Origin of the sequence: Glycomyces harbinensis, assembly GCF_900101745.1 — a bacterium.
Taxonomy (GTDB): Bacteria; Actinomycetota; Actinomycetes; order Mycobacteriales; family Micromonosporaceae; genus Glycomyces; species Glycomyces harbinensis.
On the sequence record NZ_FNAD01000003.1, the window covers coordinates 167,480 to 223,616 of the forward strand.

Below are 56,137 nucleotides of genomic sequence, written 5' to 3' on the forward strand. Positions count from 1 at the left end.
CGCGTCTACGCGCTGGCGCTCATCGCGCTGCCGGCCGTGTGGGTCGCCGTACTCGGGCTCTCGCGGGCCTTCGAGAAGCGGTACCTGTTCGTGGGCACCGAGGAGTACCAGCGCGTCGTGCACGCCGCGGTCGCGCTCACCGCGGCGGTGGCGATCATCTCCTACGGACTCGAACTGCCGACCTCGCGCGTGTTCGTCCTCATCGCGATCCCCACGGCCGCATCGGTCTCCATCGTCGCGCGCTTCGCGTGGCGCAAGTGGCTGCACGGGATGCGCAAGGGCGGGCGCTGCATGAAGCGCGTGGTCCTGGTGGGCCACGAGAGCTCCGTGGCCGCGCTGATCGTGCAGCTGCGCCGCGAGCACTACCACGGCCTCAAGGTCGTCGCGGCCTGTCTGCCGACCGAGCGGCCCCAAGGCGCCCTGCTGGACTTCGACACCCGCGTGCGCGGCAGCTTCGACCGCATCGGCGCGGCCGTCACCGCCGAGCGCGCCGACACCGTGATCGTCCTGTCCTGCCCCGAGATCGACGGCACCGCCCTGCGGCGCCTGGCCTGGAAGCTCGAACGCAGCGAGGTCGACCTCATCGTCGCCTCCGCGCTCGTCGACGTCGCCGGCGACCGCACCACCATCCGGCCCGTCGACGGCCTGCCGATGCTCCACCTCGACCACGCCCGGCTCACCGGCGTGCGCCGCATCGCGAAGGAGGTCGTCGACCGGGTCGGCGCCGCCGCGCTCCTGCTGGCGCTCTCGCCGCTGCTGCTCGGGGCGGCCCTGCTCATCCGCGGCACCTCGGCCGGACCGGCCCTGTTCAAGCAGGAGCGCATCGGCAAGGACGGCGAGCCGTTCACCATCTGGAAGTTCCGCACCATGCACCTGGACGCCGAACGCCGCCTCGCCGCCATCGCGCACCTCAACGAGGGCGACGGCGTCCTGTTCAAGATGAAGGACGACCCGCGCATCACCGGCGTCGGAAAGTACCTGCGCCGCTTCTCGATCGACGAGTTCCCGCAGCTGGTCAACGTGCTGCGCGGCGACATGAGCCTGGTCGGCCCACGCCCGCCGCTCGCGGTCGAGGTCGCCGCCTACGAGAGCGACATGCGCCGCCGCCTCGCCGTCAAGCCCGGCATGACCGGCCTGTGGCAGGTCTCGGGCCGCTCGGACCTGCCGTGGGAGGAGGCCGTGCGCCTCGACCTGCGCTACGTCGAGCACTGGAACCTGTCGCTCGACTTCGTGATCCTGCTGCGCACGGTGTCGGCGATCCTCCGGCCCAACGGGGCCTACTGAGGCCGCGGCCGTCCCCCGGGGTCGGGTGCGCCGCGTCGGCGGCGCCCCCGGATCAACGATGACGCGAAGGTCCGACAATTCGCGCGGCTCCGGCCCACGAGGCCGGGTGTGTCGCGGTGGAGACGCCCCCGGCTTCAACGATGCCCCGGGGGTCAGACAGTGGAAGGTGCGCATGACATCGAACTCGGGAGTCGCTCCCATTTTGCGGGATGGCGCCGCTCAACATTTGGACGGCGTAGGGCCGCAGCGTAGACTGACCGGCATGCATCCGACCCCCGACTCCGCGTCCTCGATCGGAGTCCCCACCGCCACGTCCGCGGCCGCCTCGGCCTTCGACGTCGGTCTGGCCGCCGAGCTCGCGGCCGGTGCGGGGGAGCTGCTCGTCAAGCTGCGGGCCGAACTCGGCTTCGCCGACCGGCGCGCCCTCAAGGACGCCGGGGACCGGCTGGCCGACGACTACCTGCTCGGGCGCCTCGCCGCCGAGCGGCCCGGCGACGCCGTCCTCTCCGAGGAGGGCAAGGGCGAGCAGGGCCGCGTCGGCACCGAGCGCCTCGGCGCCGACCGCGTCTGGATCATCGACCCGCTCGACGGCACCCGCGAGTTCTCCGAGGAGGGCCGCGACGACTGGGCCGTGCACGTCGCCCTGTGGCAGCGGGGCCTGGGCCTCACCGCCGCGGCCGTCGCACTCCCCGCCGAGGGCGTGACCCTGCGCAGCGACCTCCTGTACGACGTCCCCGAAGCCCGGTCCGCACCGCCGCGGATCGCGGTCTCCCGCACCCGGCCCCCCGCCGAGGCGACGGCCGCAGCGGCCGCGCTCGGCGCCGAACTCGTGCCCATGGGCTCGGCCGGCGCCAAGGTCATGGCCGTGGTCGCCGGTACCGTGGACGCCTACGTGCACTCCGGCGGGCAGTTCGAGTGGGACTCGGCCGCCCCCGTCGGGGTGGCCCTCGCCTCGGACTGGCACGCCAGCCGGATCGACGGCAGCCCGCTGCGGTACAACAACGCCGACCCGTATCTGCCGGACCTGCTGGTCTGTCGCCCGGATCTGGCCGAGCCGCTGCTGGACGCGATCCGCGGCACGCACTGACCACCGGTCCGAAGCCGGACCGCGATTACGAACCGCTACCCCGAACGGGGTCGACCTGAGAGGAGCTTTGCGCCGGTGAGCGACTACCGCATCAGTCATCTGGCCGCATTGGAGGCCGAGGCGATCTTCATCTTCCGTGAAGTCGCGGCCACCTGTCAGCGCCCCGTGCTCCTCTTCTCCGGCGGCAAGGACAGCATCGTCATGCTGCACCTGGCGCAGAAGGCCTTCGCGCCGGCGCCGATCCCGTTCCCGGTCATGCACGTCGACACCGGCCAGAACTTCGCCGAGGTCATCGAGTACCGCGACAACCGCGTGGCCGAGACCGGGGTGCAGCTCATCGTCGCCTCCGTCCAGGACGCGATCGACCGCGGCATGGTCACCGAGCCGCCGGACGGCACCCGCAACCGCATCCAGACGCCGGTGCTCCTGGAGGCGGCCGAGAAGTACCAGTTCGACGCCCTCTTCGGCGGCGCCCGCCGCGACGAGGAGAAGGCCCGCGCCAAGGAGCGCGTGTTCTCCTTCCGCGACGACTTCGGCCAGTGGGACCCCAAGAACCAGCGGCCCGAGCTGTGGAACCTGTACAACGGCCGGGTCCACCCCGGCGAGCAGATCCGCGTGTTCCCGCTGTCGAACTGGACCGAGCTCGACGTGTGGCGCTACATCGGCTCCGAGGACATCCCGCTGCCCGAGGTGTACTTCGCCTCCGAGCGCGAGGTCGTGGACCGCGGCGGGATGCTCTACGCCGTCAACGAGTTCATCAAGGTGCGCGAGGGCGAGCGGGTCTTCAAGGAGACCGTCCGCTACCGCACCGTCGGCGACGCGAACCTGACCGCCGGCGTGCGGTCGGAGGCGTCCACGATCGCCGAGATCATCGCCGAGGTCGAGGTCAGCCGCATCACCGAGCGCGGCGCGACGCGCGGCGACGACAAGACGTCCGAGGCCGCGATGGAAGACCGCAAACGGGAAGGCTACTTCTGATGACGGACACCATGTCGCCCCGCGAGGACACGCACGAGCTGCTGCGCTTCGCCACGGCCGGTTCGGTGGACGACGGCAAGTCGACCCTCATCGGGCGCCTCCTGTTCGACTCCAAGGCGCTCTTCGACGACCAGTGGGACGCCGTCGAGGCCGTCAGCGCCGGCCGCGGCGACGAGTACACCGACCTCGCCCTGCTGACCGACGGGCTCCGCTCGGAGCGCGAGCAGGGCATCACGATCGACGTCGCGTACCGGTACTTCTCCACGCCCGAGCGCAAGTTCATCATCGCGGACACGCCCGGGCACATCCAGTACACGCGCAACATGGTCACCGGCGCCTCGACCGCCGACCTGGCGCTGATCCTCGTCGACGCCCGCAAGGGCCTGGTCGAGCAGTCGCGGCGCCACGCGTTCCTGTGCTCGCTGCTGCGGGTGCCGCACATGGTCCTGTGCGTCAACAAGATGGACCTCGTCGACTACGACGAGGCGGTCTTCAAGAAGATCGAGAACGAGTTCAAGGCGTTCGCGACCAAGCTCGAAGTGCCCGACCTGACCGTCATCCCGATCTCGGCGCTCAAGGGCGACAACGTCGTCAACCGCTCCGAGAACATGCCGTGGTTCCAGGGCACGAGCCTGCTCCACCACCTGGAGAAGGTCCACATCGCCTCGGACCGCAACCTCGTGGACGTGCGCTTCCCGGTCCAGCACGTGATCCGGCCGCACTCCAGCGACAACCACGACTACCGCGGCTACGCGGGCCAGATCGCCTCGGGCGTCATGAAGCCCGGCGACGAGATCACCGTGCTGCCCAGCGGGTTCACCTCGCGCATCGCCTCGATCGAGACCGCCGACGGTCCGCTCGAGGAGGCCTTCCCGCCCTTGAGCGTGACGGTGCGCCTGGAGGACGAGCTGGACGTCTCCCGCGGCGACATGCTGTGCCGCCCCGGGAACCAGCCGCGCGTCTCGCAGGACATCGAGGCGATGGTCTGCTGGATGGACGAGGCCCGGCCGCTGCGGGTGCGCGGCAAGTACGCCGTCAAGCACACCACCAGCGACGTCCGCGCGATCGTCAAGGACGTGCAGTACCAGCTGGACGTCAACACGCTCCACCGCGACGAGACCGTCAACGAACTGGGGCTCAACGAGATCGGGCGCGTCACCCTGCGCACCACCAAGCCGCTCCTGTGCGACGACTACCGCCGCAACAGGGCCACCGGGGGCTTCATCATCATCGACGAGGCCGACAACCGCACCGTGGGCGCCGGCATCATCGTCTAAGCAACGCAAGCAGAGCGAGGGCCCCGACCGCACCGCGGCCGGGGCCCTCCCCGCTATGTCGACTCCTGCTCCTCGTACGCCCGGCGCACCCGCACCGGCGCCTTGAGGAGCCACGCGTCCTCGATGAGCTCTTCCAGGCGTTCGGGGACGACCTTGTCCAAGTCCACCAGGATCATCGGGTAGCCGTCGTAGTGCGCGGTCGTGTAGTACGCCGGGTCCTTGGAGGCCAGCAGCGCGGCCTTCTCTCCCGGATCGCACACGATCGCAAGGCCCCCTTCGGCCTCGGTGCGCAGCCGCGCGAAGAACTTGCCCTTGACCTTGAGCGACGGCGACTGCCAGCTGGTGGTCTCCTCCACCTCAGGGAACCGCTTCGCGATCTGTACGACTTCTTCCCAGGTCGGCATGCCCATCCCCTCTCGTCCCCTCCATCGTCCCGCGAGGGTGCGACAAACGGGTGAACTCAGGGATTGATCCAGTTGCCGATGGAGATGAGGCTGGCCGCGGAGGCGCCCAGGACCGCGGTCGCGACCACGGCCGCCGCGAGGAGGCGCAGGGGCGTCTGGGTCCAGTCCGGGCCCATCTGGCGGCGCATGGCCGGCATCGAACCGGTGCCCGGCTCCGGCTGCGGCGCCTCGACCGCGTCGGGGATCTCCTCCGGCTTGGGGCGCATGAACGACGCCGTCGGCAGCAGTTGCGTGTCGCCGGACGTGCCGCCGTCCAAGCGGACGTGGTCGATCTGGACCGAGACCGGTCCGACCGACCCGCGCAGGCCGTCGCCGACCCGCGCGAACTGCGCCGTGTCGTCGCGCCTGACGGGCGGCTGCGGGCCGGAGCGCGGCGGCGACTCCTGCATGCGCGGCGCCGAGCCCTCGCGCCCGACGCGCGGCACCGACCACTCGGCACCGGGCGGCTCGCTCGCCTGCCGCGGCTCGGAGGTCTCCCAGCTGTAGCGGTACCGCGAGCGCGATTCCTGCCGCGGCGGCTCGGCGACCGTGTCGACCTGCACCGTGCGGAGCTCGTCGGTGCTCTGGCCGTTCCCGACCCGGGGGAGCTCCCCGGTGGTCGGGTGCGACGGGTCGCCGTAGCGCGGCCCCCACTCGTCGTGGCTCACAGCGGGTTCCCTACTCCTCGACCGCGGAAAGGATGTTGTCGAGGTGGCCTTGGAGGTTGGTGATGTCGGACTGCTGCACGGCGACCGTGCGCTGCGCCGCGTCGACCACGAGGTCGTTGTCGCTGCGCTCGAGCGCGATCTTGGCCATGTCGATGCCGCCGATGTGGTGGGCGATCATCAGCTCCGCGAACATGATGTCCGCGTCGGACCCGGTGAGGGTCTTGAACTCCGCCATCTGCTCGTCGGTGGCCATGCCGGGCATGAGGCCGCCGCTGGACTCCGAGTCGTGGGCGTGCTCCTCACCCGCCCACGCCATCGGGTCGCCGCTGGAGAGCCGGACGTCCCAGTCGCGCAGCCACGAGCGGTACATGCCGATCTCGGCGCTCTGCGACGTGGCGATGTCGTACGCGATCGCCGTCATCGCCGCGTCCGAGCCGTTCTGCCACTCGTACATGGCCATCTCGACGGCCTGCTGGTGGTGGGTCTGCATGTCCCGCGCGAACCCGGCCTCGACCGAGTCGTTGCCGGGGGCGGCGGTGCTCGCCGCCCAGCCGACCGCGACGCCGGCGGCGAGCATGAGCACCGCGGTGATCGCGATCAGCACTGCGGGCCTGCGCCACAAGCGGCTCATTCGTCGTCCTCTCTCGGCGGGCGCTCCCCGAAGCGCCCGCGCTTCCCGTATGCCTAACGAGTGCGAACCCGAAAGGTTCGCCGCCGTCAGCCCGTGGGGGCCTGCTGGTCCGCGATGGTGGTGGCGATGCCGCCGGTGCACGTCGCGTTCGCTTCGGCGGTGTTGTCGGCGTTCTGGATGTAGAAGTCCAGGAACTCGTCGATCTTCGGGTCGTCGATCTCGTTCGTCTGGTACTGGACGCCCCAGGCCTGCACGGAGACCGCCACGCCGAGGTCCTGGTACGGACTCATCAGCGAGTAGTCGCGGCCCTCGATCTTGCTCGCCAGCCGGTCGACGCCGTCGCCGTCCACGAGCGCCGCGTCGTACGTCAGCCACACGGCGCCGTGCTCCAGGGAGTGGACCGCGTTGCCGTCGATGATCGGCGCGTCGTAGACCGAGCCGGTGCAGGTCTGCCACTGGCTCAGGTGGTTGCCGCCGGCCGGCGGGGTGATCTCGTACTCGGGGACCGCGGTCGGGTCCTCGCCGTCGACGTGGGTCTGCTGCACGACCCAGGGGTTCTCGAGGTCCTCCTCGGTGATCTCCCCGTCGGAGATCGCCGCCTTGGCCTCGGTGACGTTGGCGTATTCGCCGTAGAAGTCGGTGATGCCCTCCGGCGGCTGGCTGCGGTCCCAGACGACGAAGATCGCTGCGCCGATCAGACCGAGCGCGACGACGCCGACGCCCGTGAAGGTCCAGATCAGGCCCCACGGCTTGGGCTGCTTCACCTGAACGGCGCGGCCCTTGCGTGCGGGAGTGGTCGTCGCGGAAGACTTGCCGGCGGGCTTGCGGTCCTTGCGAGCGGACGAGGTCGCCTTGGAGGACTTGGCCTGGACCTTCTCGGCCTCGGCCTTCTTGCCCTCGACCTTGGAGTCCTGGGACTTGGAGTCCGCGGACTTCTTGGCGTTGGACTTCAGGTCCTCTGACTTGTCGTCGCCCTTGACTGCGCCATTTCCAGAGCCCTTGCCGGCGCTCTTGGAGGCGGTTTGCTTCTTGGATGCCATTTCGCGGAGAGTGCCTTATTCGTCGACGTCGGGATGAGTGCGGGCGGAGCCGAGGGGGCCCGGTGTGATTCTCGCTCGCGTACGCCACCTTACCCGGTCGTGCTGGGACGATTCCTTAGAGCGCGCCGCGAAACCACCGGTATGGCACCTACGGCGCCGTTGCGGTGTTCCCGCCCGAGCAGGTCGCCATCGCCTCGGGGTTGAAACGCTCGTTGAGGATGTAGACGTCCAGGTACTCCTCGATCATCGCGTCGGCCGGGTCGTCGGTCTGGTAGCGGTTGCCCCAGGACTGGAGCGACACCGCCACGCCCTGCCCCGGATAGGGGCTCATCAGGCTGTAGTCGCGCCCCCCGATGAGCAGCGCCAGCGCGTCGACGTGCGCCTGGTCGACCAGCTCCGGGTCGTAGGTCAGCCACACCGCGCCGTGCTCCATCGAGTGGACGGCGTTGCCCTCCACCAGCGGCGCGTCGTAGACCGAGCCGTTGCACGTCTGCCACACGCTCAGGTGGTTCCCGCCCACCGGCGGGCTCAGCTCGTACTCGGGGTTCGTCCCGTCCCACCCCATGGCGGCGTCGACGTGCTCCTGCTGCGCCACGACCGGGTACTCCAATTCCTCGGCGGTGACGTCGCCCGCCTGGATCGCGGCCGTCACGGTGACGAAGTCGCCGTACTCGCCGTAGAAGCTCTCGACGCCCTCGAGCGGCGCCGGGGCCTCCGTCGACCCCTCGGCGGCGGCGGCGCCCTCCTCGGCCGCGTCATCCGCCGGCGAGGAGCACGCCGCGAGCGCGGCGAGGGCGAGGATCGGGGCGAGGGCGGTCCAGCGTTGGCGAAGCGGGCGCATGTTCGAGGCCTTCCGTAGAGGTTCCGAATGACAACCTACCTACTGAGCACATCTACATCTCGCAAGCTTCGACGTGACTGGCCACAACGGTGTTTATCACTCGCGGGCGGCGAAGCGCGGCGTCTACGATTACCGGGTGACTCCTGAGACGCTCGCAGAGAAAGTGCTGTCCGCCGCACGCGCCGCCTTCGAGGCCCTCGGCCTCGACGCCGCCGTGCTGCCCGCCCATACGGCGGTCGAGCGACCCAGGGACCCCAAGCACGGCGACTACGCCTCCAACATCGCGCTCCAGTCGGCCAAGAAGGCCGGGACGAACCCGCGGGCGCTGGCGGAGCAGATCGCCCGCAACCTCGCGGCGACCGACGGCGTCGCCAAGGTCGACATCGCCGGCCCGGGCTTCCTCAACATCACCCTGGACGCGGCCGCCGCGGGCGAGATCGCCGGGAAGATCGTCGCCGCCGGACCCGTCTACGGCGACAACGGGTCGATGGCCGGGCACCACATCAACCTGGAGTTCGTGTCCGCGAACCCGACCGGGCCGGTCCACGTCGGCGGCACCCGCTGGGCCGCCGTGGGCGACGCGCTGGCACGGGTCATGCGCTCTTCCGGCGCGAAGGTCACCGCCGAGTACTACTTCAACGACGCCGGCGTGCAGATCTCCAACTTCGCCGCCTCGCTGCTCGCCAGCGCGAAGGGCGAGCCGACCCCCGAGAACGGCTACGGCGGCGAGTACATCGGCGAGATCGCCCAGCAAGTGCTCCAGCAGCGCCCCGACGCGCTCGAATCCGAGGACCCGAAAGAGGTCTTCCGGGAGATCGGCGTCGGGCTCATGTTCGACGAGATCAAGGCGGACCTCGGCAACTTCGGCACGCACTTCGACGTGTACTTCAACGAAAAAGACCTGCACGACAAGGGCGAGCTCGACGCCGCCTTGGCGCGCCTCGACCAGCAGGGCCATATCTTCGAGTCCGAAGGCGCGGTATTCCTGCGCACCACCACCTTCGGCGACGACAAGGACCGGGCGCTCAAGAAGTCGAACGGCGAATGGACCTACTTCGCCGCCGACTGCGCCTACTACCTCGACAAGCGCGACCGCGGCTTCGACAAGCTCGTGCTCATGCTCGGCGCCGACCACCACGGCTACATCGGTCGGATGCAGGCCATGAGTCAGGCCTTCGGCGACAAGCCGGGCACGCTCGAGATCCTCATCGGCCAGATGGTGAACCTGCTCAAGGACGGCCAGCCCGTCCGCATGGCCAAGCGCTACGGCAACGTCATCACCCTCAACGACATCGTGGAGGCCATCGGCGTCGACGCCGCCCGGTACGTGCTCGCGCGCTACTCCTCGGACTCGACGATCGACATCGACATCGACCTGTGGACCAAGCACGGGAACGACAACCCGGTCTACTACGTGCAGTACGCGCATTCTCGGACCTGCGGCATCGCTCGGAACGCCGCCGACCGCGGCGTCGAGCGCGGTGACGGCTACGACGCCGCGCTGCTGAACCAGCCCCAGGAGACCGGCCTGCTCAAGGTCCTCGCGGAGTTCCCGTCCGTGGTCGCCACCGCCGCCGAACTGCGCGAGCCGCACCGCATCGCCCGGTACGCGGAGGAGCTGGCCGCCGCCTGGCACCGGTTCCAGAACGCCGGCCTCCGCATCCTTCCGTACCCCGATGAGGAAACCACGCCCGTGCACGTCGCCCGCCTCTGGCTCACCGACGCCACCCGCGTCGTGCTCGCCAACGCGCTCGGCCTGCTCGGCGTCTCGGCCCCGGAGCGTATGTAATGTCCCACGAAGCCGGTGCCCTGCACGGCGACTTCGCCTCCCTGCGCCCGTCCTGGCTCGGCGTGCCCGAGGACGTCAACGCCCTGGTCCCCGACCTGTGGCCCGCCAACGTCGAACGCGCCGCCGGCACGCTCCACATCGGCGGCCTCTCGGTCGAGAAGCTCGCCGCCGAGTTCGGCACGCCCGCGTACGTGTTCGACGAGGACGACTTCCGCGCCCGCTGCCGCGCCTGGACCGAGGCCTTCGAGGGCGCCGACGTGTTCTACGCCGCCAAGGCCTTCTGCTCCAAGGCCGTGCTCCGCGCCGCCGCCGAAGAGGGACTCTCCGTCGACGTCTGCACCGCCGGGGAGATCGCCGTGGCCCTCGCGGCCGGGCTCGACCCGGCCCGCCTGGGACTGCACGGCAACAACAAGTCGCTCGCCGAACTCCACCAGGCCGTCGAGATCGGCATCGGCCGCATCGTCGTCGACTCCCTGCAGGAGATCGAGCGCCTCGACACGATCGCCGGGGAACTCGGCAGGCGCCCCATGGTGATGGTTCGCGTCAACGTCGGCGTCGAGGCCCACACCCACGAGTACATCGCGACCGCGCACGAGGACCAGAAGTTCGGCTTCTCGCTCGCCGACGGCGACGCCTACGAGGCCGCCCGCCGCGTGGCCCACGCCGACAACCTCGAACTCCTGGGACTGCACTCGCACATCGGCTCCCAGATCTTCGACACCGCCGCGTTCGAGGTCTCCGCCGCCCGCGTCGCCCGCCTCCACGCCCAGCTCCAGACCGACCTCGACATCACGCTCGCCGAACTCGACCTCGGCGGCGGCTTCGGCATGGCCTACACGACCCAGGACGACCCGCAGCCGCCCGCGGTCATCGCCGCCGCGCTGCGCCGGATCGTCGACCGCGAGTGCGCCGCCGCCAGCATCGACGTCCCGCGCCTGTCCATCGAGCCAGGGCGCAGCATCGTCGGACCGTCGACGTTCACCCTCTACGAGGTCGGCACGGTCAAGCCCGTGACGCTGTCTGCGGGCGCCTCGCGCCTGTACGTCTCGGTCGACGGCGGCATCAGCGACAACATCCGCACGGCGCTCTACGACGCGACCTACTCCGCGACGCTCGCCTCGCGATCGTCCACTGCGACGCCCGCGCTCGCCCGAGTAGTGGGAAAGCATTGCGAATCCGGCGACATTGTTGTTAAAGATGAGTTCCTGCCGGCCGACATCGCGCCGGGAGACCTGATCGCGGTCCCTGGAACCGGCGCCTACTGCCGCTCCATGGGCTCGAACTACAACCACGTGCCCCGCCCGCCGGTCGTCGCCGTCCGCAACGGCGAGGCGCGGGTGATCCTGGCCCGGGAGACCGTCGAGGATCTGCTTCGACTCGACCTGGGCTAGCCACGCGGCCTTCACCATCGGAAAGAGGACACCAGCGATGAAACTCGCGCTACTCGGATGCGGCACCGTCGGCAGTGAAGTCGTGCGCCTCATGCGAACGCGCGGGGAGGAGCTGGCGGCCCGGGTGGGCGAGCCGGTCGAGATCGTCGGGATCGCGGTCCGCCGCATCGACCGCGACCGCTCGCACCTGCCGGTGGACGAGTCCCTGTTCACCACCGACGCGCTGGGCCTGGTCAAGCGCGACGACGTGGACATCGTGGTCGAGGTCGCCGGCGGCATCGAGCCCGCCCGCACCTGGATCCTGACCGCGCTCGGCCAGGGCAAGTCGGTCGTGACCGCGAACAAGGCCCTGCTCGCCGAGGACGGCCCGGCCCTGGCCGCCGCCGCCAAGGACGGCGGCGCGGACCTGTACTACGAGGCCTCCGCCGCCGCGGCGATCCCGCTCATGCGCCCGCTGCGCGAGTCGCTCCACGGCGACAAGATCAACCGCGTGCTCGGCATCGTCAACGGCACCACCAACTTCATCTGCACCGCGATGAGCACGAAGGGCACCTCCTTCGAGGAGGCCCTCGCGGAGGCCACCGACCTCGGCTACGCCGAGGCCGACCCGACCGCCGACGTGGACAACTACGACGCGGCCGCGAAGGCCGCGCTCATCGCCTCGCTCGCCTTCCACACGCACGTGGACCTCAAGGACGTCTACCGCGAGCCGCTGCGCGGCATCTCCGCGACCGACATCGCCTCCGCCGCGGCCGAGGGCCGCGTCGTCAAGCCGCTGTGCATCGCCACCCGGGAGGCCGACGGCGTGTCCGTGCGCGTCCACCCGGCGATGATCCCGGCCACCCATCCACTCGCGAACGTCAACGGCGCCTACAACGCCGTGTTCGTCGAGGCCGAGTCCGCCGGCCGCCTCATGTTCTACGGGGCGGGAGCCGGCGGCACCGAGACCGCCTCGGCCGTGCTCGGCGATATCGTGGCCGTGGCGCGCAACAAGCGCGGCGGGATCACCGCCTTCCCGCCCGAGGCCGCCTACTCGGACCTGCCGGTGAAACCCATCGGCGAGGCCCGCACCCGCTACCACGTCAGCCTTGACGTCGTCGACGAGCCCGGCGTGCTCGCGCGAGTGGCGGCCACCTTCGCCCACCACGGCGTCAGCCTCGCCACCGTCCACCAGTCCGGCCGGGGCGACGACGCCCAGCTGGTGGTGGTCACCCACACGGCCGCCGACAAGCAGCTGTCGGACACCGTGAAGGAACTGACGCAACTGACCTCGGTGCACCAAGTCACCAGCGTCATGCGCGTCGAAGGAGAGTAAGGACACGATGTCCGAACCTGCCATGCCGGTTTACGGCTCGCAAGCGTCGCCGAGCGGGCGACAGGGGTGGCGCGGCCTCATCGAGGAATTCCGCGACCGGCTCCCGGTCACCGACGCCACCCCCGTAGTGACCCTCCAGGAGGGCGGCACGCCGCTGCTGCCCGCCCCGACGCTGTCGGCGAAGACCGGCTGCGACGTCTACCTCAAGATCGAGGGCCTCAACCCGACCGGCTCGTTCAAGGACCGCGGCATGACGCTCGCGGTCTCCAAGGCGGTCGAGGACGGCTCGAAGGCCGTCATCTGCGCCTCCACCGGCAACACCTCCGCGTCGGCCGCGGCCTACGCGGCCCGCGCCGGGATCACCTGCGCGGTGCTCATCCCGGCCGGGAAGATCGCGCTCGGCAAGCTCGCCCAGGCCCTCGTGCACGGCGCGAAGGTCCTCCAGGTCGACGGCAACTTCGACGACTGCCTCACCATCGCCGACAAGCTCGCGATCGAGTACCCGGTGACGCTCGTCAACCACCTGAACTACAACCGCATCCTCGGGCAGAAGACCGCCGCGTACGAGGTCGTGCAGGTCCTCGGCGACGCCCCCGACATCCACTGCCTCCCGGTCGGCAACGCGGGCAACATCACCGCCTACTGGCTCGGCTACAACGAGGACCACCAGGCGGGCGCCGCCACGAAGCTGCCGCGGATGCTCGGCGTCCAGGCCGCCGGCTCGGCCCCGATCGTCGACGGCCGCGTCGTGGAGCACCCGCAGACGATCGCCACCGCGATCCGCATCGGCAACCCCGCCTCCTGGACCAAGGCGCTCGACGCCAAGAAGGAGTCGAACGGCGACATCATCGCCGCCACCGACCGCGAGATCCACGCCGCCTACATGCTCCTGGCCCGGTCCGAAGGGGTGTTCGTGGAACTCGCCTCGGCCGCCTCGGTGGCCGGCCTGCTCAAACAGGCCGAAGCCGGCTGGGTCGAAAGAGGACAGACGATCGTCTGCACCGTCACCGGCAACGGGCTCAAGGACCCCGACTGGGCCGTCTCCACCGCCCCGCAGCCGCACACCGTCCCGGTGGACGTGCTCAAGACCGCCACGGCCCTGGGGCTGTGATGGGGGAGCGAAGCGACCAGCGGCGGGAGGGCGGGCCCGTGACGGCGAGCGGAGCGATCACCCGTTCGGGTGGATCCGGTCGACGGGCGGGCCGCTAGCTTGGGCGCCTTCGCTGTGCACAATTACAGCTCCGCAAGCGTCGCCGAGAGCGGCCCGCGCGCGACGGTCCGCGTCCCGGCCACCTCCGCGAACCTCGGGCCGGGCTTCGACTCGCTCGGCCTCGCCCTCGACCTCTGCGACGAGGTCACGGCCGTCGCCACCAGCGGCACCGCCGTCACCGTCGAGGTCCAGGGCGAAGGCGAGGGCACCGTTGCGCTGGACGAGCGCCACCTCGTCGCCGCCACCATGCTGCGCACCTTCAAGCACCTGGACCTCGCGGCCCCGGGCCTGAAGATCCGCTGCCGCAACCGCATCCCGCACGCGCGCGGCCTCGGCTCGTCCTCCGCGGCGATCGTGGCGGGGATCATACTGGCCGACGCGCTCGCCGGAGCGGGCCTGACCCGCTCCGAGAAGCTCGTCCTCGCCAGTGAGATCGAGGGCCACCCCGACAACGTGGCCCCGTGCCTGCTCGGCGGCTTCACCATCGCCTACTCCACTGGGGACGGAGCGAGGGCCCTCAGTCTCGATCCCTCGCCGCGCGTGCACCCGTGGGTGTTCGTCCCGCAGGTCAAGGGCCTGACGGCGGTCGCCCGAGCGGCGCTGCCCGAGAAGGTCCCGCACGCCGACGCGGTCTTCAACCTGTCGCGCGCCGCCCTGCTGGTGGCCGCGATCTCGCGCCAGCCCTCGCGGCTCTTCGACGCCACGGACGACCGGCTCCACCAGTCGTACCGGGCCAAGGGAATGCCCGAGAGCGCGCAGCTGTTGAAAGACCTGCGTACCGCCGGGGTCGCCGCGGCGATCTCGGGCGCGGGACCGACCGTGCTGGCACTGACCGTCGACGACAAAGGCGTTCCCGAGGCCCCTGAGGGCTTCGCGGTTATGCGTTTGGACGTAGCGGACGGAGCCGCGCAGGTTGCGACCTCACAAAACGAGTGATCTTCGGGTCCGTTGTTGTCACTGGGAAGAGTGCGCTACTATTCCAACTAGACGACCACCCGGTGTCGTGACTGCTCGAAGCCTTGCTTATGCTTGTAGTCACAACAGCTGCGGCGCATCCAGCGCACGCCTGATCTCTTGTTTGGGTCATCACCCTCAACCATGGATTTGTGACTTTGCGTAGCTCCAGCGTGACTTGGCACAGTTTCGACGAAGGAACAGCCTCTGTCCGCATTTGGCCCCGAGTTCAAGGCTCGGAGCGGATCGCAATGGAGTGGACCGCAACCAGCGAGGATCGTCTTCAGCGGGAATCGGGACCACCACGTGTCTCACCGTGCACCGTCATTCATCGCGAGCTGGTCGGTCGCAAGCCCAGAGGCGTCGCCTCGATCAGGACAGTCTGCTCAGCGGACAGCCCAGGGGTGTTGAACCCAGTGTCAACTGTCGTCTCCCATCCGCCGCAATCGGCCACGCAGGCCCTTGGGCGGCAGAGGCGATGGCGGGACGCAGACCAGAACATCGGCATTGCGGCTATTTGAAAGACGCGGAAACTCCTCGAATTCACTTCGAAGTTCCGCCAGGGAAGGAATCCATTGAGCGACACCACCGGCACGACGTCGGACCGGATTAGCGATACGGCGTCGGCTTCGGGAGAACTCCCGGACGCCAAGAAGCGCCGTCGGGCAGGAACCGGTCTGGCCTCTATGCTGATGCCCGAGCTCCAGCAGATGGCGCAATCGCTCGGCATCACCGGCGTTGGCCGGATGCGCAAGAGCGAGCTGATCGCCGCCATCCAGGAGCAGCAGGACTCGGGCTCTCGGCCCGGCGGTGCCAGCGCAGAACGGGAGGCCCCGCCAGTGCCTGACTCTGATCAATCATCGACCGCCGAGGTTTCGCAGGACACTGTCGACACCGCGCCGAGCGACAACGGCTCCGCGCCTGTCGACGGCGGCTCCGAGGGCGCCGAAGCCAAGGGCGGCAACGCCGTCCGCCGGGCCACGCGCCCGGCCGGCCCGCCGCAGCCGCGTCGTCAGCGCCAATCGACCGATTACGCCGAGACCGACGAGCGTCAGACCGAGTCCGCCGAGTCCGAGGCACCGTCCTCGTACTCGCCGGCCGAGTCCGATGAGGACCGTCCGCAGCGCCGTCGCCGCACCCGTGAGAACGGGCGCGAGAACGGGCGCGAAGGCGGACGTGAAGGCGGACGCGACAACGGCCGCGAGAACGCCCGTGAGAACAACCGTCGCGACGAGCAGCCCGAGACCCGGACCGAGTCCCGCTCCGAGCGCCGCGACGACGACTACGACGACCGCGGCCCCCGCGACGGGGACGGCGACGGACGGCGCCGCAAGCGCCGCGACCGCTCCGACCGCCGCCGCTCCGGCGGACGCGAGGAGACCGAGCGCCCCAGCGGCGGCGGCGGCAACGTCCAGAACGACGAGCAGCTCGTCCCCGTGGCGGGCATCCTCGACATCCTGGACAACTACGCGTTCATCCGCACCACCGGCTACCTGGCCGGACCCGACGACGTCTACGTCTCCATGTCGCAGGTCCGCAAGTACCGGCTGCGCCGCGGCGACGCCATCACCGGCGCCGTCAAGCCCACGCGAGGCGGGGGCGAGGAGCCGAACGGCCAGGGCGGCAAGCAGCAGCAGCGCCGCGAGAAGTACAACCCGCTCGTGCGCCTCGACACCGTCAACGGGATGAACCCCGAGGACGCCAAGAAGCGCGACGAGTTCTACCGGCTCACGCCGCTCTACCCGCAGGAGCGCCTGCGTCTGGAGACCGAGCCGAACGCGCTGACCACGAGGGTTATAGACCTCGTGGCCCCGATCGGCAAGGGCCAGCGGGCCCTCATCGTCTCGCCGCCGAAGGCGGGCAAGACGATGGTGCTGCAGGCCGTCGCGAACGCGATCACCACGAACAACCCCGAGTGCCACCTCATGGTGGTCCTCGCGGACGAGCGGCCCGAAGAGGTCACCGACATGCAGCGCTCGGTGAAGGGCGAGGTCATCGCCTCGACCTTCGACCGCCCGCCGTCGGACCACACCACCGTCGCCGAACTCGCGATCGAGCGCGCCAAGCGCCTGGTCGAGCTCGGCCACGACGTGGTCGTGCTGCTCGACTCGATCACCCGACTGGGCCGCGCGTACAACAACTCGTCGCCCGCCTCGGGCCGGATCCTGTCCGGCGGCATCGACTCCACCGCGCTCTACCCGCCCAAGCGCTTCCTCGGCGCCGCGCGGAACATCGAGCACGGCGGTTCGCTGACGATCATCGCCACGGCGCTGGTCGAGACCGGTTCGATGGGCGACACGGTGATCTTCGAAGAGTTCAAGGGCACCGGCAACGCCGAGCTCAAGCTCGACCGCAAGATCGCCGAGAAGCGCACCTACCCGGCGATCGACGTTCACCAGTCGAGCACCCGCAAGGACGAGCTCATGATGAGCGCCGAGGAGCAGGCGGTCATGCTCAAGCTCCGCCGCGTCCTCTCCTCGCTGGAGCCCCAGCAGGCGATCGACCTGCTGATCGACCGCTTGAAGAAGACGCAGACGAACGCCGAGTTCCTGATGTCGATCGTCAAGAGCACGCCCGGCGAATAGCCGCGAGGCGTGAGGCCGCTCTGGTTGAGAGCGGCCTCACGCCTTAACATTGAATGCCGGTGCGCAGGTCGCGCACCCACCAAGGGCCCCCACGGGCCAGATGCGGTTCCGGTTCACGGCCTCGCGGCCGACCCGGCGACCCAGAGAAAGGGAAGTCATGAAAGACGGGATCCACCCTGAGTACGTCGTCACCGAGGTGACCTGTTCCTGCGGGAACGCCTTCACCACCCGTTCGACGGTGGCCAGTGGCAAGATCCAGGCTGCGACCTGCAACAAGTGCCACCCGTTCTACACCGGCAAGCAGCGCATCCTCGACACCGGCGGTCGCGTGGCCAAGTTCAAGGCCCGCTACGCCAAGACCCAGGAGAAGGCCGCTCAGAGCGGTAAGTAGCTTTGCCGCGCCGCGCTCGTGTCTGTGACACGGGCGCGGCGTTTTTCGTATGCCTTTCCCAAGACCCTGCTTAAGGACACGAGATGACCGCTGCCGACAACCGCCTGGCCTCGCTGCTCGCCGAATTCCAGGACCTCGAGGTCCAGATGGGCGACCCCGCGCTGCACGCCGACCAGGCCCAGGCCCGGCGGGTCGGCCGCCGCTACGCCGAGCTGTCCCCGATCAGCAAGACCGCCGCCGACATCGCCTCGGCCAAGGACGACCTGGAGACCGCCGAAGAGCTCGCCAAGGAGGACTCGGACTTCGCCGAAGAGGCCGACCGGCTCCGCGAGCGCATCCCCGAACTCGAGGAGAAGCTCGCCGAGCTGCTGGTCCCGCGCGACCCCGACGACTCCAAGGACGTCATCATCGAGATCAAGGCCGGCGCCGGCGGCGAGGAGTCCGGCCTGTTCGCCGGGGACCTCATGCGCATGTACCTGCGCTACTTCGAGCGCCAGGGCTGGGCAGTCGAGACCCTCGAAATGGTGCCCACCGACCTCGGCGGCATCAAGGACTCCTCGATCGCCGTGCGCACCAAGGGCACCCCCGAAGGCGGCAACGGCGTGTGGTCGCGCATGAAGTTCGAGGGCGGCGTCCACCGCGTCCAGCGCGTGCCCGTGACCGAGTCGCAGGGCCGCGTCCACACCTCCGCCGCCGCGGTCACCGTCATGCCCGAAGCCGAAGAGGTCGACTTCGAGCTGAACATGAACGACGTCCGCGTCGACGTCTACCGCTCCTCGGGCCCCGGCGGCCAGTCGGTCAACACCACCGACTCCGCCGTGCGCCTCACCCACGTGCCCACCGGCGTCGTCGTGACCAGCCAGAACGAGAAGAGCCAGCTCCAGAACAAGGAGGCCGCGATCAAGGTCCTGCGCGCCCGCCTGCTCGCCAAGCAGCAGGAGGAGGCCGCGGCGGCCGCCGGCGCGGCCCGGCTCCTCCAGGTGCGCACCGCCGACCGCTCCGAGCGCATCCGCACCTACAACTTCCCGCAGAACCGGCTCACCGACCACCGCGTCGGCTACACCGCGTACAACCTCGACCAGGTCATGGACGGCGCGCTCGACGAGACCCTCGACGCCCTCGCCGCCGCCGACCGGGCCGAGCGCATGGCGCGGGGCTCGGACGATTAACGGCTCGCAGGCAGCGCCGGGGCCGGACCGGACGACCTCCTGGCCCCAGGCCATCGCCGCGGCGACGCGGAGGCTCGAAGCCGCGGGCGTCCACTCGCCGCGAGTGGACGCCGAGCTGCTGGCCGCCCACGTCTCCGGGAGCACCCGCGCCCGACTGCTCATCGCCGACGATCCCGCCGCGGCGCAGCTCGAGCGGTTCGACGCCCTCGTCGAGCGCCGCTGCGCCCGCGAACCGCTCCAGCACCTGACCGGCTCGGCCGCGTTCCGCTACGGCGAACTCGCGGTCGGACCGGGCGTCTTCGTGCCCCGGCCCGAGACCGAACTCCTGGTCGACTGGGCCCTGGAGCACCTGCCGAAGGGCGGCACCGTCATCGACGCGTGCTCCGGCTCCGGCGCGGTCGCCCACGCCCTCGCCACCGAGCGGCCCGACGCCACCGTCTGGGCCGTCGAGATCGACCCCGACGCCTTCGAATGGCTCGAATCGAACCTCGACGGCACCGGCGCGACCCCCGTCAACGCCGACGCGATCGCCTCCGGGACGCTCGCCGAACTCGACGGGCTCGTGGACCTCGTCACCGCGAACCCGCCCTACGTGCCCTTCGAGATCGAGGTCGCCCCCGAGGTCAGCTTCGACCCCTCGGGCGCGGTCTACGCCGCCGAAGCGGGGCTCGCCGTCATCCAGCCGCTCGCCGTCCGCGCCTCGCGCTGGCTCAGGCCCGGCGGCTGGTACGGGTTCGAGCACGACGACACGCACCGCCGGGCCGCGCCGGAGATCCTGCGCGTCAGCGGCTTCACCGAAGTCGAAGACCACGACGACCTGGCGGGCCGACCGCGGTTCGCGACGGGAAGGCTAGGCTTGCTGCCGTGAGGCTGTTCAATTGCAGGAAGATCAAGGACCGCGCGACCGGGTTGAAGTCGGCGGCCAGGGCCGTCGGCGGCGGCCGGCTGGTCGTCATCCCGACCGACACCGTCTACGGCATCGGCTGTGACGCGTTCAACCACACGGCGGTGAGGGCGCTCCTGACCGCGAAGGGCCGCGGGCGCGACATGGCGCCCCCGGTGCTCATCGGCTCGAAGCGCGCGCTCGACGGCATCGCCTCCGACATCCCCGACTCCGCCAAGGAGCTCATCGAGGCGTTCTGGCCCGGGCCGCTCACGGTGGTCGTGCACTACTCGCCGAGCCTGGCCTGGGATCTCGGCGACACCGACGGCACGGTCGCGGTGCGCATGCCGCTGCACCCGCTGGCGCTCGAACTGCTCAAGGAGACCGGCCCGATGGCCGTCTCCTCGGCGAACAAGCACGGGCAGCCCCCGGCCGAGTCCGCGGCCGACGCGAAGTCCCAGCTCGGCTCCGACGTCTCGGTGTACCTCGAGGCCGGACCGAGTGAGGACAACCTGCCGTCGACGATCGTCGACTGCGTCGCGCACCCGCCCCAGGTCCTGCGCGAGGGCGCCCTGACCCTGGAGCAGATCCGCAAGATCGTGCCCGACACGCTCGACCGCGACGGCTACGGCCCCGGCGAGCGCCCCGAGGAGCAGGAAGCCGACGACGAGGCCGCCGACGCGGAAGGCACCGACGAGAAGCAGGACGAAGGGACCCCGGCGTGACGGCGCCGTTTTCCGTCCTGCACGTGTGCATCGGCAACATCTGCCGGTCGCCGATGTCCGAACGCATCCTCGACGGGCTCACCGGCGACGACGTGTTCAACCACGGCGCGGGCATCTCGGCCTTCCACGAGGGCGAGAACATGCAGCCCAAGTCGATGGACGAGCTCGAGGCGCGCGGCTACGACTTCGAGGGCCACCGGTCCCGGCACCTCGTCCGCGCGCACGTCGAGTCCTCCGACCTGATCCTGGTCGCCACGATCGGCCACCTCGAGTTCATCGCCGAGCGCTTCCCCGAGGCGGTCGCCAAGACGTTCCTGGTGCGCTCCTTCGGCCGGCTCGCGGCCGACGCCGCGGCCTCGCTGCCCGATGGCGACACCGCCACCCGCGGCAAGGCCCTCGTGACGGCCGCCGAGGACCAGCGGGCCGACTACGACGAGGTCGACCTGTCGGACCCGTGGGGGATGAGCGCGGCGGTCTACGGCCGGATCGCGGACCAGCTCGAAGCGGCCCTCAAGCCCGTCGCGTCCGCGCTGGAAGGCGGCCGATGAAGATCGCACGGGGATTCCTGAAGCCCTGCTTCGCCGTCGCCGCCGTGGTGGCGGTTCTCGCCGCCGTCGCCGGATGGATCACCGTCGGCAGTGCCGGCGCCTGGGCCGCTCCGGCTGGAGTAGCCTTGGCCGCCTTGGGGTTCGCGGGGTCCGTGTGGGCGGTCGCGAGCGTCGAGAAGATTGATCTTCGTCTCACTCTCCCTATGGCGTTGATCACGTACGCAGTGAAGCTCATGCTCGTGTTCGCGGCGCTGTGGGCCGTCCAGTCGACGGTGCCGGATGCCTTGCCGCCCTTCGCCTGCGGCATCATCGGCGGGGCCGTGGCTTGGCTCACCACCCAAGCTGTCTGGGCATACAAGGCGAAAATCCCCTACATCGAGTTGAGCCGGGACCACTGATCGCCGTACACCGGCTGACACGCCGCGTTTCGTTGAGGTTGACAAACGCGCACGGATGACGCTCATCTCAGCGAACCCGCTGGGCAGTTCCTGCGTAGTAGCTGTTAGAGTTCAGCTCGACATGGCCGACATGGAACCCCCCGATCGCAAGCCGCAATCCGATGGCTCGGAAATGGGCTGGCGCGCTTTGGGATATCTGCTTTCCGGAATCATCTTCTGGGGTGGTCTCGGATATCTCGTCGACCTGTGGCTCGAACTGCCCAAAGTCGGGCTCCTGGTGGGGATGCTAGTCGGTGCTGGAGCAGGAATGTATCTGCTGATCAAGCAAATGTCGCCGTAATTTTGACCGACACTGACTGAGAGGCGTGGCTCGCGTGACCGACTCAGCCATGGTGCTGGCCGAAGGGGACTCCCACTTCCCACCCGGCATTGACAGCTTCAATTTTGCCGACTGGTTCTCGGGGCTCAGCGACACCGCCCTTACTCACATGTTCACCACCATCACGTTCGGTGTGTGGGCTTCAGTCGCGGTACTCATCGTGTTCTTCCTGTGGGCGTACCGCAAGCCCCAGATCGTCCCCTCCAAGAAGCAGTGGCTGGCCGAGTCCGCCTACGGCTTCATCCGGAACACCGTCGCCATCGACCTGATGGGCAAGAAGACGGGTGTGCGTTTCGCCCCGTATCTCGCGACGCTGTTCCTGTTCATCCTCGTCATGAACTTCTGGGCCATCGTGCCCGGCATCCAGGTCTCCCCGAACTCCCACATCGCGTTCCCGCTGATGCTGGGCGTCCTGTCCTGGGTCATCTACATGTTCATCGGCATCAAGCAGCACGGATTCGTGAAGTTCATGAAGATCACCTGCGTGCCCCCGGGCGCGCCGTGGTTCATCTACCCGCTGCTGGTGCCGATCGAGTTCCTGCAGAACATCATCCTGCGCCCGGTCACCCTGGCCCTGCGGCTCTTCGCGAACATGTTCGCCGGCCACCTCATCCTCCTGGTCTTCATCCTGGGCGGGTTCGAGTTGCTGAACTCCGGCAACCTCCTCATTCAGGGCCTGTCCGTCTTCTCGTTCGCCATGGGCATCGGCATGACGTTCTTCGAACTCATCGTCATCGCGCTTCAGGCGTACGTCTTCACGCTCCTGACGGGCATGTACATCCAGGGGTCCCTCGCGGACGAGCACTGAGGTCCACGGGCCCCCACCCCCACCCAAGATTTCGAAATTGAACAAACAACGTGGCGTGTTTGACACGCCACGCTGACACCTAGGAGAAAACGCCATGGAAGGCACTCTCAACGTCGTCGGATACGGCCTCGCCGCGATCGGCCCCGGTATCGGTGTTGCTCTGATCTTCGCCGCGTGGATTACCGCCACCGCCCGCCAGCCCGAGTCGGCCGGCATCACCCGCCCGATGCTGTTCATGGGCTTCGCGCTCGTCGAGGTTCTGGCCCTGTTCGGCCTGGTCCTCGCCTTCGCCCTCTCTTAAACCCCATCTGGAGCGATCATGATTGAAGCCGCCGAAGGGTCGGCGATCCTCTTCCCGATCTGGCAAGAGATCGTCGTAGGTGCGGTCGCCTTCGGTCTGCTCTGCTTCGTGCTGATGAAGTTCGTCTTCCCCTTGATGGAGAAGACCTTCGAAGCACGAGTGGACGCGATCGAAGGCGGCATCGAGCGGGCTGAACGGGCTCAAGAAGAGGCCAATCAGACGCTCGAGGAGTACCGCCGCAAGCTCGCCACCGCGCAGGAGGAGGCCGCCGCGATCCGCGACGAAGCCCGCGCCGACGCAGTGGCGGCCAAAGAGGAGATCCTCGTCTCCGCCCGCGAAGAAGCCAACCGCATCATCGCGGCCGGTCACTCCCAGATCGAGGCCTCGCGCCAGCAGCTCGTCCGCGAGCTGCGCGGCGAGGTCGGCAACCTGGCCGTGGACCTGGCCGGGAAGATCATCGGGCAGCGCCTCGCAGGCGACGCCGACACGACGGCGACTGTCGACCAGTTCCTGGCGCAGATCGCCGACGAGACGGCCGAGACGAGCGGAGCGCGCTGATGTCGACGACTGGACGCGAAAGCATCGAGGCCGGCCGCGAGGTACTGGAGGCGGCCGCCTCCAGCCTCTCGGCCGAGCAGCTCACCGAGTGCGGCGATCAGCTGCTGGGAGTGACGCGGTTCCTCGTCGACCAGCCTCGGCTGCGTCGCGCCCTGTCCGACCCCGCCCGCAAGGCGGACGACCGGGAGGGCCTGGTCCGCGGGCTCATCGCGGACCAAGTGGGCGCGACCACCGCTGACGTGGTGGCCGTGCTCGCGCGGGGCCGTTGGAGCGGCCCCGCGGAACTGGTCGACGGCACCGAGCAGCTCGCCGTCAAGGCGCTGCTGCTCGCCGCCGAGAAGGACGGTTCCCTGGCGAACGTCGAAGACGAGCTGTTCCGCTTCGGGCGGCTCGTCGACGGCGACCCGGGGCTGTCCTCGGTCCTGGGCGCTTCGGGTTCCGACCCGAAGGGCCGGGCCGTGCTGGTCGAGCGCCTGCTCGACGGCAAGGCCGAGCCGGTGTCCGTGCAACTGGCGGCCGCCGCCTGCTACGGCATCGGCGGGCGCAGTTTCCACGCGTCGCTGGCACACCTGGTCGAGTCCGCCGCGGCGGCTCGCGACGAGGCCGTGGCCTACGTGACCGTGGCGGCGCCGCTGGACGAGTCGGGCGAGCGTCAGCTCGCCGCGAAGCTCACCCTGGTCTACGGCCGCCCGGTGGCGCTCAAGGTCACCGTCGACCCCGCGATCGTCGGGGGCATCCGAGTGCAAGTCGGCTCGGAACTGTGGGACGGTTCCGTCTCACGCCGCCTCGACGAAGCCCGCCAAGCCTTGGCCGGACGATGATCCAGCCGGTATCAACAGAAAGGTAAACGTTCAGATGGCTGAATTGACCATCTCCTCAGACGAGATTCGCAGCGCGCTCGACAGCTACGTCTCGTCCTACCGGCCGGAGATCACCCGCGAAGAGGTCGGTACCGTCACCTCCGCCGGCGACGGCATCGCCGTCGTCGAGGGCCTGCCCTCCGTCATGGCCAACGAGCTCCTGGAGTTCGAGGGCGGCGTGATGGGCCTGGCCCTGAACCTCGACATCCGCGAGATCGGCGTCGTCCTCCTGGGCGACCCGGTCAAGGTCGGCGAGGGCCAATCCGTCAAGCGCACCGGCAAGGTCCTCTCCGTGCCGGTCGGGGACAAGTTCCTCGGCCGCGTCGTGGACGCCCTGGGCAACCCCATCGACGACCTCGGCGAGATCGAGGCCGAGGGCGAGCGCGAGCTGGAGGCCCAGGCCCCCAACGTCGTCAGCCGCCAGTCGGTGCACGAGCCGGTCGAGACCGGCATCAAGGCCATCGACTCGATGACCCCGATCGGGCGCGGCCAGCGCCAGCTGATCATCGGCGACCGCAAGACCGGCAAGACGCAGGTCGCGATCGACACGATCATCAACCAGCGGGCCAACTGGGAGTCCGGCGACCCGAACAAGCAGCTCCGGTGCATCTACGTCGCGGTGGGCCAGAAGGGCTCCACCGTCGCCGGCATCAAGGGCATGCTCGAAGCGCACGGCGCGATGGAGTACACCACCATCGTCGCGGCGAACGCCGACGAGCCCGCGGGTCTGAAGTACCTGGCCCCCTACACCGGTTCGGCGATCGGCCAGCACTGGATGTACGGCGGCAAGCACGTCCTCATCGTCTTCGACGACCTGTCGAAGCAGGCCGAGGCCTACCGCACCGTGTCGCTGCTGCTGCGTCGCCCCCCGGGCCGCGAGGCCTTCCCCGGCGACGTCTTCTACTTGCACTCCCGTCTGCTGGAGCGCTGCGCGAAGCTCTCCGAGGAGCTGGGCAGCGGTTCGATGACGGGTCTGCCGATCATCGAGACCAAGGCCGGCGACATCTCGCAGTTCATCCCGACCAACGTCATCTCGATCACCGACGGCCAGGTCTACCTCGAAGAGGGCCTGTTCAACTCGGGTGTGCGACCGGCGATCAACGTCGGCACCTCCGTCTCCCGTGTCGGTGGCGCCGCGCAGACCAAGGGCATGCGCTCCGTCGCGGGCTCGCTGCGTCTGGACCTGGCCCAGTACCGCGACCTGGAGGCCTTCGCGGCCTTCGCGTCCGACCTGGACGCCGCTTCAAGGGCCCAGCTGGACCGCGGTCTGCGGATGGTCGAACTGCTCAAGCAGGGTGTGGCCGAGCCGCTCCCGATGGGCGAGGAGACCATCTCGATCTGGGCGGGCACTTCGGGCGGGCTCGACGACATCCCCGTCGGGGAGGTCCGTCGTTTCGAGAACGAGTTCCTCACCTACATGCGCGCCAACCACAAGGACGTCGTCGCTCAGCTGACCGCCGGCAACGACAAGGTGACCGGCGACATCGAGGACACCCTCAAGCGCGCCATCGCCAAGTTCAAGCAGATGTTCAAGGCCAACGCCGACGACCTGAACGTGACCGACACCGCTGAAGACGCCCTCGAGGGCGACGTGGACGTCGAGACCGTCAAGCGCGTCAAGAGGGGTTAGCCATGTCAGCGCAGCTTCGTACCTTGCGCAAGCGGCTGAAGTCGACCCAGTCCATCAGGAAGATCACCAAGGCGCAGGAACTGGTCGCGACCAGCCGCATCGCCAAGGCCCAGGAGCGGGTGGCGGCTTCGCTGCCGTACTCGCGCGCCATGACGAGCGTCATGACGTCCTTGGCCTCGAACGCGTCGATCAACCACCCGCTGCTTCAGCCGCGCAAGCGGGTTCGGCGCGCGGGTGTCCTGGTGATCACCGCGGACAAGGGGATGTGCGGCGGCTACAACGCCAACGCCATCCGCACGGCCGAGCAGTTGATCTCGCGTCTCGCCGAAGAGGGCAAGGTGCCGGTCCTGTACGTCGTCGGCCGCAGGGGCGTGGACTACTACCGGTTCCGTTCGCGGAACATCGAGCAGAACTGGACGGGCTTCTCGCAGCAGCCGAAGGTCTCCGACGCGCAGGTGATCACGCGGACGCTGCTCGCGGCGTTCATGTCCGGCGCCGACGACGAGGACGACGACGGCGGTGCGGACGGTATCCTCGGTATCGACGAACTGCACATCGTCCACACCAGGTTCGTCTCGCTGCTCACGCAGACCCCTGAACCGCGGCAATTGGCTCCCCTCGAGGTCGAAGAGGTGGAGGAGCACGAGCTCGACGAGCACGTGCTGCTTCCCGACTACGAGTTCGAGCCGAACCCGGAGGCGCTGCTCGACGCGCTGCTGCCGAAGTACTTGACGACTCGCATCTACGCGGCGCTCATCGACGCCGCGGCCAGCGAGCTGGCGGCGAAGCGTCGGGCCATGAAGGCCGCTACGGACAATGCCGATGAAATGATCAAGACCCTGCGGCGGAGCGCGAACGCAGCGCGGCAGGCGGCGATCACGCAGGAGATCAGCGAAATCGTGGGCGGGGCCAGTGCCCTTTCCGCCGCAGGAAGAGAGTAACGATGACTGACACTCAAGGAGTGGGGCGCGTCGTACGGGTCATCGGGCCCGTCGTCGACGTCGAGTTCCCTCGAAACGCCATCCCGCCGATCTTCAACGCACTCCACGTTGACGTGACCTACACCGGCGAGGCCAAGACGCTGACCCTGGAAGTGGCCCAGCACTTGGGCGACAACCAGATCCGCGGCATCTGCATGGCCCCGACCGACGGCCTGGTCCGCGGTACCGAGGTCCGCGACACCGGCGGGCAGATCAAGGTCCCCGTCGGCGACGGCATCAAGGGCAAGGTCTTCAACGTCCTCGGCGAGTGCCTCAACCTCACCGAAGGCGAAGAGCTGCAAGCCGACGACCACTGGGAGATCCACCGCCACGCCCCGGCGTTCGCGCAGCTGGAGCCGAAGACCGAGATGCTGGAGACCGGCATCAAGGCGATCGACCTCCTCGCCCCGTACGTCAAGGGCGGCAAGATCGGCCTGTTCGGCGGCGCCGGCGTGGGCAAGACGGTGCTCATCCAGGAGATGATCATCCGTGTCGCCCAGAACTTCGGCGGTTCCTCCGTGTTCGCCGGCGTCGGCGAGCGCACCCGTGAGGGCAACGACCTCATCGCCGAGATGGACGAGGCCGGGGTTCTGGAGAAGACCTCCCTGGTCTACGGCCAGATGGACGAGCCGCCGGGCGTGCGCCTCCGCGTCGCCCTGTCGGCCCTGACGATGGCCGAGTACTTCCGCGACGTCAAGAACCAGGAGGTGCTGCTCTTCATCGACAACATCTTCCGGTTCACGCAGGCCGGTTCGGAGACCTCCGCGCTGCTGGGCCGCATGCCCTCGGCCGTGGGCTACCAGCCGACCCTCGCGGACGAGATGGGTGAGCTCCAGGAGCGCATCACCTCGCTGCGCGGCAAGGCCATCACCTCGATGCAGGCCGTGTACGTCCCCGCGGACGACTACACCGACCCGGCGCCGTTCACCGCGTTCACGCACTTGGACGCGACGACGAACCTGGAGCGGAAGATCTCCGACAAGGGCATCTACCCCGCGATCGACCCGCTGGCCTCGAACTCCCGCATTCTGGAGCCCGAGGTCGTCGGCGCCGAGCACTACGCGGTGGCCTCCACGGTGAAGCAGATCCTGCAGAAGTACAACGAGCTGCAGGACATCATCGCCATCCTCGGCATGGACGAGCTCTCGGAAGAGGACCGTCTCGTCGTCGGCCGCGCGCGCCGGATCGAGCGCTTCCTGTCGCAGAACACGTTCGCGGCGAAGCAGTTCACCGGCGTGGACGGCTCGTTCGTCCCCGTCAAGGAGACCGTCGAGGCCTTCAAGAAGATCGCAGAAGGGGAGTACGACCACTTCCCCGAGCAGGCGTTCTTCATGTGCGGCGGCCTCGAGGACCTGCACAAGAACGAAGAGGAGCTCCGCAAGAAGGGCCAGCCCTAGTTGAAGCACCTGTCGGGCCCGGCACGTCTATCGTGCCGGGCCCCTCGTGCTGCCCGCGTCGAGGTTCACAGGATCAATTTTGCATATCGAAATCTGCGTGTCGCTGGTCTCATACGCTCATGGTGTGCGAATATCGCTACATGAGTCTTGACAGTGAGTGGGCCGCCGTGGGTGAACGGATCCGGCGTGCTCGCGTGGCGGGCGGGTTGTCGCAGGGCAAGCTCGCTGAGGCGATCGGCCTCGATGACCGCAGCGTCATCTCGAAGATCGAACACGGCGAACGCCGTGTTGACGGGATGGAACTGGCACGGCTCAGTGAGGCGCTGCGCGTGCCGATGCGCCAATTCCTGGAGGATCCGCCCAGGCAGATCGTCTCGCGCCGCAACGGGCTCGTCGCCGAGGAGACCACCTCCGAAGAGCGTGTGGACTTCCGTGTGCAGACCGAACTCGTAGCGTGGGCCTATGACGCTGACCAGCTCTGCGAACTCAATGTGTTGTCGATACCTGAGCTTATGAGGTATCAAGGCGCGCAGTCGAATGCGGAGGAGATCCGCAGCGCCGCCCGATGGCTTCGACGTTGTCTCGGGCTAGCGGATCAGCCGGTCGAAAGTCTTCTCGCAGAAGCGCAACGCGCAGGCGTGCTGTTGGCGGTCATAGAAATCGAATGTGAAGGCGCGAGCATGCACTACGGCGACTTCGCCGTAGGAGTGGTGAACCGCCATTCCGATTTCGGTCGAAGGCGTGCCACCGCCGCCCACGAACTGGGGCACATGGTGCTCGGTGACGAGTACACGAGCGAGATCGGCGTGCACGCGTCGAAGAACGAACGAGAAGCGCTTGTCGATGCATTTGCATCGGAATTCCTCCTGCCCGCGGCCGCCTTCGGCCACGCGACCGCCAAGTTGAATCGCACCGGGCTGATTGAGAAGGCTGCTGAATACCGAGTGTCCTGGACACTGGCCATCAGACAGGCGCAGCTTGCCGGTGCGCTGAACGATGGCGACGCCAAAGACTGGGCAGCGAGAAAACCGACACAGGCTGAGTTCATGGACGCCATCGGCTGGGTGCCGCAACCTGACCTCGAGAAGATGACCATCGCACCAATGGTCGCCCATGCTGTGATGCAGGCGTACACGAAGAGCCTCATCACCGCCACTCGTGCGGTCGAGATCATGCGAGGTCAGCTCGACACCGCCGATCTGCCCGAAATCGAGCCCCAGGCGCGTGATCGGTGGTAGACGGCATCGAATGCGCCGGCCTGGTAATGGACACGAGTTGTCTGAGACACTTCGCACTTGCCGATCGAATCGATGTCCTCGGTGACCTGGTGAAGGGCATCCCCTGCCGTACAACCAGCGTCGTGTCCGATGAACTGCGACGGCGCATTCCTGAAGCTCCGGAGCTGCGGCGGGTCTTTGATCAGAGTTGGCTCAGTGAAGAGCGTATCGATGAGAGCCTTGAGCGACTCGGCAGCTTCGTCAGCTGGGCCGAGCGAATCGGTTCGAAAGGCGGGCACGATCTTGGTGAAGCCAGCGTTCTCGCCGTTGCGTCAGAGCTTGGATTCACCGCGGTCTTGGACGACCGCCATGCGAGATCGGTGGCTTCGGCTCACTACCGGCAAGTCCACGGCACGCTGTGGCTGCTGGCGGAAAGCTGGAGAATCGATCGGGCCACCGAAGTCCAAGTGTGCAATCTCGTGAATGCACTCCGCGATTCAGGGATGCGGTTGCCCTGTTCAGGCGGTGATTTTTCGAAGTTCGCCAAGACGAACAAGCTCGGGCCGTGGCGGTGACCGCACGATGGCACGACAGCGACAGCGAACGGCCCCGGAACCGCGAGGTTCCGGGGCCGTTCTGCTCCCCAGGTGGACGGTCTCGGTGATCAGTCGTCGGCGTCGTCATCGTCGTCGGACTGGAGCGCGGCGGCGGGCACGCCGGCGGCGCAGGTGACCTCGTAGACGAGGCCGTCGTCATCGTCATCGTCATCGTCGTCACCGGCGCCGGTGAACGCGATCGAGGCGAGCGTCCCGGGGCCCGGGTCGACGGTGCCGGTGCTCCAGCCCTGGGCGGGCACCCACCAGTCGAGGAGCACCTGGTCGCCTTCGCAGGTGGCCTGGAACGTGCCGCCGTCGCCGCCGAGGACGTGTCCGTCGGTGCCCGCGCTCGGCGCGGTCTCCAACTGGCCGGTCGGCTCCTCGGCCGCCGTGGGCGATTCGTCCGTCGAAGCGGACGTGGGCGCATCGCTCGGCGAAGCGGAGCCGGCCGCGTCGTCGCCGGTGTCCGCCAAGGCCGATTGGATGGCCTCGTCGGACATCGGCTGCTCGGGTCCCGCGAGGCTCCCGCCCTGCGCCAGTGCCACCGCGCCGACGCCCGCCGTCACCGCGACCGCGGCGGCCGCGGCCCATCCGCTCACTACCCATTTCCTCTGCATGCCACCAGCCTGCCCGCACCAACGTTAAGGCTGCGATAAGGCCGCTCTAAGCCTTCGCAGGTCACCGCCGCAGGGGTGGATTCGGAGCGTGTCGGCCGCATAGAGTTCCGGCCATGGCCCAACTGCTGCTGATCGAGGACGACGAGCGCGTCCGCTCCGCCCTGCTGCGGTCCCTGCGCGACCTGAACCACCAGGTCGCCTCCGCACCCGACGCGATGACCGGACTGCGCGCCGCGATCGACCACCGCCCGGACCTGGTCGTGCTCGACCTGGGCCTGCCCGACCTGGACGGGTCGCAGATGCTGCGGATGCTCCGCGGCGTCTCGGACGTGCCGGTGATCGTGGCGACCGCCCGCGACGACGAGGACGAGATCGTGCGGGTCCTCGGCTCGGGCGCCGACGACTACGTGGTCAAGCCCTTCACCGCCAAGCAGCTCGACGCCCGCATCCAGGCGGTGCTGCGCCGCACCGGCGGCGGTGGCGGCGAGCGGGATTCGACGGTCGCGGTCGGGGCCTTGCGCATCGACCCGCGCGGACGCTCCGCCCACCTCGACGGCACCGCACTCGAGTTGAGCCCCAAGGAGTTCGATCTGCTGCACTACCTCGCCTCCCGCGCCGGCGAGGTCGTCGCGAAGCGCCAGCTGCTCACCGACGTGTGGGACCTGCCGTTCGGCGGCGCGGACAAGACCGTGGACGTGCACCTGGCGTGGCTGCGGCGTAAGCTCGGCGAGACCGCGCAGGCCCCGCGCTTCCTGCACACCGTGCGCGGCGTGGGCGTCAAACTGGTCGACCCGACCGCGGGGGACGAGCGATGAGGGCCCGTCTGACGCTCCTGGTGGGGGCCACCGCGACCCTGATCCTGTTGGCGTTCTCGATCCCCATGGCGATCCTGCTGCGCAACAGCGCCGCCCAGGAGGCCATCGCCGCCGCGGAGCTGGAGGGGCAGAACCTCACGCCGATCGTCAGCTCCGGCGACCTGGCGCGCACCGAGACCACGGTGCAGACCTTCAACGCCCAGAACGCCTACCCGGTGACCGTGTTCTGGCCCGACGGCACGGTCATCGGTGAGCCGGCCCCCCGGTCCGACGCGGTCGAGCTCGCCGCCCTCGGCCGGTCGCTGACGGCCTCCACCGCCTCCGGCCGCGAGATCCTCTACGGCATCGGCCTCCAGGACGGCACCGCCGTCGTCCGCGTCCACGTCTCCGACGAGCAGCTGACCGAGGGCGTCGCCCGCTCCTGGCTGCTGCTCGGGGTGATCGCCGTGGCGCTCCTGGCGTTCGGCCTCACGGTCGCCTCGCTGTTCGCGGGGCGGCTCCTGGTGCCGCTCAACAACCTCGCCGCGGTCTCGCACCGGCTCGCCGAAGGCGATCTGGTGGCCCGCGCCGACGCGGCCGGACCGGCCGAGCTGCGCAACGTCGGCACCGCGCTCAACACGCTCGCCGACCGGATCAAGGACCTCCTCGAGGCCGAGCGCGAGCGCGTCGCCGACCTCTCCCACCGCCTGCGGACCCCGCTGACGGTGCTGCGCCTGGAGGCCGAGGCCATGCGCGACCCCGCCGAGCGGGCGACGCTCGAACAGGCGGTGGCCGAGGTCGAGCGGTCGGTGAACCTGGCGATCGAGCACGCCCGCAACCCCGCCGAGGCTGGAGCGTGCGACGCCTCGGCCGTCGTGGCCGAACGCGTCGAGTTCTGGTCGGCGCTCGCCGAGGACACCGCCCGCGAGTGCCGGGTGCGACTGGCGCCCGGACCGCTCATGGTGCACCTGTCGGCCGCCGACCTGGCCGCGGCGATGGACTCCCTGCTCGCCAACGTCTTCGCGCACACGCCCGACGGGACCGCGTTCGAGGTCCGGTTGACGCCGCGCTACGACGGCGGCGCGATCGTGGACGTCGCCGACGAGGGACCGGGACTGCCGAACCTCGCGGTGTTCGACCGCGGCCGCAGCGAAGGCGGCTCGACCGGTCTGGGCCTGGACATCGCCAGGCGCGCCGCCGCCGCCTCGGGCGGCCAGCTGGTGTTCGGCCAGGGCCCGGGCGGCAGGGGCGCGCTCATCAGACTCGAACTGGGTTGAGGGACGAGCGCCCCGGGATCATTCGGCGAACCGGTATGGTCCGCCGCATTTGACGGTCTCCGTGCCGCTACGAAACGGCTACGAGTCGCGGCGATCGACCCGTGCATCCGCCCCGAAGCACTCCTTGTACGCACGCGCCCAAGGGTTCGCGCCGAGCCACGGGTAGAGCGCGGCCGCGGCGAGGCAGTACTTGCTGACCGACACCGGCCGCGCCCCGGACCGCCACAGCATCCGGTCGACCGGCCCGCCCGCCTGCGCCGACTTGACCTCGACCAGGCACACCCGCCGGGCCGCCGCCGTACCGGTCGCCCCGGTGACCGTGAGCTCCTCGTCGCACGTGATCCGGGTGGCCGCACGCAGGTCCACGAGCGTGTGGCGGCGGTAGTCGGTGCGCAGCCGCGGGGCCATCCCGGGCGGCACGGCCATGCCGTAGGCGCTCTGGAGGGTCTCGGCGAGGAACGCGGCGGCGTCCGGTGCGAGCCGCCCGGCGTCGGCGGCCCGGTAGTCCATGCGCTGCTTCACCGTGTCCGCCCGCGCGCCTTTGAGCTTGACCTCGAAGGCGCATTCGCCGGAGTCGGCGTAGGTGCGCGAACGGACCTTGAACCGGTGCCTGCGGCCCTGGCGGTGCTGGCGGTACGTCAGCAGTCCGGGCGTGTCGAAGTAGATCGACTCGTACGCGAACCGGCGGCGCCCGTCGATTTCGAGGCAGCGCCAGTCGCCGCCGTGCGCGAGCCGTTCCCGGAAGCGCCCGTAGGCGTCGGGGGTCAGCAGGTACTTGGAGTCGACGCGGGTCTGGAGGTTCGCCGAGTCGACCACTGAGGCGAGGTCGACGGGGGCGAACAGGTCGAGTCCGGTGCGCATCAGACCCTCGCGATCGGGTAGGTGCGGTCGGGGGTCGCGGGGGCGCCGACCGGCAGCGGCTGGAAGCGGACGTCGACGGTCATGGTCTCGCGGACGTAGTCGGTGTCGACGACCTCGAACTTGCGGACCTTCGCGTCGAGGCGGCGCTCCAAGTCCTCCTTGAGGCGTGCCTCGTCGCGGTGGACGGTGTCGAGCACGATCATGCGGTGCCGGGCCCGGTTCGCCAGGCGCGGATGGTCGGCCACGTACATCGTCAGCACCAGGAGCACGCTGAGGCCGATCATGACCGCCGGCCGCGACGACCCGATGCCGTTGATGAGGCCGAGCGCGAGCGCCGTGAAGTAGTAGCCGACGTCGCGCTGCGAGATCTGGTCGGACCGCAGGCGCAGGATCGACAGGACCCCGAAGAGCCCGAACGCGAGGCCGAGGCTCACCTGCTGGGAGAGCATGAGCGCCGAGACGGCGAACACGCCCACGTTCAGCGCCACGTAGCCGAGCGCCAGGTCGGTGCGGTGGTGGCGCCGGTAGTAGATGGCGCACGCGAGCACGGTGATCGCGAACAGGTTGACGGGCAAGGCGAGTGCGAGCGCGAGACTCAACGGGTCCTCCTCGGGAAGCGGATGCGGGTCCGCCGACGCGCGGGCCGCGGCGGCATGTGGAGAACCGTATTCGCGCGGAGGTTAAGGCACCGATAAGCCGTGAATAAAGGCCGGACAATCGGTGAACGGACGATGTATCCGATTGCGGCCCTTCGCGGAACCGACCGGTCTCAGATGCCGCGGCCGCGCCGGTGCAGCGCCGCCATCACGGCGGGGACCCCGACGATGCCCGCCGCGGCCGCGGCGGCGACCGCCGCCCGCGGCTCGCCCGGGTTGGCCTTCGTGGCCCGCAGCGCCCACCGCAGCGCCTCCTTGCGGTCCCCGATCGCCGCGTGCCAGCACGCGATCTGCCCGTACACGCGCGCGGCGCCGTCGGGGACGCCGTGGATCTCCGGGTGGCGGTCGAGTATCCACCGCAGCGAGGAGATCTTGGTGTCCCAACGGGTCTCGAAGTGCGATCCGGCCCAGTTCACGAGCGCGTACGGCACGTCGACATGCGCGATGGGGCGGCGCCGCGAGGCACGCAGCAGCATGTCCCAGTCCTCGTTCTGGCTCCCCGGCGCGTCCTCGGCGACGAGTCCGAGCCCGCCCAGCAGCGCCGAGCGGCGGAACAGGAACGTCGAGGAGTGCAGCATCATCATGCGCGACCTGAGCAGGTCCACATGGCGCACCATCGTCTTCTGCGCCAGCCGCGGATTGCGCCGGCCGCGGTAGTCCACCTCGATCGCGGTGGTGCACAGTTCCGCCTCGGTGCCCAGGGCCGTGACCTGCGCGGCGAGCTTCCCCGGCAGCCATTCGTCGTCGTCGTCCAGGAACGCCACCAGGTCCGTCTCCAGGCCCGTGATCCCGGTGTTGCGGGCGCCGGCGAGACCGGGCGTGCGGTCGTTCTTGACCACCCGCACGGGACGCTTCCCGTCCGAGGCCACCTCCTCGTCGGGCTTGGCGCGGTCGTAGACCACGATCACCTCGAGGTCGCCGGGGTAGAACTGCGTCAGCACCGACCGCAGCGCCGCCCGCATCTGCTGCGGCCGGTCATGGGTCGGGATCACGACGCCGACGGAGGGCCAGTCAGTCACGGACGCTCACCTCTTCGCGTGCGGGCTCGCCCGCCGCGGCCTCCTCCTCGTCGAGGTAGCCGTAGCGGCCGAGCAGGGGACGGGTCAGGGTCGAGACCATCCGCCGGGTCCCGTCAGGCAGGTCCTCGGTCCAGGCCTCGTCGGGCCGGATCGGGATGCGCCCCACGGTGAACCGCATCGGATTGCCCGCCGCCGAGTGGCTCGGGCCCAGGTCGGCCCAGCCGTCGCCGATGAAGTTGAAGTCCGACTCGACCAGGTCGAGCCCGCAGAACCGCGCCAGCGAGGCGATGACCCTGCGCGGGCGCTGGATGATCCGCTCGTAGCGGACCCGGCGCACCGGCACGCCCCGGCGCGCGAGCAGGCCGAACGCGGCGTTCTGCGCGTTCCACAGCATCGCGGCCTTCGCGGGGGAGTAGCGGGTCATCTGGTCGCCCGAAGGGGACTCGGGGCGGCGCACCTGCTTGGTCCACGAGTACGCGACGCCGCGCGAGTCGCGCACCACGTGCATGATCCGCAGGTCGATCTTCGGCGACCAGCGCAGGCAGTACGCCAGCGAGGCGTGCTTGGAGGAGTCGACCACGACCTGCGCCCGGGTGTCCTTCGCCGCGGCGGTGTAGATCTTCTCGAAGTACTCGGCGTACTCGGTCACCAGCTGGTGCTGGGCCGGGGCGAGCTTCTTCGAGGCGAGCGCGGGGATGTGCCGGGTGCGGTCCACGGTGGCCTTGAGGGCGTTGAGGCGCTCGACGTCCACGTCCTCCCAGGACCCGAAGGCGCGCCGGCCGATCCGCTGCCAGAACTCGCAGTGCGAGAACGTCGCCCCGCACGCGCACATCTCGTTGCCGACCAGGTCCCGCTCCCACAGGTGGGTGATCTCGCCGAGGGGCACCACGCCCGGGAGCTGGCCGAGGAGGCGCTCCAGGAGCGTGGTGCCGCTGCGGCCCAGTCCTCCGATGAAGACCACCTTCACGCGGTTCTCGGACTGCTCGGCCGTATCGGCGATCTTCACGCTCACTGCACCCTCGCTCACCCTCGGACGGTCGGGGCCCCGGCGGCGCCCCGACTGCGCGGGGAGGCGCGGCCGGCCGGGACCGGGGCCGCAGGCCGAGGTTTCCTCGGCATCCCGCACATGCCCTCTGTTGATCCGTATAACGACTCGAGGTGGGGTGGGGGACACGCCCTGTGGTGAAAAAACCCGGAAAAACGCGCCCGGCCGCTTAGCGTCTTGGCATGGAGCGCTTGGGTCCTTCCCGCACGAACCGCGCCGACGGTTCTCCCGCCGCCCGCATCCGCTTGGGCGGCATCGGCATCGACCCCCTCACGCAGGAGGGCGCGGTGCGGCGGGTGCTCGAAGCGCTCGAGAGCGGGCGCGGCGGCCAGATCGTCACCCCGAACGTCGACATCCTCGCCGCCGCCCGCAGGAGCCGCGAACTGCGCACGATCGTCGAGGCCTCGGACCTGGTGGTCGCCGACGGCGCGCCCCTCGTGTGGGCCTCCAGGATCGCCCGGACCCCCCTGCCCGAGCGCGTCGCGGGCTCCGACCTGGTCTGGAGCCTCTCCGCGGCGGCCGCCGAGCGCGGCCTGCGCATCGCGCTCCTGGGCGGCACCCCCGACGGCGCGACGCGCCCGACCGAGCGGGCCGCCGAGATCCTCGAGGCCCGCTACCCGGGACTGAAGATCGCCGGCGCCTGGTGCCCGCCCATGGGCTTCGACCGGGACGCCTACCAGTGGCGGGCCCTGGTCGAACGCGTCGAGGCCGCCGCGCCCGACCTGGTGTACGTGGGCCTCGGCTTCCCCAAGCAGGAGCACGTGACGGTCCGCCTGCGCGCGGCCGCCCCGAAAGCCTGGTTCCTCGGCTGCGGCGCGAGCATCGACTTCATCGCCGGATACCGCCGCCGCGCACCGAAATGGATGCAGCGCACCGGCACCGAATGGCTGTTCCGGATGCTCTCCGAACCCCGCCGGCTCGCCCGGCGCTACCTCAGGGACGACGTGCCCGAAGCCCTCCGGCTCCTCGCCGAGGCCTACCGCCGACGTCGGTGATCTCATCGCGGTATCCTTGATGGTATACTTTTGGTATGAGTGCCATGACTACTATCAAGGTCCCGGTAGAGCTGCGCGATCGTATCGCAAAGCTCGCGGAACACCGACACCTGTCAATGGCCGGCGCGGTTGAGCGCGCTATCGACGTCGCCGAGGAAGAGGAATTCTGGGCTCGCGCGAGGGCCGTGATGGGCACCGCAGAGGCCAGGGATGATCTCCAGCGAGAGAGCGAGCGACTCGCACCGTCGTTGGGCGATGAGCTCGAAGCCGAGGACTGGAGCGACATCCTGTGAACCGAGGTGACATCTACCTGTGCGACTTCGGCGATCCGATCGGCCACGAGCAAGGTCACCAGCGGCCGGCTGTCATCGTGTCCCGTGATGACATGGCCCGCTTCGGCATACCGGTCGTCGTGCCGATTTCGCGCACTCGGAGGGAGTATCCGACGCACGTGGAATTGGAGGAAGTCCTCCCGGTCACGAGCTATGCCCAGTGCGAGCATCTCCGAACGGTCTCGACCCGGCGGTTCGTCAAGCGAGTCGGCGCAGTCGACAGCCTTCAGATGATGAAGATCGAGCTGGTCCTGCGCCGAATCCTCGGGCTGTCTTGAGCGTTTAGCGGCGCCGCGCGATGTAGACCACGTCCGAGGCCCACTTCGACAGCGGCGAGGCCAGCAGGTTGTCGGCCGCCTTCGCCCCCGGACCCCACGGATTGCGGTAGCAGCCCTGCGTGAACAGCGTGAAGCCCTGCATCCCGACCAGGTCGAAGCCGTGGCGGTCGAACAGGTCCCGCATCTCCTCGTGCGACAGCTCCTGGAACCACGTGCTCGCGTCCAGGCGCCCGAACGTCTTGCGCAGGTGTCGCAGCGACGAGGCGTTGCCGTGGTTCTCCACCAGCAGCAGCCCCGCGTCCGCGTCGGGCAGCGCCATCGAGGCGAAGTCCATCAGCTGGTCGCGCAGATGCAGGTCCACGTTGAGCACGAAGCGGAACGCGGTCACCAGCGCCGGGCGCACCGGGTCGGTCTCCGGCACCGCCAGACCCGGCCGGACCAGGTGCGCGTGCCCCGGAGTCCCCAGCTCGCGGCCCTTCTGGAGCATCGCCTCCGAGGTGTCGTAGCCGTGCGAGACCGACACCAGGCCCGACAGCATCCGCGAGACCCGGCCCGTCCCGCACGCGAAGTCGTGGTGCACCGGCGCCAGCGGGAACGCGTTCGGAACGAAGCCGCGCAGCCAGCCAGCCTGGCGGCCGGAGACGATCGACGAGAACGTCCCCGGCGCGTACGTCCGCTCGGCGTACTTCTCCACGGCCGACGGGTCCTGGAACACCTCGGTGTAGTTGCTGGCCATGAAGGTCCCCTCAATTCGGAGTGTCAGATGGCGGTCCGGTAGCGCAGCAGCGCCACCGCCCACGCGAGGCCCGCGGCCGCGAGCGCGGCCAGCGTCCACAGCGGGCCGAACGGCACGGCCGCCAACGGAAGGACACCGAATCCGAGGCCGGCCGCCAGCAGCGTCCGCCTCGTCAACACCCCGAACGGGTGCAGGCCGAACGTGCGCCACAGTTGCACGAGTGGAACCAAATTATTGACCAGGACGGCCGCCGACCACGCGATCGCCGCGCCGACGACACCCATGGAGGGGATCAACGCGAGGTTCAACCCGACGTTGACGACGAGTGAAATCGAGACGTCGATCAGCTGCCACGAGGTCTTCCCCGCCATCGACAGCATCGAGTCGACCACGCCGCACGCGGAGCTGATCATCATGGCCGGAACCAGGATCCACACCACCATCCGCGCGTCGCCGCCCGCGTACTCCGTGCCGAACAGCTGCAGGTACCAGTCCGCGAGCAGCCCCACCGCCAGGTACACCGGCCAGGTCAGGCTCACGATCCACGCCGTCGACGTCTGGTACAGCGCCCGCGCCGACGCGGGCTCCCCGACGGCCATCGCCGCGGCCGCGCGCGGCTGCACCGACTGCCCCACCGCGCCCGAGGCCATCTGCCCCACGATCACGAACCGCGTCGCCACCGTGTACACCGCCGCCGGGCCGAGCCCGGCCAGCGCCGCCACCATGATGATGTCGAGCCGCTGGAGCCCCAGCTGCGCCACGCCCGCCGCCGCGCGCGGGGCCGTGAACCCCCAGAACGCCCGGGCCGAGACCCGGTCGGGGAAGCCCGGATCGGGCCGCGTCGCCCGGTGGCGCCGCAGCAGGTACCAGCCGGCCGCAACGGCGGCGGGCAGGTACGGCAGCACCCACGCCAGCGTGATCCACTGCGCGGTCGCCCTGCCCGCCAAGGCGATCGCACCGAGACCGACCAGTTGCGCCACGGTGCGCCCGAGCTTGTCGATGACCACCGACGGGCCCATGAGCCGGTAGCCGCGCGTCGCCGCCAGCAGCGCCTCCATCGCGACCGACGCGGGGATGAACACCGCGAGCAGCCGCACCAGGTCCGGGCGCGCGAACATCGGCGCCGCCGCCAGCAGCGCGAGCGCCGCCGCGAACGACGCGATCGCGGCCGGCCACAGGCCCAGCCGCAGCACCGACCCGATGGCGCCGTCCCGGCCGTTCTTGTGCAGCCTCGCGACCCAGTAGACCAGGCCCGTGGGCGTCCCCAGCCGCGCGAGCGCGCCCGCGAGCATGAACACCGAGGTCGCCGCGAAGAACGCGCCGGCCTCGGCGGGCGTCAGCGCGACGGCCGCCAGCCAGGTGACCGCCAGGCCGCCGATGCCGGAGACGGCGGCCCCGACGAGGTTCGCCAGTCCGCCGCGGGCCGTGCCGCGCAGCTCTTCCCGCCCGGCCTCCTCGTCCTCGACGGCCGCCGCGGTAAGCGCCGCCAACTGGGCACGCCCCCGAGCCATTCCTCGAGCCGCCGGTCGTACGGCTCGTAGTGATCGGTCAGCTGCGCCCGCAGCGCGGCGGTCATCGGCGAGGGGCGCCCGCGCGCGTTGTGCCGCGCGAACGCGAACTCCCCGATCCACGGCAGCCCCAGGAACCGCAGGACCCGCTCGAACGCGTCCTCGGGCCTGGAGAAGAACTCCCCGGAGTCCAGCACCAGCACCCGGTCGCGCCCGACGTGCCCGGCGAGCGGCTCGAGGTAGTCCGTGTACCGCCCGCGGGCGGCGTACGCGTGGTGCTGGTGGTCGAAGCTGTACAGCCCCGGCTCGGTCCGCAGCCGCTCCTCCACGCCGTCGAGGCGCTCGTCCTCGGCCGCGACGGCCTCGGCGAAGTCCGCGATCGGCTCGAACCCGCGCGCGACCTCGTGCGCGTGGTGCGACCAGGCCCGCTCGACCGGGTCGCGCACCAGCGAGATCACCTTGACCCCGGGCAGGTCCCGGGCGAAGCGCATCGCGGCCAGCGGGTGGTACAGGTAGTACGGGCTCGACTCGAAGCCCACCGGGGCGAGCCCGGTGTGGTCGGCGATGCGCCGCGCGCCCGCCTGCGTCGGGAAGTGCCCCCGGTACCAGGCCATGCCGCGGTCGTACCCGGTGTCGAAGTAGTGGACGCCCTTGTGGAACACCGGCTTCAGCATCGCCGGATGCTGGGCCAGGGCCCGGTACAGGGACGTCGTGCCGCAGCGCTGGCCGCCGCAGATCAGCAGGCCCGGCAGGATCCGTGAGGAGGCCGTCAGGCGTCCGAACGTGCGGGACGAATGGCCGACGACGGCCTTCAGCCGGCCCGGGATGCGCTCGCGGAGCGTTCGCTGGCTCATGGGTGGCTCCTTCTGCCGCTCAATGCGTTCCGTCGGTGCCGTTCGCCGGCGCGGTGCGCTGGCGGGCGATGTGGCGCAGCAGGGTCGGCAGCAGCCAGCGCCCGAGGGCGCCGAGTGCGGCGCCGGCGCGTTCGGCCTGGTCGCCCATGTAGCGGGCGGCGAGGTCCACGAGGTACAGCAGTGCGGTCGCCTCGGCCTCGGCGGGCGCGACGCCCATGGGCGCGAGGATCGCGGGCGCGTCGGCGACGAGCCCGAGCACGGCGGTGGTCGGGTCGGTCCCCTTGGTGACGATGTCGTCCTGGAGCCGGTAGTGGGCGGCGTCGAAGCCGTAGGGCACGCCGGTCTCGAAGCGTTCGAGGTCCCACAGGTAGATGACCTCGTCGGTCTCGCGGGTGTTCCACGGGGACCAGTCGCCGTGCCAGGCGCCGAAGGACATCTCGGTGGCGGCGAAGCGGTCGAGGAGGGTCTCCCCGGCGGTCTGGAGCGTGTCGGCGTCCGGTTCGGCGCGTTCGGTGAGCGCCTTGAGGCGCGAGCGCAGGCGGGCGGCGTAGTTCGACTCGCCCAGGGGCGAGCGGGAGTTCCCGCAGGCGTCGGCGAGTTCGCGCATGGCGTTGACGCGTCGCGCGGGGCCGAGGTCGGCGGGCGCGGTCCAGGCGGGGAGCGCGGAGGTCACCATGAGGTTGTGGCCGTTCCAGTTGCCCGCGTGGAGCAGCCGGGGCACGCGCAGCAGCCGCAGTTCGCAGAACTCGCTGAGGCGCTTGGTGGCCGCGACCTCGGCGTCGACGAGTTCGCGCGTGAGCGGGTTGACGCCGAGTTTGGCGAACGCGACGGTGTTGGCGTCGCCGTCGAGGATCTGGAGCACCGGTTTGCGGTTCGCCCGAGCGGGTCCGATGTGGATGCTCAGGTGCACTTCGTGCCCGAGGACGGACGCCAGGTGGTCGTCGATGCCCTCGGCGCCGCCGACTTTGACGCGGTGCGGCAGCAGGAGGCGGTCGACGCCCAGGCGCAGGGCCCACACGGCGGCGTCGCGCTTGAGGCGGGCGCCGCGGGCGGCGGGCCTGGCGTAGCGCGAGAGCGCGGCCGCGGCGACCTTGCGGTCGGCGGCCGGGATGAGCACGCGCGGCTTGCGCCGGCCGGGCACGACGATGTAGGGCCGGGCGGGCTCGCCGCGCTTCGCCCGCGTTCCGGGAGGCGCCTGACCGCTCGCGTCCGCGCCGGGATAGAGCTGGTCGATCACCTCCGCCAGGTAGGTCGCCCGCCTGCGCAGGTCGTCGGCGGTCTTCAGGGCTCGGCTCATCGGTTCTCCGTCTCTGGGCCAAGGTTCCCGGGCTCGGGACTGGGCGAATCCACCGCTCCGCGAGCGTGGACGGTGTTGTTGGCGGCGAGGAGGACGTAGCTGAGCAGGGTGAGCAGGAGGGGCGTGACGAGGGCGTTGTAGTAGAACATCGACAGCAGCGAGAAGCCGACGACGGCGCTGCCGGCGATGCCGATTGCGGTGTGGTCGCGCCGGAACCGCCACAGGACCGCGAGCGCGAAGCCGAGGTAGGCGACGGTCCCGGCGATGCCGTGGGCGAACATGACCTGCCACAGCTGGCCGTTGCCGCCGAGGGTCCGCCCGCCGCAGCGGGGGCACTCGGGGGTGGGACCGACGGCGATGGACTCGCCCGACCCGAGGGTCTTCCTGGTGGAGCCGAAGCCGATCACGGGCGAGTGCTCGACGACCAGTTCGGTGGCGCGCTCGGACGAGAACGCGCGGCCCTCGTCCGAGTGCCCGTTGTCCATCCTCGCCTGGACGACCGTCCCCAGCGGCGTGAGGACGACGAGGAGGATCGCGGCGCATCCGGCTCCGCCGAGCGCGAGCATCGCGCCGGGCCGCCCCGAGATGAGCAGCCGCAGGGCGGTGAAGACGGCGATGGCGGCCAGGCCGAGCCACAGGCCGCGGTTCATGGAGTAGACGGCGGGCACGAGCGAGACGACCAGGAGCGCGACGGCGCCGACGCGCCATTTCGCCGCGGCGGGGATGCAGAAGGCCGCCACGACGAGCCAGACCGCGGTGATCGCGAAGTTGTTGCCCCACGTGTTGGTGTAGCCCCACGGCGCGGCGGGCCGCGGCGTCTCGTAGCCGAGGAAGTCCATCGTCTGCGCCGCCGCCGGGTGCACCAGCGACTGCACGAAGCCGTCCTTGGCAACGGCCTTGGGCAGCAGCGCCTCGACGGGGGAGGTGTACTCGAAGCTCCCTGCGAACGTCCCCAGGAGGCCGCCCGCGACGGTGACCACGAACAGCCACGCGAGCAGCCGGATCAGCCGCTCGCGCCGCAGCCGGCCCTCGACCAGGAGGTTGTAGGCCCACAGGGCGATCAGGGTGCAGCAGCAGTAGAAGCCGAACCGGAACGTCGCGCCGGGCAGGCTCGAGAACCAGGTCTCGGGGATCGTGCCGGGCGGGTCGACGCCGAGGTTCGCCAGGCTCAGCGTGACCGCGAGGAGGAACAGCAGCCACCACCCGAACGCGGGCGGGACGGCGATCGAGCGCCGCCGCACCAGCTTGACGGCCGCGACGGCCGCCACGAACGGGATCGCCAGGACGCCGAGGCCGAGCGCCCACCACAGCGGATACGCGGCCAGGAGCCAGAACAGCGAGGCGCCCTCGTTGGAGGCGGCCCGCTCCGGTCCGATCCGGGCCCGTCCGGCCGAGCGGGCGGCCGCGAGGAGCGTCATCGGGGCTCGGCCGAGCGCGCCGTCCCGACGACCGGCTTCGCCCCCACCACCGGGATCGTCTGGGTCGTCGCGGCCTCGCCGTCGTCAACGGCATCGAGGGAGTCCGTGGGCGTCTCGTCGGCCGAGACCGTCGGAGCCGAGGTCAATTCGCGGCGCGCGGTCGGCAGCGGCACCGTGTTCATCGGCCCGAGCACGCTCGGCAGCAGCACCGCGCCGAGCAGCGGCGTGTCGATCTGGCGCATGGCGACCGCGGCGGCGGCGGTCTCGGTGATGGCGTCGCGCTGGGACTGGACCGCGAGGATCACCGCGTCGGCGTGCCCGGCGAGCAGCTGCGCGTCGGCCGAACACGACAGCGGCGGCGCGTCCACCACGACGAAGCGTCCCGCCTCGGCGAGCTTCGCGAACGTCTCGGCGGCGGCCTCGCTGGTGGGTCCGGCGGCCCGCGCGGCGGCGCCGGGGCCGATCACGTTGAGGCTCGGCTGCCTCGGGGCGGCGTGCGTGGCGACGGCGAGGTCGATGCGCCCGGACCAGACGTCGGCCAGGCCCGGGACGGACTCGGTCCCGAACAGCTCGGGCAGTCCCACGGTGGTGCTCGGGTTCGCGGCGACGGCGGTGACGCGGTCGCCCGCGCGGGCCATGGCGGTGGCGAGGTTCGCGGCGACGACGCTGGCCGCCGGCCCCGGCGCGACCCCGGCGACGACGATCACGCGCTGCTCGCCGGTGAGCTGGGAGGCCACGACGTTGCGCAGCTGGGAGAACACCCGGCCGCCGGGGCTGTAGGCCCCGAAGACCTCGCGGCGCTGGAACTTCACGGCCGGCGGCACGGAGGCGAGCACGTCGAGCTCGCAGCGCTCGACCAGGTCGGTCGGGTAGGACACCTTGCGGGCCAGGCGGTGCCGGGCCCAGGCGAGCATGAGGCCCAGCGGCAGGCCGACGCCGAGCGCGGCGGCGAGGTTGAACATCGCGTTGGGGCTCACCGGCGCCTCGGGCAGCGGGGCCTGGTTGATGACCCGCCCGGGCGAGACGGCGGTCTGCTCGGCCTCGAGTGCGGCGATCTCGGCTTCGAGTTCGCCGGCCTGGCGCCGCAGGTCATCCAGAGTGGACTCGAGCGAGGCCCGGCCGCCGTCGCCGGAGTCCATGCGGGACAGGTCGTCCTCGGCGGCGTCGATGTCGGCGTTGACCGCGTCGAGGCCGACGGTGGTCGAGGCGATCGCGCCGTCGAGCGACGCGGTGGCGCCGGCCTGGCGGTGCGCGAGGTAGGCCTCGCTGAAGGCCACGGTCCCGGCCCGGGCGGCCTCGGGATCGCCGGCGCTGAAGGAGATCTCCAGGACCGCGGTGTTCGGCGGCACGGTCACCGACACGCGCGAGACGAGGTCGGCGGCCGGGTCGGTGCCGAGCGCCTCGGCGGCGGCTTCGGCGACCTCGGTGGACTTCACCAGCTGGGCCTCGGTGTCGAGGTTGACCTGGCCGGCGGTGCGCGCCCCGGTGACGGCGGTGTCGCTCGCGGTCGGCAGCACCAGCACCGAGGCGGTGGACTCGTACACCTTCTCGGTCGACGCGGTGTAGGCGAACCCGGCGGCGAGCGCCACGGCCACCGTTCCGATGACGAGCCACCAGGAGCGGCGGACGATGACGCCGTAATCGGCGAGCGTGCGGGCGGCAGGGGTCCTCAACGCGAAGGCCTTTCTCGTTCTTGGGATCTCGCTGGAGTAACGAGTGATGAGCCGTTCAGGTGACGGGCGCGCCGCGCCCGTCCAGGCTCGCGGACGCGATGGGGTTGTCTTTGGGCGAGCAGACTAGTAGAAACCAATTTGTTCGCTAATATGTTGATTCGCGTCATTTGAGCGCGGGTCACATTGGACGCGGTCACATGAGACGGAAGCAGGTGGACGATGAGCGATCCGGAACAACGGCAGCGCCTCTGGACGGGCCGCGGCATCGTGACGGTCCTGGCCGTCCTCCCGCTGGTCCTCACGGGATTCGTGATCGGCTACGGCGTCGGATCCGACGGCAGCCGACTGGGCGACACGGTCGACGAGGCCTGGAACGGCGGCCCCGGCACCGTCGACCACCGGCCGCTCGCGGCCTCCTTCACCGCCACCGGCGTCACCGGCCCGGCGCCGGACGCGCCCGTCGTGCTGCCCGTCGGCTACTCCGATGACCTCGGCATCGCCGTGACCCACCTCCAGTTCGCCGTCGACGAGTCCACGGTGCGCCCCGACCACACCGCCGAGCTGCGCCTGCCGGTCGCCGCCCCGCCCGAGGGCGAGGGCATGACCGTCGAGGTCACGTCCGTCCACCCCGTCAGCTGCCTGTGCTCGCTGACGGCCGCCTCGGCGCCGCCGTACGGGACCGTCTGGGACGTCGCCGAAGTCGACTCGTCCTCCACTGAGGTCGTCTTCGACGTGACCGGCGCGATCGACGCGCCCGGCCGCTACGGCTTCGCCGTCACGACCCCCGACCGCGAGGCCTACCTGGAGTTCGAAGGCGCCGAATACGGCACGGGTCCCGCGCTGCGGACCGTCTCGACCCCGCCCACGCCGCCGGCACCGCCGACCGCGCCGACGCCGTACCCGGACCCGACCGGCCTCGACCCGAGCACCACGCCGTCGCAGGACCCGTCCCCGTCGGCCGCCGACAGCCCGGTGCCCACCGAGGACCCGAGCCCGACCGCCGTGGCCGACCCGAGCGCGGCGCCGACCGCCGACCCGAGTCCGACGACGGTCGTGGACCCGAGCCCGTCCACCGGCCCGAGCCCGCTGCCCGCGGTCGACCCGAGCCCGACGACCGACCCGAGCGCGGCCCCGGGCGTGCCCGCCGCGGACCCGACCTCGGCCGGGCCGCCGGCGAGCCCCCGCGAGGAGTCCGGCCAGAACGAGGACCAGCTGAGCGTCTGCAAGACCGGGGACAAGCTCATCCCCACCTGCGGCGCGCTGGTCGGCGTGGCGCCCGCGGCGCACACCAGCCGCGTCAAAGAGGACGAGCTCCTCACCTTCGAAGAGCGCGTCCAGCACACGCAGCAGATCTACCACGCCTACGAGCGCGGCGACCAGCGGCTGTTCCCGACCGACGCGCAGATCGCGCTCACCGAGGACCCCGAGAAGCCGCGCACGCTGTTCCTCAACTGGAAGCCGCAGGGGGCCTCGTGGGCCGAGATCGCCGCGGGCGACCCCGAGACCGACGAGTTCCTCGACCGGCTCGCGGCCCACATCAGCGCCGACTTCGACAAGCCGTTCTTCTTCACCGTCCACCACGAACCGGAGAACGACGTGGTCCAAAGGGAGGGCTCCGGCATGGAGGCCGCCGACTACGCCGACATGTTCCGGTACGTGATCGAGCGCCTGCGCGCCAACGGCGTCGACAACGTCGTGTCGGTCATGAACTACATGGGCTACCTCAAGTGGGTCGAGAAGCCCTGGCACGACCAGCTCTACCCGGGCGACGACGTGGTCGACTGGATCGGGCTCTCGGGATACGGCCAGTCGCTCCACGACGACGGCCGCTCCGACTTCGGCGAGATCGTCGACCAGACCAAGGGCGACACCGCCTGGCCCGGCTTCTACCACTGGATCGCCGAGGAGCACCCGGACAAGCCGATGATGCTCGCCGAATGGGGCGTCTTTCACCAGGACGAGTACCCCGACCACCAGACCGCGGTCTTCCAGGCCGCGCGGTACCAGATGGCGCACTATCCGCGGCTGAAGGCCATCGTCTACTTCGAGACGCCCGAGGACTCCAACGGCGGCCGGAACTCCGAGGTCCACCTCGACGAGGGCGCGCTCGACGCGTTCAGGGCCCTGATGCGATCGCCGTACTTCAACGTGCGGCTCGAATAGCCGGGGTCCACGGGGATCACGGTGCGGCCCGGACGGCCGAAGCGTCGGCTTCGCCGTGCGGCCCGACCCGCCGGAGTGCGTGAGCTTCGCCGCATTTTCGCGGCGAAGCACGCGGAAATGTCGGACCCCGGTGGGAGATTCGGCGACGGGGACAATGACTTACCCACCCTGGGCGGGAGGTCCCACTCGCCTCGCTCGGCCACGACAGCCGGTCGGCTCAGCGAGCCGTCCGCCTGCGGATACTTACTCCGCCTCGGCCGCCGGGGCCTTCGGGTGGCGCTTGTACGGGGACACGAAGCGGTCGTTCGCGATCCAGAACCGCCAAGCGGTGTCGGCCGCCTTCGTGATCCCGGTGCGCGGCCCGGCGAGCACCGCCGGCGCCTCGACGCCCGCACGCACCGCCCCGACCATGTCGGCCCCGTCGTCGGACCGGTCCCAGCCCATCGCCTGCGCCAGCCGCGCCGGCCCGCGCGCGAGATCGCGGTCCGCGACCCGCTCGCCCCGGCGCCCGCGCGCCGCCTCGACCCCGTCCACGACCTCGCCGGCGCGCAGCAGCACCGCCGCCCCGGCCCCGGTCGCGCCGCACACCAGGTTCGCGCAGTAGTGCATGCCGTAGGTGAAGTAGACGTACAAGAACCCCGCGGGACCGAACATCACCGCCGTGCGATCGGTCCGCCCGCGAAACGAATGCGACGCCGGATCGTCCTCGCGGTACGCCTCGACCTCCGTCACCCGCACCGTGACGCCGTTCGCGGTCACCGTGCAGCCCAGCAGCTCCGGGGCGACCGCCACCGAATCCCGGGCGAAGAACGCCCGGTCCAGCAGGGCGCTCACGCGCAACCGGTCGGGGCCGTCTCCGCCGCGGGCACCTTCTCGGCGATGACGTTCGACAGGTCGTTCAGCACGTCCACCGGCTGCTCGTGCTCCGCGGGGACGCTCACGCTCACCGGCACCTGCCGGTCGAGCGTCGTCCACACCGCGCCCTCCTCATCGGAGAACCAGCACACGCCGTTGAGCTTGTAGACCGCGGCCGTGTCCTCGACCTCGACGGGCGCGGCCCCGCAGGTCGCCACGACCGCCGGATCGCCGTACGCCATCACGGACTCCGCCGCGCGCTCCCCGCCCTCGACCGGCCGGGCCTCGAGCCCGCCCGCCTCCTGGGGCGCGGTCGCCGTCAGCGCCAGGCAGACCACCGCCGCGTCCTCGCTCAACTCGGGAGCCTCCACCGACACCGGGGCGAGGTCCTCCTGGACCAGCACCGACTCGTCGGCCTCGGGCGCGATCGCGTTGAACACCACGATGCCCGCCACCACCGCGACCGGCACCGCCACGAGCGTCGCCACGATCGCCGGAAGCCTCGACTTGCCACCAGAGCCCAAGGGGACCGCGCTCCTCAGATCTTGAGAATCGAACAGGTCAGCGTGCGGGTAATGCCCGCCACCCGCTGGACTCTACTCACCACGGAAGTCCCCAGACGGTCCGCGGTGGCGGCCTCGGTGAGCACCACCACGTCGTACGCGCCGTTGACCGTGTCGACCCTGACCACGCCCTCGATCTCGGAGACGGCAGCGGCCACCGAATCGGCCATGCCGACCTCGGTCTGCACCAACATGTACGCCTGCACCACCACAGGCCTCCTCCATGAAACGGGCGAAGGGCGGATCGGAGGCCAAACCCGACACGGGCGGGCCTGACCGGTTCCCGATCACCGTTGAGCGAAGATTACCCAGTGGAACACCGACCTTCAACTGCTCTGGAAATGACCCGACCGTGAGCGAGACCGTCGCCGAAGTCGGCGAGTTCAGACTGATCGAACGCTTCACCCGCCACTTCGGGACCACGCCCGCCGTCATACTCGGGCCCGGGGACGACGCCGCGGTCGTCACCGCCCCCGACGGACGCGTCGTCGCGTGCACCGACATGCTCGTGGAAGGGCGCCACTTCCGCCGCGACTGGTGCTCCGCCGCCGACGTCGGGCACAAGGCCGCCGCCGCGAACCTCGCCGACATCGCCGCCATGGGCGCCAAGCCCACCGCGCTCCTCGCGGCCGTGTCCGCACCGCAGGACACCCCCGCCGACTGGCTCGAAGGCCTCGCCTCGGGCCTGGGCGCCGAGGCCGCCGCGGTCGGCGCGGCCGTCATCGGCGGCGACACCACCCGCGGCGACCAGCTCACCGTCACCGTCACCGCCCTCGGCGACCTCGAAGGCCGCGACCCGGTCACCCGCGGCGGCGCCCGCCCCGGCGACGTCCTCGCCCTCGCGGGCAGGCTCGGCTGGGCCGCCGCCGGACTCAACGTCCTGTCGCGCGGCTTCCGCTCACCGGGCGCCCTCGTGGGCGCCTACCGCCGCCCGCAGCCGCCGTACGCGGCCGGACGTGACGCTGCCCTCATGGGCGCGCGCGCCATGATCGACATCTCCGACGGCCTCCTCGCCGACCTCGGGCACGTCGCCACGGCGTCCGGCGCGGCCATCGACGTCGACCCCGAGGCCCTGCCGATCCCCGAGCAGATGCGCAACGCCGCCGAAGCCCTCGGCTCGGACGCGCGCCGGTGGATCCTGACCGGGGGAGAAGACCACGCGCTGGCGGCGGTGTTCCCGCCGGACGTGCTCCTGCCGGAGTCGTGGCGGCGCATCGGCACCGTCGCGGAAGGCCAGGGTGTGACCGTGGGAGGCCGGAAGTGGACCGGCCCGACGGGCTGGGACCACTTCGCCGAGGAATAGCGGGCGGGCCGTTTCGGGACGCCCTTGCCGCCGAGTGTCGGAAGTATCACTACGGCGGGCACGACAAAGCGCCGCCGGGGCAGAGCCCCGGCGGCGTAAGTCTTCGCGGCGTCAGCCCTTAACGGGTGACCTTGCCGGCCTTGATGCACGAAGTGCAGACCTTGGCGCGGCGCTTGTTGTCACCGGAGCCAGTCGCGATGCGGATGGTCTGCAGGTTCGGGTTCCAACGGCGACGGGTCTTCTTGTGGGACCACGGGACGTTGTTGCCGAAGCCAGGGCGCTTCGCGCAGACTTCACACACGCTCGACATAATCCAAAACTCCTGCATTGACGTTCAGTCGGCCCACCCCAACGGTGGGCAACCCGGCAATTCTAACGGACCCTGGAGACCGCCGGCCATCCAGGTGGCGGGACCTGCGCCACAGCGCCCCCGCCGCGTCCTCCCGGCGCCCTCGCGGGTTCCGGAGGGCCTCGCGGCCTTTTCATGCGATGCGCCTGCGCCGCAAGCGGACGAGAGACCGAAACGTGCGGTCTGTTCGGTCCTGCCAGGACGTTTCACGGCCGCTCTGTACTGTGGCGGCTGCCGCGGGCGGCTACCGTGGGTGACTCTAGGATGGGACGTAATCCCGTAGGCTGGCCGCATACAAGTGTTGTGCCGATGCCCATATCTGTTTTGGTGAGTCGAACATGAGCCACACCCCGCAGCAGCCTGCTGACGGCTGGCAGCAGCCGCAGCCCCCGGTGTACCGCCCTAACGAGCAGCCGCCGGCCGAAGAACCGCCGCCATGGTCCCCGGAGAGCCAGCGCGTGTCCGGGATGAGCCAGCAGGTTCCCCCGCCGGTCGAAGACGACGGCACCGTCAAGTACGTCGGCGGTCCCGGCATGCAGCAGTCGCCGCAGTACGGGCCGCCTCCGGGCGTCCCCGTCTCGCCGTTCGACGCGCCGATGCACCAGCCCATGCCCCCGCAGCAGCAGCAGTACCCGCAGGGGATGCCCGCCTCGGACCCGTTCGCCGGCGGTGGCGGCATGCCCGTCTCCGGCATGCCGGTGTCCGGGATGCCCCCCGTGTCGTCGATCCCCGCCTCGGGGATGCCGGTCTCCGGCCCGGCCGGTCCGGGCCAGTACGGCCAGCCGCCGTTCGGGGGCCAGTTCGGCCCGCAGGGCGGCCAGCTCGTCCCGGTCTCGGGCGGCGGGGCCCAGCCGTGGGGCGCGCCGGACGCGATCAAGCGCAAGAAGAAGGGCGGGAAGGGCCCGATGTGGCTCCTCCTGGTCGGCGTCGTGGTCATCGTCGCGGCGCTCGGCGTCGGCGGCTTCATCCTCTTCAGCCCGGATGAGGGCGACCCGGGCGGCGAGACCACCGGCACCATCGAGAGCGTCGAGCCCGAGGCGCCGCCCGCCGAGACGGTCCACGCCAACGAGGCGTCCGGCCTGAGCGTCCTCTCGAGCGAGGACTGGGTCGAGAACACCGAGGCTCCGGCCGTCTTCACCGACGCGACCGGGATCAGCGTCGCCGACGGCGCGGGCCTCGCCTACTTCGGCACGCTGGACGCCACGGCGCTCGGCGCCACGGAGGAGTCCACCGTCGCCGACATCGGCACCGCGTTCGACGCGCTGCTGGCGACGCACCTCGGCGGCGAGGTCGGCGCCGACCTCACCGCCACCCCGTACCGGGTCGACGCCCGGTCGGCCGAGTTCCGCACCTACACGGTCGGCGAGACCACCGTGCTGACGGCGGTGATCGAGACCGCCAACGGCTACGTGGGCTTCGCCGGATTCGCCGGCGCCGACCAGGTCGCGGCCGTCGAGGCGATGCGCTCGACCCTGACCTTCGGCTCCTGACCGATCGAGACCGACCGGCCCCCGCGCGCAGCGCGGGGGCCGGTCGGCCGTTTCCGGGGCGGTGCTCGAACCACCCGGGACCGCCGCTTCGGTCGCGGCGCACTACCGCGCGCCGCCGAGGGCGCGTATCCTCATGGCCCGTGGTGGAAATCCCTGAGACCGGACGCCAGGCCCTCGACGTCGACATCATGCGCGAGTGGGCCGCGCGCGGCATCGACACGTTGACCCGCCACCGGCGCGGCGTCGACGAACTCAACGTGTTCCCCGTCGCCGACTCCGACACCGCGACCAACATGGTCGCGACCCTCCAGGCCGCCTTCCAGGGTGGCACGCCCGGGCTCGGCCTCGAAGCGCTGCTCGACGAAGCGGCCGGGCGCGCGCTCCTGTCGGCGCGCGGCAACTCCGGGGTGATCCTCGCGCAGATGCTCCGCGGCCTCGCCGACGCCTGGAACGGCGACGAGATCGACGCCAAGGGCTTCGCCGCCGGACTGCGGTCCGCCACCGACGCGGCCACCGCCGCCGTCGCGGTCCCGACCGCGGGCACCATCCTCACCGTCGCCGAGTCGGCCGCGTCCGCCGCCGCCAAGGCCGCCCCGTTCGGGCTCGTCTCGGCCGCCCGCGCCGCGGCCGAGACCGCCGCCCAGGCCGTCGCGGCCACGCCCGGCCAGCTCCCCGCGCTCGCCCGCGCGGGCGTCGTGGACGCCGGGGGACTGGCCCTGACCCTCCTCCTCGAGGCCCTCGTCGAGACCCTCACCGGATCGATCTCCACCGGCGCGCTGGACCTGTTGGAGCGCCACCGCGTCCGCGCGGTCGAGGAGGCCGAGCAGGTGCCGCGCGAGACCGGCTCGGAGGTCTTCGGCTACGAGGTCCAGTACCTCCTCGAAGCGAACGCGGCCGCCGCGTCCGAACTGCGGCACCGGCTCACCGGGCTCGGCGACTCCGTGGTCATCATCGGTTCGCGCGCCGCGAAGGACGTCACCACGTTCAACGTCCACGTGCACGTCAACGACATCGGCGCGGCCATCGAGGCCGGGATCGAGCGCGGCCGGGTCCACCGGATCTCGGTCACCCGCTTCGACGACTCCGCCCACCACCCCGAGACCGCGCGCCACCACGCGCCGGCCCCGACCCCGACCATGGAGTCTCCCGAGCGGGCCGTCATCGTGGTCACCGCCGCCGGCGTCCGCGGCTTCCTCGAAGGCGAAGGCTGCCGCACCGTGCAGGCCGAGCGCCTCCCCGACGAGGCCGAGGCCGCCGCCGTCACCGCCGAGCGCATCGCCGCCGAACTCGCGGCCGTCCGCGAATCGGGCGGGTCCAGCGCCGTCGTGGTCACCGACGAGCCCGTCGCGGCCCGCGCCGCCCGCGGCGCCGTCCAGCGCGCACGCCAGAACGGCTACCGGGTCACCGTGCTGCCCACCGGCTCGGTCATGCAGAGCCTCGCGGCGTTCGCCGTCCACGACCCCGACCGCCACTTCGACGACGACGTCGTCGCCATGTCCGAAGCCGCCGCGGCCTGCCGCACCGGTGAACTGCGCGACGAGAGCGAAGGCATCGCCGTCCTCGTCGGCGGCGGCGACCACGGCGTCTTCGACGAGGCCGACGAAGCCGCCCGCCACCTCGCCGACCGACTCTGCGAGGCCGGCGCCGAACTCCTCACCGTCCTTCCCGGACCCGGGTTCGAACCGGAAACTGTCACAGCCTTGAGCGATCATGTCCGCGAGGCGTGGCCGCTCGTGGAGATCCAGCAGCTGCCCGCCGGAGACACTGAGCCGCTGCTGTTGATCGGAGCCGAATGACCATTGGGCTGGAGACCCGGCTGCGCGAGGTCCTGGACAAGAAGACGGTGGAGAAACTCGGCGAGGCGCTGGGGATCGACACGATCGGGGACCTCCTGGGCCACTACCCGTTCCGCTACATCGGGCAGGGCGAGCGCCCCGACCTCGGCCGCCTCACCATCGGCGAGGAGGTCACCGTCTTCGCCGAGGTCCGCGCCGCCGTCGCGAGGAAGTACCAGCCCAAGCGCCCGGGCCAGAAGGCCAGGCGCGCCGAGCGCCTCGAAGTCGTCATCGCCGACGAGGACGGCAGGACCCTGACGCTCGTCTACTTCAACCAGCCCTGGCTCAAAGAGCACCTCACCACCGGGAAGCAGGGGCTCTTCGTCGGCAAGGTCGGCCAGTTCAACGGGCGGCTCCAGCTCAACTCCCCGCAGCACTTCCTGGTCGAGGAGTGGAACGTGACCGGCGGCCTCCTCCCGGTCTACCCCGGCACCGCCGAACTGCCGTCCTGGAAGATCATGAAGGCGGTGCACACCGCCCTCGGGCTCGTGCCCGACCTCGCCGACCCGCTCCCGCGCGAGATCCGCTCCCGCCTCGGCCTCCTCGGCTACGGCGAGGCGCTGCACCGCATCCACCGCCCCGAGTCCCACGAGGCCCTCGGCGCGGCCAGGAAGCGGCTCAAATGGCAGGAGGCCCTCGTCCTCCAGACCGTCCTGGTCCGCCGCAAGTCCGCCTCCCTCGCCGAGGCCGCCACGCCGTACGAGACCGGCGGCGCGATCCTCGACGCGTTCGACGCCCGCCTGCCCTTCGACCTCACCGCCGGGCAGCGCCAGGTCGGCGCCGAGATCGCCGACGAGATCGCCCGGGCCCACCCCATGCACCGCCTCCTCCAAGGCGACGTCGGCTCCGGCAAGACCCTCGTCGCCCTCCGAGCGATGCTCCAGGTCGTCGCCCACGGCGGCCAGGCCGCGCTCCTCGCCCCCACCGAAGTCCTCGCCGGCCAGCACCACCGGTCGATCGCCGAGATGCTCGGCGACCTCGCCCACGGCGGCGAACTCGGCGCCCCCCAGGAGGCCACCCGGGTCGCCCTGCTCACCGGCTCCGCGACCGCCGCCCAGCGCCGCACCGTCATCGACGAGGTCAAGACCGGCGCCGCCGGGATCGTCATCGGCACCCACGCCCTCCTCTACGACGGCGTCGACTTCGCCGACCTCGGCCTGGTCGTCGTCGACGAACAGCACCGCTTCGGCGTCGAGCAGCGGGACACCCTGCGCGCCAAGGCCAAACGACCCCCGCACACCCTCGTCATGACCGCCACGCCGATCCCGCGCACCGTCGCCATGACCGTCTACGGCGACCTGGAGACCAGCCGCCTCACCGAACTCCCCGCCGGGCGCACCCCCATCGCCACGCACGTCGTGCCCTACACCGACCAGCGGTGGATGCGGCGCGCCTGGTCCCGCCTGCGCGAAGAGGTCGAGGCCGGACGCCAGGCCTACGTCGTCTGCCCCCGCGTCGGCGACGACCAGAAGGACGGCGACGACCTCGGCGGCGCCGACGGCGACCGGCGCCCGCCCCTGGCCGTCACCGACGTCATCGAGCAGCTGCGCAGCGGCCCGCTCGAAGGCCTCACCCTCGGCCTCCTCCACGGCCGCCTCGACAGCGACGAGAAGGACCGCGTCATGCGCGCCTACGCCGCGGGCGAGATCGACGTCCTCGTCGCCACCACCGTCATCGAAGTCGGCGTGAACGTCCCCAACGCGACCGCCATGGTCGTCCTCGACGCCGAACGCTTCGGCATCTCCCAGCTCCACCAGCTGCGCGGCCGCGTCGGCCGCGGCGCCCACCCGGGCCTGTGCCTGCTCGTCAGCGAAGTCCCCGAAGGGACCTCCTCGCGTGAGCGCCTCGACGCGGTCGCCTCCACGACCGACGGGTTCGCGCTGGCC

At 70.5% G+C, this 56,137-nt stretch carries 56 protein-coding genes (2 of these 56 cut by a window edge); 36 read left to right on the top strand and 20 right to left on the bottom strand.

Features of this window, described 5'->3' with window-relative positions; translation table 11 throughout:
- The 4 genes from BLQ63_RS06910 to BLQ63_RS06925 all read left to right on the top strand — a co-directional run.
- Nucleotides 1-1,284: the 3' portion of a sugar transferase gene (locus BLQ63_RS06910; protein WP_245680876.1), read on the top strand. Its footprint begins 234 nt before the window's first position; 1,284 of the gene's 1,518 nt are visible here — the last part of the coding sequence; its start codon lies beyond the left edge, outside the window; it ends in the stop codon at nucleotides 1,282-1,284.
- Nucleotides 1,285-1,546: 262 nt separating this feature from the next.
- Nucleotides 1,547-2,371 carry a 3'(2'),5'-bisphosphate nucleotidase CysQ gene (locus BLQ63_RS06915; protein ID WP_091030767.1) on the top strand — a complete coding sequence of 275 codons (825 nt, stop codon included), beginning with the start codon at nucleotides 1,547-1,549 and terminating at the stop codon, nucleotides 2,369-2,371.
- 75 nt (nucleotides 2,372-2,446) lie between these two features.
- Nucleotides 2,447-3,349, top strand: a complete 903-nt coding sequence (gene cysD / locus BLQ63_RS06920; RefSeq protein ID WP_091030770.1) for a sulfate adenylyltransferase subunit CysD — start codon at nucleotides 2,447-2,449, stop codon at nucleotides 3,347-3,349.
- Nucleotides 3,349-4,626 (top strand): sulfate adenylyltransferase subunit 1, encoded by a 1,278-nt coding sequence (locus tag BLQ63_RS06925; protein ID WP_091030774.1) that lies wholly within the window; start codon nucleotides 3,349-3,351, stop codon nucleotides 4,624-4,626. The genes cysD and BLQ63_RS06925 overlap by 1 nt, the downstream gene beginning before the upstream one ends.
- A 53-nt stretch (nucleotides 4,627-4,679) precedes the next feature.
- Here the strand turns inward: BLQ63_RS06925 and BLQ63_RS06930 are convergent, their stop codons facing one another.
- The 5 genes from BLQ63_RS06930 to BLQ63_RS06950 form a co-directional block, all read right to left on the bottom strand.
- Complete coding sequence (locus BLQ63_RS06930; RefSeq protein WP_218125105.1) at nucleotides 4,680-5,030, bottom strand: MmcQ/YjbR family DNA-binding protein; 351 nt, start codon at nucleotides 5,028-5,030, stop codon at nucleotides 4,680-4,682.
- 56 nt (nucleotides 5,031-5,086) lie between these two features.
- Nucleotides 5,087-5,737: a hypothetical protein gene (locus BLQ63_RS06935; protein WP_091030781.1), complete on the bottom strand. Its 651-nt coding sequence runs from the start codon at nucleotides 5,735-5,737 to the stop codon at nucleotides 5,087-5,089.
- Between the two features lie 10 nt (nucleotides 5,738-5,747).
- Nucleotides 5,748-6,368 carry a DUF305 domain-containing protein gene (locus BLQ63_RS06940; protein WP_091030784.1) on the bottom strand — a complete coding sequence of 207 codons (621 nt, stop codon included), beginning with the start codon at nucleotides 6,366-6,368 and terminating at the stop codon, nucleotides 5,748-5,750.
- Between the two features lie 86 nt (nucleotides 6,369-6,454).
- Entirely contained in the window at nucleotides 6,455-7,408 is a 954-nt protein-coding gene (locus BLQ63_RS06945; protein WP_091030788.1) for a DUF3105 domain-containing protein, read from the bottom strand.
- 148 nt (nucleotides 7,409-7,556) lie between these two features.
- Nucleotides 7,557-8,249 carry a thioredoxin-like domain-containing protein gene (locus tag BLQ63_RS06950; RefSeq protein WP_091030790.1) on the bottom strand — a complete coding sequence of 231 codons (693 nt, stop codon included), beginning with the start codon at nucleotides 8,247-8,249 and terminating at the stop codon, nucleotides 7,557-7,559.
- Nucleotides 8,250-8,385: 136 nt separating this feature from the next.
- Here BLQ63_RS06950 and argS point away from each other — a divergent pair, with 136 nt between their 5' ends.
- From argS to BLQ63_RS27710, 22 genes are all read left to right on the top strand, one after another.
- On the top strand, nucleotides 8,386-10,038 hold the full coding sequence (gene argS / locus BLQ63_RS06955) for an arginine--tRNA ligase (RefSeq protein ID WP_091030793.1): 1,653 nt from the start codon (nucleotides 8,386-8,388) through the stop codon (nucleotides 10,036-10,038).
- Nucleotides 10,038-11,429 (top strand): diaminopimelate decarboxylase, encoded by a 1,392-nt coding sequence (lysA, locus tag BLQ63_RS06960; RefSeq protein ID WP_091030796.1) that lies wholly within the window; start codon nucleotides 10,038-10,040, stop codon nucleotides 11,427-11,429. The genes argS and lysA overlap by 1 nt, the downstream gene beginning before the upstream one ends.
- A gap of 37 nt (nucleotides 11,430-11,466) precedes the next feature.
- On the top strand, nucleotides 11,467-12,744 hold the full coding sequence (locus BLQ63_RS06965) for a homoserine dehydrogenase (RefSeq protein WP_091030797.1): 1,278 nt from the start codon (nucleotides 11,467-11,469) through the stop codon (nucleotides 12,742-12,744).
- A 7-nt stretch (nucleotides 12,745-12,751) separates the two neighbouring features.
- Nucleotides 12,752-13,855, top strand: a complete 1,104-nt coding sequence (gene thrC, locus BLQ63_RS06970; RefSeq protein WP_245680877.1) for a threonine synthase — start codon at nucleotides 12,752-12,754, stop codon at nucleotides 13,853-13,855.
- 114 nt (nucleotides 13,856-13,969) lie between these two features.
- A complete protein-coding gene (thrB, locus tag BLQ63_RS06975; protein WP_091031536.1) occupies nucleotides 13,970-14,890 on the top strand; it encodes a homoserine kinase in 921 nt (306 codons plus the stop codon).
- 593 nt (nucleotides 14,891-15,483) lie between these two features.
- Complete coding sequence (rho, locus tag BLQ63_RS06980; protein ID WP_091030803.1) at nucleotides 15,484-17,493, top strand: transcription termination factor Rho; 2,010 nt, start codon at nucleotides 15,484-15,486, stop codon at nucleotides 17,491-17,493.
- 157 nt (nucleotides 17,494-17,650) lie between these two features.
- Nucleotides 17,651-17,884, top strand: coding sequence for a 50S ribosomal protein L31 (rpmE, locus tag BLQ63_RS06985; RefSeq protein WP_091030806.1), 234 nt, complete (start codon nucleotides 17,651-17,653; stop codon nucleotides 17,882-17,884).
- 83 nt (nucleotides 17,885-17,967) lie between these two features.
- The gene (prfA, locus tag BLQ63_RS06990) at nucleotides 17,968-19,053 is read left to right on the top strand and encodes a peptide chain release factor 1 (protein ID WP_091030809.1); all 1,086 of its coding nucleotides are present in this window, start codon (nucleotides 17,968-17,970) and stop codon (nucleotides 19,051-19,053) included.
- A complete protein-coding gene (gene prmC, locus BLQ63_RS06995; RefSeq protein WP_091030812.1) occupies nucleotides 19,049-19,921 on the top strand; it encodes a peptide chain release factor N(5)-glutamine methyltransferase in 873 nt (290 codons plus the stop codon). Before prfA ends, prmC begins: the two co-directional genes overlap by 5 nt.
- A complete protein-coding gene (locus BLQ63_RS07000; RefSeq protein ID WP_091030815.1) occupies nucleotides 19,918-20,661 on the top strand; it encodes an L-threonylcarbamoyladenylate synthase in 744 nt (247 codons plus the stop codon). The genes prmC and BLQ63_RS07000 overlap by 4 nt, the downstream gene beginning before the upstream one ends.
- Nucleotides 20,658-21,209: an arsenate reductase/protein-tyrosine-phosphatase family protein gene (locus BLQ63_RS07005; protein WP_245680879.1), complete on the top strand. Its 552-nt coding sequence runs from the start codon at nucleotides 20,658-20,660 to the stop codon at nucleotides 21,207-21,209. The genes BLQ63_RS07000 and BLQ63_RS07005 overlap by 4 nt, the downstream gene beginning before the upstream one ends.
- Nucleotides 21,206-21,607: a hypothetical protein gene (locus BLQ63_RS07010; RefSeq protein WP_091030818.1), complete on the top strand. Its 402-nt coding sequence runs from the start codon at nucleotides 21,206-21,208 to the stop codon at nucleotides 21,605-21,607. The genes BLQ63_RS07005 and BLQ63_RS07010 overlap by 4 nt, the downstream gene beginning before the upstream one ends.
- A gap of 121 nt (nucleotides 21,608-21,728) precedes the next feature.
- Nucleotides 21,729-21,947: an AtpZ/AtpI family protein gene (locus tag BLQ63_RS07015; RefSeq protein WP_091031543.1), complete on the top strand. Its 219-nt coding sequence runs from the start codon at nucleotides 21,729-21,731 to the stop codon at nucleotides 21,945-21,947.
- 34 nt (nucleotides 21,948-21,981) lie between these two features.
- The gene (atpB, locus tag BLQ63_RS07020) at nucleotides 21,982-22,794 is read left to right on the top strand and encodes a F0F1 ATP synthase subunit A (RefSeq protein WP_091030822.1); all 813 of its coding nucleotides are present in this window, start codon (nucleotides 21,982-21,984) and stop codon (nucleotides 22,792-22,794) included.
- 94 nt (nucleotides 22,795-22,888) lie between these two features.
- The gene (locus BLQ63_RS07025) at nucleotides 22,889-23,095 is read left to right on the top strand and encodes an ATP synthase subunit c family protein (RefSeq protein ID WP_091030826.1); all 207 of its coding nucleotides are present in this window, start codon (nucleotides 22,889-22,891) and stop codon (nucleotides 23,093-23,095) included.
- A gap of 18 nt (nucleotides 23,096-23,113) precedes the next feature.
- Nucleotides 23,114-23,653, top strand: a complete 540-nt coding sequence (locus tag BLQ63_RS07030; protein WP_091030830.1) for a F0F1 ATP synthase subunit B — start codon at nucleotides 23,114-23,116, stop codon at nucleotides 23,651-23,653.
- Nucleotides 23,653-24,474 carry a F0F1 ATP synthase subunit delta gene (locus tag BLQ63_RS07035; protein WP_091030834.1) on the top strand — a complete coding sequence of 274 codons (822 nt, stop codon included), beginning with the start codon at nucleotides 23,653-23,655 and terminating at the stop codon, nucleotides 24,472-24,474. Before BLQ63_RS07030 ends, BLQ63_RS07035 begins: the two co-directional genes overlap by 1 nt.
- A 34-nt stretch (nucleotides 24,475-24,508) precedes the next feature.
- Nucleotides 24,509-26,143 carry a F0F1 ATP synthase subunit alpha gene (gene atpA / locus BLQ63_RS07040; protein WP_091030839.1) on the top strand — a complete coding sequence of 545 codons (1,635 nt, stop codon included), beginning with the start codon at nucleotides 24,509-24,511 and terminating at the stop codon, nucleotides 26,141-26,143.
- A gap of 2 nt (nucleotides 26,144-26,145) precedes the next feature.
- On the top strand, nucleotides 26,146-27,084 hold the full coding sequence (locus tag BLQ63_RS07045; RefSeq protein WP_091030843.1) for a F0F1 ATP synthase subunit gamma: 939 nt from the start codon (nucleotides 26,146-26,148) through the stop codon (nucleotides 27,082-27,084).
- A gap of 2 nt (nucleotides 27,085-27,086) precedes the next feature.
- Complete coding sequence (gene atpD / locus BLQ63_RS07050) at nucleotides 27,087-28,520, top strand: F0F1 ATP synthase subunit beta (RefSeq protein WP_091030846.1); 1,434 nt, start codon at nucleotides 27,087-27,089, stop codon at nucleotides 28,518-28,520.
- A gap of 119 nt (nucleotides 28,521-28,639) precedes the next feature.
- Entirely contained in the window at nucleotides 28,640-29,758 is a 1,119-nt protein-coding gene (locus BLQ63_RS07055; protein WP_091030850.1) for a helix-turn-helix domain-containing protein, read from the top strand.
- Nucleotides 29,759-29,784: 26 nt separating this feature from the next.
- Complete coding sequence (locus BLQ63_RS27710; protein ID WP_474058790.1) at nucleotides 29,785-30,312, top strand: PIN domain-containing protein; 528 nt, start codon at nucleotides 29,785-29,787, stop codon at nucleotides 30,310-30,312.
- 89 nt (nucleotides 30,313-30,401) lie between these two features.
- On the opposite strand, the gene BLQ63_RS07060 is transcribed toward BLQ63_RS27710, so the two are convergent.
- On the bottom strand, nucleotides 30,402-30,950 hold the full coding sequence (locus BLQ63_RS07060) for a hypothetical protein (protein WP_143014796.1): 549 nt from the start codon (nucleotides 30,948-30,950) through the stop codon (nucleotides 30,402-30,404).
- Between the two features lie 113 nt (nucleotides 30,951-31,063).
- On the opposite strand from BLQ63_RS07060, the gene BLQ63_RS07065 reads away from it, so the two are divergent.
- Complete coding sequence (locus tag BLQ63_RS07065) at nucleotides 31,064-31,765, top strand: response regulator transcription factor (protein ID WP_091030858.1); 702 nt, start codon at nucleotides 31,064-31,066, stop codon at nucleotides 31,763-31,765.
- Complete coding sequence (locus BLQ63_RS07070) at nucleotides 31,762-33,021, top strand: sensor histidine kinase (protein ID WP_091030862.1); 1,260 nt, start codon at nucleotides 31,762-31,764, stop codon at nucleotides 33,019-33,021. Before BLQ63_RS07065 ends, BLQ63_RS07070 begins: the two co-directional genes overlap by 4 nt.
- Before the next feature lie 78 nt (nucleotides 33,022-33,099).
- Here the strand turns inward: BLQ63_RS07070 and BLQ63_RS07075 are convergent, their stop codons facing one another.
- From BLQ63_RS07075 to BLQ63_RS07090, 4 genes are all read right to left on the bottom strand, one after another.
- Nucleotides 33,100-33,882 (bottom strand): polyphosphate polymerase domain-containing protein, encoded by a 783-nt coding sequence (locus BLQ63_RS07075; RefSeq protein ID WP_091030865.1) that lies wholly within the window; start codon nucleotides 33,880-33,882, stop codon nucleotides 33,100-33,102.
- Nucleotides 33,882-34,481, bottom strand: a complete 600-nt coding sequence (locus tag BLQ63_RS07080) for a DUF4956 domain-containing protein (RefSeq protein ID WP_091030869.1) — start codon at nucleotides 34,479-34,481, stop codon at nucleotides 33,882-33,884. The genes BLQ63_RS07075 and BLQ63_RS07080 overlap by 1 nt, the downstream gene beginning before the upstream one ends.
- Nucleotides 34,482-34,651: 170 nt before the next feature.
- Nucleotides 34,652-35,557, bottom strand: a complete 906-nt coding sequence (locus tag BLQ63_RS07085) for a glycosyltransferase family 2 protein (RefSeq protein WP_091030872.1) — start codon at nucleotides 35,555-35,557, stop codon at nucleotides 34,652-34,654.
- The gene (locus tag BLQ63_RS07090; protein WP_245680880.1) at nucleotides 35,550-36,584 is read right to left on the bottom strand and encodes a sulfotransferase; all 1,035 of its coding nucleotides are present in this window, start codon (nucleotides 36,582-36,584) and stop codon (nucleotides 35,550-35,552) included. Before BLQ63_RS07090 ends, BLQ63_RS07085 begins: the two co-directional genes overlap by 8 nt.
- A gap of 200 nt (nucleotides 36,585-36,784) precedes the next feature.
- Here BLQ63_RS07090 and BLQ63_RS07095 point away from each other — a divergent pair, with 200 nt between their 5' ends.
- Genes BLQ63_RS07095 through BLQ63_RS07105 form a run of 3 tightly spaced genes read left to right on the top strand, consistent with a single transcriptional unit; the run spans nucleotide 36,785 to nucleotide 38,207 of the window.
- Nucleotides 36,785-37,597 carry a WecB/TagA/CpsF family glycosyltransferase gene (locus tag BLQ63_RS07095; protein WP_091030873.1) on the top strand — a complete coding sequence of 271 codons (813 nt, stop codon included), beginning with the start codon at nucleotides 36,785-36,787 and terminating at the stop codon, nucleotides 37,595-37,597.
- A gap of 35 nt (nucleotides 37,598-37,632) precedes the next feature.
- A complete protein-coding gene (locus BLQ63_RS07100) occupies nucleotides 37,633-37,890 on the top strand; it encodes a hypothetical protein (RefSeq protein ID WP_143014797.1) in 258 nt (85 codons plus the stop codon).
- Nucleotides 37,887-38,207, top strand: coding sequence for a type II toxin-antitoxin system PemK/MazF family toxin (locus BLQ63_RS07105; RefSeq protein WP_177154814.1), 321 nt, complete (start codon nucleotides 37,887-37,889; stop codon nucleotides 38,205-38,207). The genes BLQ63_RS07100 and BLQ63_RS07105 overlap by 4 nt, the downstream gene beginning before the upstream one ends.
- A gap of 4 nt (nucleotides 38,208-38,211) precedes the next feature.
- On the opposite strand, the gene BLQ63_RS07110 is transcribed toward BLQ63_RS07105, so the two are convergent.
- From BLQ63_RS07110 to BLQ63_RS07135, 6 genes are read right to left on the bottom strand one after another with little or no spacing between them, the layout of a single operon-like run.
- On the bottom strand, nucleotides 38,212-38,943 hold the full coding sequence (locus BLQ63_RS07110) for a class I SAM-dependent methyltransferase (protein WP_091030880.1): 732 nt from the start codon (nucleotides 38,941-38,943) through the stop codon (nucleotides 38,212-38,214).
- Nucleotides 38,944-38,966: 23 nt separating this feature from the next.
- Complete coding sequence (locus tag BLQ63_RS29135; RefSeq protein WP_308204476.1) at nucleotides 38,967-40,235, bottom strand: MATE family efflux transporter; 1,269 nt, start codon at nucleotides 40,233-40,235, stop codon at nucleotides 38,967-38,969.
- 44 nt (nucleotides 40,236-40,279) lie between these two features.
- Entirely contained in the window at nucleotides 40,280-41,305 is a 1,026-nt protein-coding gene (locus tag BLQ63_RS07120; protein WP_091030884.1) for a sulfotransferase family protein, read from the bottom strand.
- A 19-nt stretch (nucleotides 41,306-41,324) separates the two neighbouring features.
- Nucleotides 41,325-42,602, bottom strand: coding sequence for a hypothetical protein (locus tag BLQ63_RS07125; protein WP_091030888.1), 1,278 nt, complete (start codon nucleotides 42,600-42,602; stop codon nucleotides 41,325-41,327).
- Entirely contained in the window at nucleotides 42,599-44,020 is a 1,422-nt protein-coding gene (locus tag BLQ63_RS07130) for a hypothetical protein (protein WP_177154815.1), read from the bottom strand. The genes BLQ63_RS07125 and BLQ63_RS07130 overlap by 4 nt, the downstream gene beginning before the upstream one ends.
- Nucleotides 44,017-45,693: a Wzz/FepE/Etk N-terminal domain-containing protein gene (locus BLQ63_RS07135; RefSeq protein ID WP_091030891.1), complete on the bottom strand. Its 1,677-nt coding sequence runs from the start codon at nucleotides 45,691-45,693 to the stop codon at nucleotides 44,017-44,019. The genes BLQ63_RS07130 and BLQ63_RS07135 overlap by 4 nt, the downstream gene beginning before the upstream one ends.
- Before the next feature lie 219 nt (nucleotides 45,694-45,912).
- On the opposite strand from BLQ63_RS07135, the gene BLQ63_RS07140 reads away from it, so the two are divergent.
- Nucleotides 45,913-47,856: a hypothetical protein gene (locus BLQ63_RS07140; protein ID WP_091030892.1), complete on the top strand. Its 1,944-nt coding sequence runs from the start codon at nucleotides 45,913-45,915 to the stop codon at nucleotides 47,854-47,856.
- Nucleotides 47,857-48,099: 243 nt separating this feature from the next.
- On the opposite strand, the gene BLQ63_RS07145 is transcribed toward BLQ63_RS07140, so the two are convergent.
- Genes BLQ63_RS07145 through BLQ63_RS07155 form a run of 3 tightly spaced genes read right to left on the bottom strand, consistent with a single transcriptional unit; the run spans nucleotide 48,100 to nucleotide 49,483 of the window.
- Nucleotides 48,100-48,681, bottom strand: coding sequence for a DNA-3-methyladenine glycosylase (locus BLQ63_RS07145; RefSeq protein ID WP_091031551.1), 582 nt, complete (start codon nucleotides 48,679-48,681; stop codon nucleotides 48,100-48,102).
- A 5-nt stretch (nucleotides 48,682-48,686) separates the two neighbouring features.
- Complete coding sequence (locus BLQ63_RS07150; protein ID WP_177154816.1) at nucleotides 48,687-49,235, bottom strand: DUF3515 family protein; 549 nt, start codon at nucleotides 49,233-49,235, stop codon at nucleotides 48,687-48,689.
- A gap of 14 nt (nucleotides 49,236-49,249) precedes the next feature.
- Nucleotides 49,250-49,483, bottom strand: a complete 234-nt coding sequence (locus tag BLQ63_RS07155; protein ID WP_091031555.1) for an Lrp/AsnC ligand binding domain-containing protein — start codon at nucleotides 49,481-49,483, stop codon at nucleotides 49,250-49,252.
- Nucleotides 49,484-49,626: 143 nt separating this feature from the next.
- Between BLQ63_RS07155 and BLQ63_RS07160 the strand changes: the two genes are divergently transcribed.
- The gene (locus BLQ63_RS07160) at nucleotides 49,627-50,577 is read left to right on the top strand and encodes a thiamine-phosphate kinase (protein WP_245680881.1); all 951 of its coding nucleotides are present in this window, start codon (nucleotides 49,627-49,629) and stop codon (nucleotides 50,575-50,577) included.
- A gap of 118 nt (nucleotides 50,578-50,695) precedes the next feature.
- On the opposite strand, the gene rpmB is transcribed toward BLQ63_RS07160, so the two are convergent.
- Nucleotides 50,696-50,887, bottom strand: coding sequence for a 50S ribosomal protein L28 (gene rpmB, locus BLQ63_RS07165; RefSeq protein WP_030157716.1), 192 nt, complete (start codon nucleotides 50,885-50,887; stop codon nucleotides 50,696-50,698).
- A gap of 377 nt (nucleotides 50,888-51,264) precedes the next feature.
- Between rpmB and BLQ63_RS07170 the strand changes: the two genes are divergently transcribed.
- The 3 genes from BLQ63_RS07170 to BLQ63_RS07180 all read left to right on the top strand — a co-directional run.
- On the top strand, nucleotides 51,265-52,416 hold the full coding sequence (locus BLQ63_RS07170; protein ID WP_143014798.1) for a hypothetical protein: 1,152 nt from the start codon (nucleotides 51,265-51,267) through the stop codon (nucleotides 52,414-52,416).
- Between the two features lie 140 nt (nucleotides 52,417-52,556).
- Nucleotides 52,557-54,212, top strand: coding sequence for a DAK2 domain-containing protein (locus BLQ63_RS07175; RefSeq protein WP_091030904.1), 1,656 nt, complete (start codon nucleotides 52,557-52,559; stop codon nucleotides 54,210-54,212).
- Nucleotides 54,209-56,137: the 5' portion of an ATP-dependent DNA helicase RecG gene (locus BLQ63_RS07180; RefSeq protein ID WP_091030907.1), read on the top strand. 234 nt of this gene lie beyond the right edge of the window; only the first 1,929 of its 2,163 coding nucleotides appear in the window; the start codon lies at nucleotides 54,209-54,211; the stop codon falls past the right edge of the window. Before BLQ63_RS07175 ends, BLQ63_RS07180 begins: the two co-directional genes overlap by 4 nt.

Coding starts and splice junctions, on each gene's coding strand:
- BLQ63_RS07100 (WP_143014797.1), top strand. CDS start 37,633: ATGAGTGCCATGACTACTATCAAGGTCCCGGTAGAGCTGCGCGATCGT.
- BLQ63_RS07055 (WP_091030850.1), top strand. CDS start 28,640: ATGGTGTGCGAATATCGCTACATGAGTCTTGACAGTGAGTGGGCCGCC.
- BLQ63_RS06925 (WP_091030774.1), top strand. CDS start 3,349: ATGACGGACACCATGTCGCCCCGCGAGGACACGCACGAGCTGCTGCGC.
- rpmE (WP_091030806.1), top strand. CDS start 17,651: ATGAAAGACGGGATCCACCCTGAGTACGTCGTCACCGAGGTGACCTGT.
- BLQ63_RS07110 (WP_091030880.1), bottom strand. CDS start 38,943: ATGGCCAGCAACTACACCGAGGTGTTCCAGGACCCGTCGGCCGTGGAG.
- BLQ63_RS06965 (WP_091030797.1), top strand. CDS start 11,467: ATGAAACTCGCGCTACTCGGATGCGGCACCGTCGGCAGTGAAGTCGTG.
- BLQ63_RS29135 (WP_308204476.1), bottom strand. CDS start 40,235: ATGCTCGCGGGCGCGCTCGCGCGGCTGGGGACGCCCACGGGCCTGGTC.
- prfA (WP_091030809.1), top strand. CDS start 17,968: ATGACCGCTGCCGACAACCGCCTGGCCTCGCTGCTCGCCGAATTCCAG.
- BLQ63_RS07130 (WP_177154815.1), bottom strand. CDS start 44,020: ATGACGCTCCTCGCGGCCGCCCGCTCGGCCGGACGGGCCCGGATCGGA.
- BLQ63_RS06950 (WP_091030790.1), bottom strand. CDS start 8,249: ATGCGCCCGCTTCGCCAACGCTGGACCGCCCTCGCCCCGATCCTCGCC.
- BLQ63_RS07075 (WP_091030865.1), bottom strand. CDS start 33,882: ATGCGCACCGGACTCGACCTGTTCGCCCCCGTCGACCTCGCCTCAGTG.
- BLQ63_RS07045 (WP_091030843.1), top strand. CDS start 26,146: ATGTCAGCGCAGCTTCGTACCTTGCGCAAGCGGCTGAAGTCGACCCAG.
- BLQ63_RS07140 (WP_091030892.1), top strand. CDS start 45,913: ATGAGCGATCCGGAACAACGGCAGCGCCTCTGGACGGGCCGCGGCATC.
- BLQ63_RS07120 (WP_091030884.1), bottom strand. CDS start 41,305: ATGAGCCAGCGAACGCTCCGCGAGCGCATCCCGGGCCGGCTGAAGGCC.
- BLQ63_RS06940 (WP_091030784.1), bottom strand. CDS start 6,368: ATGAGCCGCTTGTGGCGCAGGCCCGCAGTGCTGATCGCGATCACCGCG.
- BLQ63_RS07070 (WP_091030862.1), top strand. CDS start 31,762: ATGAGGGCCCGTCTGACGCTCCTGGTGGGGGCCACCGCGACCCTGATC.
- BLQ63_RS27710 (WP_474058790.1), top strand. CDS start 29,785: ATGGACACGAGTTGTCTGAGACACTTCGCACTTGCCGATCGAATCGAT.
- BLQ63_RS07010 (WP_091030818.1), top strand. CDS start 21,206: ATGAAGATCGCACGGGGATTCCTGAAGCCCTGCTTCGCCGTCGCCGCC.
- BLQ63_RS07170 (WP_143014798.1), top strand. CDS start 51,265: ATGAGCCACACCCCGCAGCAGCCTGCTGACGGCTGGCAGCAGCCGCAG.
- lysA (WP_091030796.1), top strand. CDS start 10,038: ATGTCCCACGAAGCCGGTGCCCTGCACGGCGACTTCGCCTCCCTGCGC.
- atpD (WP_091030846.1), top strand. CDS start 27,087: ATGACTGACACTCAAGGAGTGGGGCGCGTCGTACGGGTCATCGGGCCC.
- thrC (WP_245680877.1), top strand. CDS start 12,752: ATGTCCGAACCTGCCATGCCGGTTTACGGCTCGCAAGCGTCGCCGAGC.
- BLQ63_RS07095 (WP_091030873.1), top strand. CDS start 36,785: ATGGAGCGCTTGGGTCCTTCCCGCACGAACCGCGCCGACGGTTCTCCC.
- BLQ63_RS07025 (WP_091030826.1), top strand. CDS start 22,889: ATGGAAGGCACTCTCAACGTCGTCGGATACGGCCTCGCCGCGATCGGC.
- BLQ63_RS06930 (WP_218125105.1), bottom strand. CDS start 5,030: ATGCCGACCTGGGAAGAAGTCGTACAGATCGCGAAGCGGTTCCCTGAG.
- BLQ63_RS07060 (WP_143014796.1), bottom strand. CDS start 30,950: ATGCAGAGGAAATGGGTAGTGAGCGGATGGGCCGCGGCCGCCGCGGTC.
- BLQ63_RS07015 (WP_091031543.1), top strand. CDS start 21,729: ATGGCCGACATGGAACCCCCCGATCGCAAGCCGCAATCCGATGGCTCG.
- BLQ63_RS07035 (WP_091030834.1), top strand. CDS start 23,653: ATGTCGACGACTGGACGCGAAAGCATCGAGGCCGGCCGCGAGGTACTG.
- rpmB (WP_030157716.1), bottom strand. CDS start 50,887: ATGTCGAGCGTGTGTGAAGTCTGCGCGAAGCGCCCTGGCTTCGGCAAC.
- BLQ63_RS06915 (WP_091030767.1), top strand. CDS start 1,547: ATGCATCCGACCCCCGACTCCGCGTCCTCGATCGGAGTCCCCACCGCC.
- atpA (WP_091030839.1), top strand. CDS start 24,509: ATGGCTGAATTGACCATCTCCTCAGACGAGATTCGCAGCGCGCTCGAC.
- BLQ63_RS07125 (WP_091030888.1), bottom strand. CDS start 42,602: ATGAGCCGAGCCCTGAAGACCGCCGACGACCTGCGCAGGCGGGCGACC.
- BLQ63_RS07030 (WP_091030830.1), top strand. CDS start 23,114: ATGATTGAAGCCGCCGAAGGGTCGGCGATCCTCTTCCCGATCTGGCAA.
- BLQ63_RS07065 (WP_091030858.1), top strand. CDS start 31,064: ATGGCCCAACTGCTGCTGATCGAGGACGACGAGCGCGTCCGCTCCGCC.
- BLQ63_RS06945 (WP_091030788.1), bottom strand. CDS start 7,408: ATGGCATCCAAGAAGCAAACCGCCTCCAAGAGCGCCGGCAAGGGCTCT.